Genomic DNA, 57,671 nt, shown 5'->3' with positions numbered 1-57,671 from the left:
TTTCATCAGTAGATAAAACCTCACTACCGGCAAGTGCAAGTCTTCTTCCCTTAATATACTCACTTAGGGAATATCCACATAACATTCCAAATCCTTTTTGAAAATAAAAAGGAGAAATATTTACCTTATCTGCAATTTCCTTTATTGATATATCCTTCGTAATATTATCTTCAATATAGGAAATAGCTTCTCTAATACTTTCAATCCATTCCATATTTTTTACTCCCCTTGCAATTCGTTAATCTAATCTTATCATCATAAAAGGTTCATATCCCGACTTTTTAAGTTCTATTTTGTCCTATAATTATTATATCAAAATGTTACTAGTCAATTTGTTTTATTTTCTTAATGCAAACAATGTTTTTATAAAAAAAAAGTATAAGCCAATGATAACTTTAATATCATTGGCTTAAATTTTATTTCTTTTACATTTTTATAAAAAACTAATAACTTGTTAGCTCCATCCAATTACTTGAGCTATTGTTATAAATACTATTCCAAGTGTAAATAGTATAGCTTGTAGTGGTAATATCCATTTTAACCATTTGGAATAAGGAATTCCTCCAAGTCCTATACAAGCAATTAATATTCCTGATGTTGGGAACATTGCATTTGAGAATCCATCTCCTAATTGGAATATTAATACTGTTAACTGACGAGATATACCTACTAAATCTCCAAGCGGTGCAAGTATTGGCATAGTTAATGCCGCTTGCCCCGACCCTGAGCTTATAAAGAAATTAATAATCATTTGTACTGGTAGCATTATGTATGATGCTAATATTCCAGGAATAGTACCTATAATGTTTGCTAATCGGAATAAGATAGTATCTATTATATTAGAATTCTCTGCTATGATTAGTATAGCTCTTGCAAATCCTAGCATTATTGCTGCACCTATCATATCTTTTGCACCTTGTATAAATGCATCTGCCATTTCATCAGTAGATAGTCTTCCTATTATTCCTGATAAAATTCCTATTGCTAAGAATACTGATCCTATTTCAGTTATCCAGAATCCTTTTGCTAATACTCCCCATATTATTATACCTATACATGCTAGAAGTAAGAACAATATTATCTTATGAGATAATGAAATTTTATCATCTATATTTTCAACACTAGATAAACTTTGACGCTTTTTCTCATCACTTTCATAAACAGGACTTAACTTAGGATTTTTCTTTATTTTATTAGCATAGAACATAATAAATATTATAGATGCTATTGTTGATACTATCCATACTATAGTTCTATATCCTATTCCTGAGTACATTGGTAATTCTGCTATTGATTGAGCTATTCCAACATTAAATGGATTAAGCATTGCTGATGCGAATCCAGTATTACAAGCTAAATATGTAATAGCTACTGCAACTATACTATCATATCCTAGTACTAATACTAATGGTACCATCATTGTAATAAATGGAATTGCTTCTTCAGTCATTCCAAATACCGCTCCACCTAGAGAGAATATAGTGAATAGTATTGGTATTATTAGTATTTCTTTTCCTTTAAATACATTAACTATACGAACTATTCCAAAATCTATTGCTTTTGTTCTTGTAATTATATTAAATGATCCACCTACTACAAATAAAAATGCTATTATTTCAGCACCAGCTATAATTCCTTGAATAGGTGCTTGTAATAAAGCAAATATTCCTTGTGGATTGCTATCTACATACTTAAATGATCCATCTACAACTACTGTCTTACCAGCTTCATTTACTATTTTTTCATATGAGCCTCCAGGCACTATATAAGTAGCTATTGCAACAATTACTAGTATTATACTTATAATAACTAGGGTATGTGGGACTTTAAACCCTTCCCCTGATTTCTTTTTAGCTAAGCCTTTCTTTAAACTTGCTAAATTCATTACTATCACTCCTCATTTCGTAATACATAAAAAAGTCTTGAGTGAAGCAAATCACTCAAGACTATATTTTCCACTGTATTATTTATAAATTGAGAAATGTTTATAAATCAATTTTTAAATAATAAAATATACCCATCATGATAGCTCACCATAAATAAATTTATGACAGTGTTATGTATATTCTACATAACCCCAACTATATAGTCTTAAAGCTTTCAACCATATGTTTCGGCAGTTTTTCCTTTTGGCTTGCTTCTCTGTTTGCTTAAACTCCACAAACTTACTTTTAAATACTGCATCCTCTATCTTTTTGTATTCTATTTTACAACGAAATTTATTATACAATAATATTTTATACTTGTAAATCTATTATTTCAATAATCGACAAATAATCTCTTTAATATACATATAAACAGGCATTTATATAACACAAAACTGTATTAAATTTAATTATTTCAACTATTTTGTTAATTTTATTTTAATTTATATCTAAAAATATTTAACATACACATTTCTAGATATAGTTTTATCTAACTAAAGTCTTTATCATAACCTAAACTTTAAATGGATAATTAAAAATCGAATCTATCTAACTTCTTTTTCAACTTTCTATTTAAGAGGAATATATTCTCTATTTCTTTTCCTTGCTCATCATAATATTTTACACCTATTCCTGCTACATATCCTAAAGTATCTCTATCAAGTACAGTTCCTTGAATCCTTAATAAATCCTCTTCATTCATAGGCAAATCCACTTCTTTTGTTTCATTATCTCTTTGACATACTAACTTTACTTTCATAGCTATAATTCTCCTTTTAGAAATAGTATTCTTCAAAAAGATAAAAATATATAACCTATAAAAATCAAATAATCACTTAATAGGATACACCATAAAATTCTGTTCTAATTATTGGAACTCTTTTTATTAGTTTTTTATACTTCTTATAAATCTAATATATAGCATTATAACTTATTGATTTTGATTATAATTATGATATACTGATTTAAAATACTTATTATACCAACATTTTCCTAATAGTTATCTATATAGATTTGTAATGAATATTTTGATTATCAATTACTTCTTTTGATATTAAAACTTTCATTAATTGTTGCTTGGCATAATAAATTTATTTACAAAAGGAGTGAATTAACATGGTTGGAGTAGAAATAGATATGGTTGTTTCAGACAGCTTAAAAGCTTTAGAATTATATAAAAAGATATTTGAAATAGAAGTTGTGGAGGCCACTAAGCTTCCTAAAGGTGAAAATGAAGTTGTATTTACCCTTTACGGAGTTCGTTTTCATATGTTAGATGAAAGTCCTCAATTTGGATTAATTGCACCAACTCAGGATGATCCTAAACCTATTTGGTTTAATATTAGTGTACCAGATATTAAGGAAACATATTCTAAAGCATTAAATGAAGGTTGTAAAGAAATACAGCCATTAACAGAGCTTCCTGACTACGGAGTAGCAAATGCCATATTCAGTGATGAATTCTCTTATATATGGATGCTACATCAAGTATATAAAGAAGTTAGCTTTGAAGAACGTGTACAACTTTAGGAAGATAAAAAAGAATCTAAATAACTTTGTTAAATTTAAACATATTAATGAGGCTGTCTCACAAACAGACCAAATTAAGAATTAAAACTTAAAATTGATAATTATTGATGTAATCCTTACAGAATTACTAAAATTATTTCCTTTTCAAAACTCCTTCGGGAGTTTTTTCATTAATTTTTTATTATTCATTCTTAATTTTCCATTGTGTGACAACATCTCTTTTGAATATTATTATTTTATCGTATAAAAGGTTCTTCAACCTTAGGATCTAATAAATCTTTATATGCCTTAACCTTCCTATATGCATTTCCCCAGGTTTCACTTTTTCTATAGTTTCTAATACTCTCTAAATCAAATTCAGCAATTACTATATCTTCCTTAATATCATTGGCTGAAATAATTTTATTATCAATGTAATTCCCATTATCATCAAAAACTATAGGACTATATGCACAAGAATTTTCCCAGTTGTCTCCTGGATAATTAGCCATTGCTATACCCGTCATATTTTCAAAGGCTCTAGTAGATAATTGATTTATTCTCGCTGGATTCATATCACAAGCATTAGGTACAAGTATTATTTCTGCCCCTCTTAACATTAAAATCCTAGCACTTTCAGGAAATTCCCTATCATAGCAAATCATTATTCCAAGTTTAACACCACAGAAGTCACATACTTTAAACTCATCACCACTTTCAAGTAATCCTTCTAAGGAGAAGTCACAAGTATGTACCTTTGAATATTTCATTAAAAATTCCCCAGTTTTATCAATAACTAAAGCTGTATTTTGAGGTCTATTTTTCCCTTTAGAAAGATATGTTATTACAATTCCTATTTCTAATTCTTTAGCAATCCTTTTAAATGATTTAATATACTCACTTTCTTCATCAACTGCTTCAGCAAGCCATTTTTTTCGTTCATTTTCATAGTTTTCATCTAGTGGATTATCAAATGCATCTTCATAAGGAGGATTATACCCATTTGACCACATCTCAGGAAAAAGAACTATATCTGCTCCTAATCTTTTAGCCTCAGTTACATATTTTAATCCTAATTCTAAATTATCATTTATATTATTTGCTATTGCTTTTTGTTGAATTAATCCAACCTTTAAATTTTTCATTATATTAAATCTCCTTATACTGCCTCAACATAATATTTAAAGTATATAGAAAATACTATTATAAATAAACTTTATGTAATATCAGTATCTCTCATCTCTATTTCAGTTCCTTCTGGAGCCTTTATTTTTAATAAACTCTGTCCAAGTACTTTATAAACTATTTCGCCGTTTTTTAATTTAAAATCCTTATGTCCTAAAGATTTAATTCTTTCATATTCCTCTTCTACATTATCAACCATAAAGGCTAAATGAACTGGTCCAGAATTTAAGGAACTCCATTTATTAAATGTATCACCATTTTTAGGTGTTTGAAGCTCTATCATAAAACTACCTAGCTTAATCCATGTATTTCATCCCATGCATCGTGATGAGTCACCATCATATCTACTCCATGAGTTCTTGCTTCCTCTACAGTTTCAAGAGTTAGATTAACACAGTATCCTATTTCGTTAACTTTCTTATCTGCATTGTATGTAATTCCAGATTCATTAGAATATATTTCTTTATTTCTTATATTAAATAGTTCATCAATTCTTTCAACAACATGTAAAGCATCCATATAATCCCCTCAAATTCATAATATTTTCTTTTCATTTCTCATTATTACCATGACTATAATCAATTAATTGTATTATACCACAATACAAAAAAGAAAACCCTCAAAGCAGTCATTACACTACTTTGAGGATTTTGTTATTAACCAACTTTATAGATTTTCTCCATTTGATTTAATAACTTCCTTATACCAATCAAAGGATTTCTTTTTTCTTCTTTCAAGGGTTCCTGTACCATCATTATTCTTATCAACGTAGATGAAGCCATAGCGTTTCTTCATTTCCCCAGTACTTGCACTAATTAAATCAATGCATCCCCAAGGTGTATAACCTATCATTTCTACTCCATCTATAGTTATAGCCTTTTTCATTTCAGCTATATGTTCCCTTAAATATTCTATTCTATAATCATCATTAATTGATCCGTCATCTTCTATTGTATCTGCAGCTCCAAGCCCATTTTCAACACAGAATAAAGGAATTTCATATCTATTATATAAATTGTTTAAAGATATTCTAAATCCTACAGGATCTACTTGCCATCCCCAATCTGAAGCCTTTAGATATGGATTTTTTATACCCTTTGTCATATTTCCCTCAGTAAGAGTCTTACCTTTAGTATTTCCACTTACAACTAATGTCATATAGTAGCTAAAGCCAATAAAGTCAACAGTTCCTAACTTTAATACTTCCTCGTCTCCATCTTGAAACTCTATATTTATATTATTTCTTTCAAAGTATTTTTTCATATAGTTTGGATAATGCCCCTTTACATGAACATCACTAAAGAAATAATGTTTATTCATATAGTTATTTGCAGCTAAAACATCATCAGGATTACAAGTTTCTGGATATGCTAGTGGGTAAACTACCATACATCCAATTTTAAAATTAGGATTAATTTCATGACCTAACTTAACAGCCTTTGCACTAGCTATAAATTGGTGATGGGCTGCTTGATATATTACTTGTTCCTTATTTTCTTCTTTACTTATTCTTAATCCAGCTGGAATAAACGGATGAAGTGTTATTACATTAATTTCATTAAATGTCATCCAATAAGTAACTTTTTCCTTATATCTATTAAATATAACATTACAATAATTAAGATAAAAATCTACTAATTTTCTATCTCTCCAAGCTCCATACTTTTCAACTAAACCATATGGCATTTCATAGTGAGAAATAGTTACAACTGGTTCAATTCCATATTTTAAACATTCATCAAAAAGATTATCATAATACTTTAATCCCTCTTCATTTGGTTCTGATTCATCACCATTTGGAAATATTCTAGTCCATGCTATTGAAGTTCTGAAACATTTAAATCCCATTTCTGCAAATAACTTTATATCATCTTTATATCTATGATAAAAATCTATAGCTTCGTGAGAAGGATAGTTCTTACCTTCAATAATACCTTCTGTATATTCTCTTGGTGTATTAACTGAACCTGCTGTTGCTACATCTGCAGTGCTTACACCTTTACCATTTACATTCCATGCTCCCTCACATTGATTTGCAGCTACTGCTCCTCCCCATAAGAAGTTATCTGGAAACTTATCTATATTATTACTCATATATTTTCCTCCTAATCATTAGTTATATAATTGTTATGATTTCATCTCCTTCATTAACAGAAGCTACATCATTTCCAATTACATCTAAGTAATCACTAGTATTTGTTACTATTATAGGAGTAATTGTATCAAATCCTTTTTCCTTGATTGCGGTCATATCAACTTCTACTAACTTATCTCCAACCTTTACTCTATCTCCACTATTTACAAAGGTAGTAAAATGTTCTCCGTCCAATTTAACCGTATCTAATCCAATATGAATTAATATTTCTGCTCCATCATCAGATTTTAGTCCAATTGCATGTTTTGTGTTAAATACCATTGATACAGTTCCGTCTATAGGTGAAACTACATTGTTATCTGTTGGAATTATTGCAATACCTTTTCCCATTATTTCTTCTGAGAATGTTGCATCATTTACTTCTGATAATGGTACTGCTTCTCCCTTCATTGGAGACTTTATAGAAATCTTATTTTTTAAAGTCTTTACTTCCTTAACTGCATTTTCTTCCTTTTCTTCAACTTCATCTTCAAAACCTAATATCCAAGTAAGTGCAAAAGTAGTTACAAAAGTAATTGCTACTGCAATTAATATATTTACTAAACTTTTAGTATCTGGTCCTATATAATTAGCAAGTCCTGTGAATGCTGATCCACCTGGTCCATAAGCTCTAACAGATGTAATACCTGCATAAAGTCCTCCAATAGCACCACCTATCATTACTGCATATAAAGGTTTTTTAAGCTTTGCATTAACACCATACATAGCTGGTTCAGTAATACCTAAAAGTGCTGTAAATCCAGTTGATGATGCTAATTGCTTTAAGTCTGAGTTCTTACTCTTAATACTAACTGCTAAAGCTGCTGCTCCATGACCTACATTTGATGTAAAAGATCCTGGAATAATTGTTTGATATCCAAGAGTTGTAAGTTGTGTAAATAGCGCTGGATAAAAGCTATAATGCATTCCTGTCATAACAAGCAGTGGATTAATTCCTCCAATTACAAAAGGAAGTGCCCAAGGTGCTTTAGTGTCTATATACATAATTATGTTAGCTAATATGTCCCCAATTATAGTTCCTAATGTTCCTATTGCAATTAAGCCTATAGGTGCAGTTATAGTAAGAACTAAAAGTGGTACGAATACTATTCTAAGTGGCTTTGGTACAATCTTAGTAATTAATTTTTCAACATAAGACATTAACCAAACTATAAGAATTATAGGTATAACTGATGAACTATAGTTAACTAATCCAATTGATAGACCTAAAAACTTAACTGGTTCACCTGCTGCTACTAACGCTGTAAAATTTGGATGTAACAATGCCCCACCTATTACCATTGCTATAAATGGTGATGTCTTAAATTTAATTGCAGCTGTATATGCTAATAAGATTGGCATAAAGAAGAATGCCGCATCTCCTATAAAATTAAGTACATAATATACTTGTGATTCATTAGAAATCCATCCTATAGCTACAAATAATCCAAGGAATGCCTTTAATAGACCTCCCCCTGCTATAGCTGGAATCATAGGTGTAAATATTCCTGCTATTGTATCAAGTACTGCTGACATTACGCCTTTCTTCTTGACCTTTTCTTCCTCTGAGCTATTAGAACCTTTAAAATTACCTAACTTTAATAGTTCCTTATAAACATCAGATACATCATTTCCAATAATAACTTGGAATTGACCTCCATTGTTTACTTGACCCATTACCCCTTTAATTTTCTTAATTTTATCAGGATTTGCCTTTGAGTCATCCTTAAGATTAAATCTCAATCTTGTTACACAATGTGTAACGTGAGCAACATTAGATTCTCCTCCAACGTTCTCCAATACTTCTTTTGCTATTCTTTCAAATTCCATTTTCATTCCTCCAATAAATTATAATTGAAGGTTTTGCCTGCATTACCAGTAACAATCCTGTAGTTTTCCTATTAGCCTCCTTGCCAATAGCATATCAACTCCCTTATTTAAATTTTATATATTAATAATAATCCTTACTTTCTATTTACTAATTTTTGAGTATGGATTATTAAATATAACATCTCTTCTTTAGTTAATTTGTATTTGTGCTTTTCTAATATGAACTTCTGAACTTTTAAAACACATTTATACGCTTCACTATATTTATTTTTAACCATATCAAATAGGTCATTATCCTTTTCATCATTTATAGTTTTGTTATTAAATAACCTTTGTGCAAAGAACTTTAAATGTGTAACAAATCTATGATAACTTAAGGATTCTTCATCGAACTCTATATTAAAATTATATTTAACTATATTCAAAATTTCTTGAATTAACCTCGTCATATCCATTAAAATCGGCATTTCTTCATCTAAGCTTGCATTTACTATATGTAAAGCTATAAAAGCAGCCTCATCAGGGGGTAAATTAATATCAAACTCTTCGTTAATAATTTTTAATGCCTTAAGACCTACATTATATTCTTCCTTATATAACCTCTTAGTCTCCCAAGTAAGTGCATTAGTAACAACTATTCCACTCTTCTGTCTTTGAATAGAATTATAGATATGGTCCGTTAAGGAAAGATAAATACTGTCGTTTAGCTTTTTCCCTATTTCCGCCCTAGCATATCTAATTATTTTTTCTGAAACTACTGTGTACTCAAGTGGAATACTACTAATAAGCTCTATAAACTTATTGTTTACATTAGGGTTTGATAGTGTAAATATCTTTTCAATATTGTTTTTTACGATAATATCTCCACACTTCTTTCTAAAAGCTATGCCTCTACCCATTACTATAATTTCTTCATTATTTTCATTTAGTGATGTTACAACATTATTATTTAGTATTTTTTCGATTCTCATAGGTTAGTCCTCCTTTCTAACAAAAATAAAGCAGGCAAAAATTATAGTCCTTTCCTTTAAACTATAAGTTTTGCCTGCCTTACCAGTAACAATCCTACCAATATATCGAATATGTTTACAAACACATATTATCATACTTCTATTATTATTTCAACATTATTTTTTTACTAAAATAATAAAAACTTATCTATAATTAATGAACTAATAAAATTAATTTTATTATTAGCATCATTAAATTAAAATAATTATACTATATCTAAGAAAAATAAAACAAAAGGCTTATATTTTTAAATCAAACCTTTTGTTCTAAATTAAAATTATATCTTATACTTCTCAATTACTGCAAAATAGTTTTCTTCACTATCTGCAAAATTAAAAGTTTTACCTGTAGGCATATTTATTATTTCTCCTACAGTTACATTATTATTAGTTAACTTTTTATATAATTTTTCTATATCTTCAGTGAAAAACAATAATGATGGAGTTCCTAAATTAATTCCTGAATTCATTTTTTCAATTAATTCTTTATTGTGCAGTACAATAGTTGTTTGTGACTCCTTTTTAGGTGCTATTTCAATCCACCTCATCCCTTCACCATTATCTTCTTCTGATATAACAGTAAAACCTACTTTCTCAGTCCAAAACTTTACTGCTTCATCTTGGTTATATACATAAACCATAACTTGACCTAATATGTTAATCATAAAAACACTTCCTATTTTTTTGTTAATTAATATCTTTAATCTTATACCCATTCTTGCCATTATGCTTCACTTCATAGAGTGTTTCATCGGCAATAGTATATAATTCATTAAAGTTTATATTAAATTTCGTCATAACGCAACCTAAACTAAGTGATATCCTTTGGTTAATACCATTATACTCTATTTCCTTATCCATTAGTTTGCATACTTTCTTTAGTGTTTCCTCAATATCCCCTATATTATTTTCCTCAATATCTTTTATAAAAACGATAAATTCATCTCCTCCTAAACGAGAAACAATATCCGTATTTGAAAAAGACTCTTTTAATATTTTGCTAAAATCTACTAATAAATCATCTCCTACCTTATGTCCTAAGCGATCATTTATCTGTTTAAAATAGTCTATATCTATGATGATAAATGCACAATATAATGATACATCTTTTTCATTTAAATATTCCATAACTAATTTCTCACAGGCTTCTCTATTGTAAACTCCTGTTAATGAATCTATCTGTGTTTTTTCAAATAATCTTTGCTTATCTTCCTTTATTTTATTAAACCTCATTTTAAATATTATATAAATTAATGTAAAAATTATAATTAAGACTATACTAATTATACTTAAACATAAAACTAAATTATTATAGAAAAAATCTTTTATACTAATAGAATGCTTAATATTTAAGGTATTCTTCTGAGCAATATTTTCTATATCTTTATCGGATAAACTATACACAGCTTTATTAAGAATATCTCTTGCATAACTATCCATTTTATTAGATATTCCTACTGCTATTTCGCTTTCCTCTCCAGTATAAATAACTTTTATATTATTATAGTATCCTACTGCACTATAATTAGAGATAGAATAACTGTTACCATAAGTTGATGTTACTACGCCTTCATCAACAGCCCTCAAACATTCTTCCATATTATTATAATATTTAATTTGGTATTCACCAGTTAAATTAAGATGATCATGCCCTATAGGCAAAGCAATTATCTCTTTAACTTCATTGTTGTTTTTTTCGTTATTTACTACTTTTAATACCTCAAAATCTAAATATACTTTTGTTAGCATAAAATCATATTTATCTGCGATTGAATAATCATTTACAGCCCCTATAATTATATTAATTTTACCATCTCTCATCATTTCATATGCTTCATTATAGGTTTTAGCTCTAACATAATCAAATTTAATACCAGATCTTTCAGATATTAAATTCATAGCATCAACAAAAATTCCCTTTGGTTGATTAGAATCTTCATCATAATATTGAATTGGCATTAAACCATCAACATATGCTGCCCTTATTGGCTTCATATGTTTTATATAATTTACCTCACCTTTAGTCATTACTAAATTATTATTGTAATTATTCACAAAGTATTTACTATAAAGTGTTTGGTCAAAATAGGGATTATCGTCTTTAATTTTATAAATAGCTCTATTTAATCCCTCTATAACTTCTGAATTTCCCTTGGTGGTAGCAAAGTAATGTGGTTTTCCTCCAAATTTAGCAATAACATTTTCGTTACTATCTACAGTTAAGTCTCCTCCTATAATAGCATCTACTTCTCCATCCTTCATTTTCTCTAACAGAAAAGGTCTTCCATTACCACCTGAATATGAGATGAGGTCAATATCTTTAATCTTATTTTCTTCACAGAATTCTTTAAAATCTTTTTGGCCATTCACATTTTTTTCAAGATAACCCACTTTCATTCCGTCTAATATAATGTATTTTGATTCATCAAAACTATTATTGTCTAAAACTGCTAAAGTAGTATATGTCATACCTGAATCATATTTAGGGAAATCATAAATCTGCATAGTCGCTTCATTTTTAATCATTCCTGCTAAAATATCAATCTCACCATTTCGTAAGTCTTCCAAAAGTTCTTCAATGTTCTTTTCTACAAATTCATATTCCCAACCTGTATATATGGATATCTCTCTTAAATATTCATAGGCATATCCTGTGTATTCTCCATATTTCTTTTCAGTGAAGCCACTTACAGTTGGAAATCCTACTCTAATTATTTTGTTTTCCTCAGCACTTACATTTTTCGGAAAAATAATAGTACACATAATTACTATTAACATTACAATAAAAGTTTTACTTTTTCTTAGTGTTATTAATGCTCTATGTCTCATCTCTTATTCTCCCTTCCTTCATATAATAAAACACTAAGAGACTGCTTATAAATCTCACTCTAAAATTGTATAAAATTATTTAGCTTAAACTTATATATACTTTTTTCACAGACTTATATTAATATACTGATTTTTTTATTTCAATAATTTTTTAATATATAATATTTACTTATAAGAATTATTTTTTATTCAGTTTTAAATATATTTTTATCAAAAATAGGGCAGATTTTACTAAATTTATTCCTAATATGCTTTCCAAAGAATAACGCAAAAATCTACCCCTAAATAAAAACTTAATTATTTTTCTATAAATAGTAAAAGTTCTTATATATAAAATAATTTTGAATCTCCATAGATACACTTTACCTTGTTATAAGTAAATTAAAAAAGGCTCTTATCTCCTTTCCTTGGTTAACAATTAAGTGTCCTTCATTATCTATAAAGTTTATTATTAACGATATTATATATTATACAAAATTTTGTAGAAATACTTTTACACTACAATTTCTTTCAATTATTTTAAATTAATATTATGGTACAAGTCTTTTCCTATCTCTAGTGATCAATGTTGCTTCTCTTACATTTTCTAATCCTAAAAATTTAGCAGTTATCCTCTCTAGTCCAATTGCTAATCCTCCATGCCTTGGCATCCCATACTTAAATATTTCTAAATAGCTTTCATAGTTATTTGGATTTAATCCCTTATACTTCATATTTTCTACTAACATTTTATAATCATGTATTCTTTGACCACCTGTAGTAATCTCTATTCCTTTAAATAATAAATCAAAACTATGCGTTCCTTCTTCTCCAAGTGGCATTGTATACATAGGTCTCTTTTTTCTTGGATAATTAGTTAAAAACACAAAATCACTATTTAAATTTTCCTTTATATATTTACATAAAAGCTTCTCTGCCTCTGGATCTAAATCTCCCTCTAAATCATGTTTATTATAATTTTCTTTTAATATATTAATTGCTTCCTGAAATTTAATCCTAGGGATTTTATTATTAATTACTGGTAGTTCAACTTGCAATAAATCTAAATACTCTTTACCACTAATTTTTAATGATTCTATTATATATTTTAATAGATTTTCTTCTAAATCCATAATATCGGATTCATCTTCAATAAAGCCCATTTCCAAATCCATACTTATATATTCATTAAGGTGTCTATTAGTATTATGCTCTTCTGCCCTATAAGCATGACCTACTTCAAATACTCTTTCAAAGCCTGAAGCAACCATCATTTGTTTATAAAACTGAGGACTTTGCGCTAAATAAGCTTTTTCCTCAAAGTACTTAACCTCAAAAACTTCTGTACCACCTTCTGCCCCTTCTTTAACAATTTTAGGAGTATTAATTTCAGTAAATCCTTCTTTATTTAGAAATTCTCTAAATGAATTTACTATTAAATTTTGCACTTTAAAAATAGCATTTATTTTCGGATGTCTTAAACTTAATATCCTATTATTAAGCATTATATCTAAATTCACTTCTAGATTTTCTTTATTTACTTCTATTGGAAGCTCATCTTTTACCTTGCTAATAACTTCTAAGTCTTCTACATCAACTTCAAATGGGTTTAATTTATTATTACTTTCTTTAACCTTTCCAATTATAGATACTACAGATTCTATACCAATTTCAGATATATTAAATTTATTATTATCTACTATACATTGAACTAAGCCAGATCTATCCCTAATAATTATAAATGTAATAAACTTTAATCGTCTAAATTTATAAACCCATCCTTGTACACATACTTTTTTATCTATAAAACCATTTAATTCACTTATTAATCTTCTCTTCATTTTTTACCTCCAAAAAAATAATCCCCTTGAGTAAAAAACTCAAGGGGCAAATTGTTTGCGGTACCACCCTTTTTTAATAATGTTTAATTAAATTAAGACAATACACTATATATAATGAGCTCTTTTATATATAAAAAAGCATCCACTCCCAATAGGAGTGAATGCATATTCACGGTACCATCCTAATTCAACAATGTATTAATACATTATCATCTCAAGTCCCTATAACGGAGGATACCCGTCTTATCCTACTTTGTATTTCAAATAAGCATCTCCAGAATGTCCTTCAATATTACCTTTCTCATAGGCTCTCACCACCCCTACTCGCTTTGGATACTAATAATATCTACTTTTTCCTTCAAAGAATTTACTTTTCTATATTCTATTCAAATTAATTATTATTGTCAATACCTTATTTGATAAATAATTTCTATGTTTCATGTATTCCCAATTGCTTATAATACAAATTTTATTCATAAAAATAGACTTAGAAATGCTATTTAAGTATCTGCTGTTTTTAATATCATTTATTTATGGTACGGTTCACCGCACCATATATAAAAAACTTTAGACTTTCCCATATACAATATAATTAGCAATATTTCAAATTCAAGTTTTTACTATAATTTTTCTACAAAAAATAGGATAAGTTTTTCACCTATCCTACTACTTATTTTCTCTTAATGTTTTAATCTCTTCTATATTTAATCCTGTTTTTATACTTATAGTTTCGTCATCTAAGACATCTAATAAGTTATTAGCAATTTCTAATTTCGCCTTTTTTTCTGCTCTAATCTCAGCAGAACTAATCATATTTGCCCGTTCATGTAATGATCTTTCTCTCTCATAATAAATTCTCATTGTTTCTTCATGACTACTTAGGTACTCGATTTTTTGTTTAGCTTTCTCTATTGCTGTATCCAAACTCATCAACTCCTTTAAATAACACTCCAAATAATAAGTAAAAATCCTATTTTCCATGTGATTGCCTATCTATCTGTTGAAGCAATAAAGTCATCTCATCAGGCGTTTCACTCATTCCACGAGTAATCCATTGGTCTATCCAAGCAAAAAGACCTCCGCAAAACCATGCACTAAAATAAGCAGAAATATTATCCTGTTCTACCCTTGGTCCACTAACAGCTTTTATAGTATCGAAAATAAGATAAGACATATTACATCTATATAGTAGTAAATAGAAATCTTTATATTGATAATAGTGCCCAAAGAGGCTTTTTACCCAATTTGGATCTCCTACTTCTTCAAATTCCTTCCCCCAATTCTTAATCAAAAGCATCAAATATTGTTTTAACACATCCGTTTTATCCTGGAAATTTCTATAAAACGATGCTCTTCCCACCATAGCTTCTTTTACTATATCTGTGATATTAATACTGTCAAACTCCTTCTTTTCCATCAATCTTAATAAAGCCATAGTTATTTGTTCCTTCACATAGGAAGTGTCTTTCTTCTTCATATATGATACATCCTCCTGTAATTTGTCTCATTTTTTCAAATCTATTGAATTTAGTATCATCAGATGATACACTTGTCTCATTATTTTGTCAAGGAGGAAAACAAATGAAACTAATAAAAAGAATATTAATAATTACACTAATTATAATTGTTATTATTACATGCATATTCTTTCTCTTAGTAAAACTATCTCAAAAAGCAGTTGCGGTAAATAATAATTACTATAATAAAGTAAAGGCTGTTGGTATGCTTGAAAAGAAGTATACACAAAAAGGTGATTATGATGTTACTTTTATTGAATACGATAGTATCAATAAAAACATTGGTAAATTTAAAATATGGTACCCATCTGAAATTGAGTCAAAAACAACTACTTATCCTGTAGTAATTATGGCAAATGGCACAGGAGTTCCAGCCTCTAAATATAAGGCGATTTTTGAACATCTTGCATCATGGGGATTTATTGTAGTTGGAAATGAAGATGGTGAATCATGGAACGGAAATTCCACATCTCAAAGTCTCGACCATATACTCTCCTTAAATGATGATATCAACAGTGTCTTTAATCAGAAAATAAATGTAGATGCTATTGGTGTAGCAGGACATTCTCAAGGGGGAGTCGGAGCAATAAATGCTTCAACTAATTTTGAAAACAGCAAAATATTTAAATCTATATACACTGCAAGTACAACTCATTATGAACTAGCTGTTGCACTAAAATGGCCTTATGATGTATCAAAAATAAACATTCCATACTTTATGGTAGCAGGAGATGGAAAAGTTGATTCAGAAACAATTACACCACTTTCTTCATTGGAAGAAAATTTCAATTCACTACCTGATAATATCATTAAGATTATGGCAAGAAGAAAAAATACAGATCATGGCCAAATGCTTGCAAATGCTGATGGATATATGACAGCATGGTTTCTATATACTTTAATGAATAATGAAGAAGCTTCATCAGTATTTCTAGGTAATATGCCCGAACTTTTTAATAACACCAACAACTGGCAAGATATTACAATCAATAATATATATTAACAGAATATAGATAAGCCAATGACACTTTTAATATCATTGGCTTAATTCAAATATTTTATAAATTTCTTTTAATTTTGGTTCTCCGTATCAGTAGTAAGTGAGGTTTCTTTAATTGGTCTTATGTTAATATTTTAGACACAAAAAGTCAAACTTTTTTATGCTGCACCTCTAGCTAACAATTCACATTGATGTGGTGTGATGTAATTTAGTGAGGAGTGTAGCCTTTTTCTGTTATACCCCCCTTCAATATATTTAAAAATAGCCATATTAGCTTCTTCGAAGGTACGGTATGTATTTCTATATATCTCTTCCTTTTTTTTACACATTTAGTTTTGTCAAAAGATTTATAATATTTACTTCTGGCTACGCCTAAAACGTTACACATAGTCTTAATATTATACTTACTTTTATTGTTATATATAAATGCTATTACTTTATCTAATTTCTTGTTGCAAATATAGCCATAGCTTTTTTAATATTTCATTTTTCTCTTTAATCCTTGAAACTTCTTTTTTTAATTCTTTAACTTCTTTTAGTGTCATGACTTCATTTTCATCTACTTTAATTTCTTTTACATTTTTAATCCAACCATTAATTGTTGACTTTGCAATGCCATATTCGCTACTTAGCTCTGCTAAGCTCATTCCTGTCTTAAATAAGTCTACTATCATATCTTTATATTCTTAATCATATCGTCTGCCCTTACCCATAATGGACACATCCTTTCTTAACTAAATATTATTTTACTTAGTTCGACTTAATGTGTCCACTACTTTATACTACATCATATCCGTGAGAGTGCAAGAGAGATTGTCAATCGGGAGTTGATTTACGGATAATAATAGAAACTCAGTATTTCTGCACGTATCATAGTATGAGAAAAAAGTCAATAGAGAAATGTAGTTTTTCATCGAAGCCACTTGAAAAAATTCCCCAAAAGAGGTATAATTTTTAATAATTATATACACCTCTGAGGACATTTTATATCTCTGAGGACATTTTATACCTCGGAGGAACGAATATAAATGCACACTTCCTTCGAGTGACTTGAAGGAGGATTTTTTATGAGGAAACTAAAAGCAGGAAAACCGAACGTTCTATCTTTCATTTTAGTATTCACGTTGTTTGTCAACATGATATCGACAACTGCGTTTGCAATAGGTAGTATGCAAATATTTGTGAAAACACTAACAGGAAAGCACATCACGTTAATAGTAGAGCCAACCGACCGAATTGAAGATGTAAAGATTAAGATTCAAGACAAAGAGGGGATTCCATCAGAACAACAAATTCTGATTTTTGGTGGAAGAGAACTTGAGGACGGAAATACGTTGCAGGACTACGCTATTGGTAAAGATAGTACCCTGAATCTTGTTTTGAAATCCGATACTGTTGAAATAACTTACCTTGATTATAAAGATGGTAAATTTACAGAAAAAACTCATTCTGCTCAAAAAATAACAAATAATACAACTAAAATTGGCGAACCAAACACAGAAACATGGTATGTAGTAAACGAACATATAGAATTAGACGGTTTAGAATTTTGTGGCAATGTACATCTAATATTAGCAGATGGTGCAACGCTTAAAACTAAATCCTGCATTTCGGTGGAAAATAATGATTCGGCTCACGGATCTCATTTGATTATTTATGGTCAGCAAGCCGGAACCGGTACTTTGAATGCAACTGGCGCAACTTATGAGTCAGGAATACAGCTTAACGCGCGAAATAATGGTGCTATTACTGCAAATTTAACAATTAATGGAGGCACAATAATTGCTAACGGTTGGGATGCTGGTATTGGCACAAGTGGGGGTTCATCAACTATAATTATAAATGCCGGCAACATTAAATCTATTGGTGGTAATGCCGGAATAGGAAAAGGAAATAATGTTAAGCTTGTTTCGGATGGAACTGCCATTATCAAAACAAATAGCGTAACTGCTGATGTTACTGATTTTTCAGGTATTATAGTTATTGACGAAAATGCAACGGTTTATGGAAACGCCGTTCTCAATCAGGAATTTGAAATTGTTAATGATAAAATTTTAAATATTCCAGAGGGGAAAACTCTTGTTATAAATGATGGGATCACACTTATTAATAATGGTACAATTATCAACAACGGTACTTTTATCAACAACGGTATATTGAGTGGCGCAGGGAATTTTATTTGCAATAACCATACTGGAGGCACTGTAGATTGTGTGCATAGACCGATTTGCATTTCTTGCGGAAATGAATACGGTGAGGCATTAGGTCACAGCTTCACAAACTATGTTTCAGATGATAACGCAACCTGTACCGCAGACGGAACGGAAACTGCAAAATGTGATCGTTGCGATGAAACCGACACAAGAACAGATGCTGGCTCTGCAAAGGGACACTCTTTAAGTGACTGGGAAATAACTAATTCACCAAACTGTGAGGATAAAGGTTCTGAAAGCCGCAAATGCACAGCTTGCGACTTTACCGAAACAAGAGATGTAGACCCACTTGGACATAATTGGGAGGCAAATTTTATTGTTGACAAAGCCCCGACCTGCACTGAAGACGGAAGTAAGTCAATCCATTGTAAAAACTGTGAAGTAACAAAAGACAGTGAAATTATTTCGAAACTTGGACATAGCTTTACAAATTATATTTCAGACGGTAACGCAACATGTACCGCAGACGGAACGGAAACTGCAAAATGTGATCGTTGCGATGAAACCGACACAAGAACAGATGCTAGCTCTGCAAAGGGACACTCTTTAAGTGACTGGGAAATAACTAATTCACCAAACTGTGAGGATAAAGGTTCTGAAAGCCGCAAATGCACAGCTTGCGACTTTACCGAAACAAGAGATGTAGACCCACTTGGACATAATTGGGAGGCAGATTTTATTGTTGACAAAGCCCCGACCTGCACTGAAGACGGAAGTAAGTCAATCCATTGTAAAAACTGTGAAGTAACAAAAGACAGTGAAATTATTTCGAAACTTGGACATAGCTTTACAAATTATATTTCAGACGGTAACGCAACGTGTACCGCAGACGGAACGGAAACTGCAAAATGTGATCGTTGCGATGAAACCGACACAAGAACAGATGCTGGCTCTGCAAAGGGACACTCTTTAAGTGACTGGGAAATAACTAATTCACCAAACTGTGAGGATAAAGGTTCTGAAAGCCGCAAATGCATAGCTTGCGACTTTACCGAAACAAGAGATATATACCCACTTGGACACGATCACAGTGTGCTTCAAAAGGACTCTGACGAACATTGGTATAAATGCTCTCGCTGTGAAGATATCATAGCAAAAACAGCACATAAATATGGTGATGATAACATCTGTGATACCTGTAACTATGACAAGACTGTTCCGCATACTCACAGCTACGGCGATTGGAAATCTAACGTAAGCAACCACTGGAAAGAATGTGACTGCGGCAACAAGTCTGATGTGGTAGCGCACAGCTTCAAATGGGTAATCGATAAAGAGGCAACCGCTTCTGCTGATGGTTCCAAACACGAAGAATGTACTGTTTGCGGATACAAGAAACAGGCTGTTAAAATTCCTGCAACCGGAACCAATACTCCTCCGCAGACGGGCGATACCAACGATATGATGTTATGGGTAGCGTTGCTCTTTGTTTCGGGAGGTGCTTTGACAGCATTTGCAGTAATAAAAAAACGCAGAAAACATACTGCTAAATAAATCTAAATAATCGAGTAAGAGGAAAATAATTATTTTATTTTCCGTCCTCTCACACCACCGTGCATACCGACCTTGTACACGGCGGTTCCTTAAGTTTAATGAATTTTCATATATTGGTGCGTTAGGCTCTTCAAGCCTAAGTCGTTAAAGAATTGATTTGTGAGTGTAGTATTTAATATTGCACTATTAGCTATTCGTCAGTATCCTTTACGGGTATTGGCGAATTTTATTGCTTGATAGTGATTTAATCCTAATTTCTTAAGGTTTTGATATCTTGTTTTAACCTTTTTCCATTGTTTCCATATACACATTCTTAGTCTTTGTCTTATCCATTTACCTAATTGAACAAGAATCCCTTTGCACTTTGCTATTTCGTAATAATTAATCCAACCTATATTTACTTGATTAAGTTTAGTTATTCTTTGTTCCAAAGTCATCGGTTTTGATCTCGATAATATTTCTCTTAATTTATCTTTATGTTTCTTTAATGGGCAAATTATTGTGAAAATGCTGGCACTGAATCCGAGATTTCCAATGACGTTGGCAGTTACCTCATTAAATACTTTTATTTTGAACAGGATTTTGTTCGAGCTATAAAACAGCAAGGAAAGCTATACCTAATTGAAGAGTTATTTAGAAGAGTTCTTATTCCAAAGGATGTTGCTGGCGGTGAAAAATATTTTTCCTATTTTATAGCATATTCCGTTTACAGCTTTATTCGAGCAATGATTGACAATGATTTTAGCGAAACTCCTAATGAACTTAAAGTAATGTTTAATGCATATGAAAAATTAAAAAATCAAACATAAAACTATCTTGAAATTTTTTTCAATCTAAATAAGCCGTAAAGGAGAATAAATAAATCTAACGATATAATACATTTCCCTACAAATTCTAATTTATCGAATAGTTTAAAAATCAAACTAACTCGTCTTATAATACATTTATTCATTACTTCACATTTTTATTATACCATATTATTCTATTTTAAATAAATATATGAAGTTGCCATTTTACAATAGCTTAATTGCTTTATAAAAAACTCTTACCTGTAATTTAATACAAGTAAGAGTTTTAATATCATATACTTTTTACATTTACAACTTCAGTAAAAACCTCATTTACTTATGATACGGTTCATTATTCTTAATTCTAAAATAAATAACCCTCGACAACACATTTCTGTATTGTCGAGGGTTTCATGGTGGAGGCGACTTATAACAAGCCCTCCCAACTATACTTTTATTATTAAATCTTTAATCTTTCAATTTGGGTTCTCAACAGATACGGTTCACCGTATCATAAGCAAAAGACAACACTTGCCCAACATGTATTATCACTAGATTATTTTCAATTTCAAATTTTTATCATAATTTTTTGACCTAAAAAATAGATAGACTAAATCAGCCTATCTTATTAATTCTCATATCTTAATTTATACACATGCTATCTTTTCTATTTATGTATTCTGAACATACCATATACTCTTTAGATTTAACATGTTTTTTATCTATTGGGAATATAATCTCCTGCTCATGTCTCAACCTAAATAAAATATCACTTGATGGATACATTAATTCACAAAATTTCATTACATCAAAACCGTAATTTTCATCAATATCTCCTTCGATAAATAAATACTCTCCCGAATTGCATACATGATTAAAACTATCAAATCTATATGATTTAGACCAAGATGCTACTTTATTATGGTATCTTAATCCTGATCTTCTTAGATAAGGTTCATCCAAATCCTTTCGAAAAATCTGCTGTTTACATTGAATTCTATATATTTTTCATCTGTAAGACCACTTGTCAACAAATCTTTTATATGGTTCAGGTAACTTTTCATACTCCAAATCTGACCACCTTAACATTTCTCCCCAAAGTGCATCATATGCAATTAATTGTTTCTCACTCATAGTTCCATAACTGCATAATGAACAGTTTGTCCATTTATATATTTATTCATACAGTACACTTAAGATTTCATTCATGGATTTATTTTTTTATGTACTCCACTTAGGAATAGTGCAAATATCTTCTTGTATCATCTTACCTTCTCCTTTTTTCAGATTGTACATGTAATAGTGACCTTTTCTCAAGTCAAACTCGAAACATATCATCAATACATTTTATAGATTTATATTTTAATTATTAGATTCCCACTTATATTTTTCTGCCTTACTGAAGTATTTACAGTTTAAATCTTCATCTTTAATTCCAGTAATCTCATAACCACAGTTAATCATAATTTCTCTTATCATCTTGCCAACAGTACTTCTCACAAATCTATCATTAAAATCAAAGCTACCTTTTGCACTACCAAACTTATTTTCTAAATTATTTATTACACCAAATAAAGCTGATCTTCCATTATCACTTGCTATTTTCATCTTATTAATATTTTGTGGTTTACATAACTATCTATATACCTCTTCAGCTATATAACTTGTCTCAAACTTCCTTGTGTTAGGATTATCTAAAATAATTTTTTAAAATCAGGAATACCCATCTTATCACTCTTTTCTATGTAAATACAACAAAAGATACTTCAAGACAACCTGCCTTAAAATATCTTTTGTTTAATCGTAATTCATAAAGGTTATTTAATATTCAACTTCTCTTTTAATGCTCTTCTATATGCAACCTTTACCTTTTCTTTAACTGTCTCCTCGTCATAAGTTCCATCAATAATAGAATGTACTATATTTAGAAATAATTTTTTATCACAGCAGCAAAATTGTAATTTAAGCTGATATATTCGTTCTATCATACCATCATCATATACATCCTTAAACTTTTCAATAGGACGAATAATTCCAGGTGCTACCATTACCGCAACATCGTAAGTATCTAATATCTCTTTCTTACTATATACACCACCTCTATACAAATCCCAATACTGAATTCCATCAACTCCACTCAAGTCTAAATATAATACTCTTAGTAACATTTCTATGGCAGCCTTACGTTTACCTTCTTGGCAAAGGACTTCATACATATTATAGTAATCATTTCTCATAAGCCCCAAGGTCCTTTCCTGAGTTATTCTTTTATTAAGAATTCCCCAAATCGTATCATAAAAGCTGTATTCTGGTTGTTTACAAGAATCATATTCTTTCCAAGATATCCCCCAATTTTGGTTTTTGTGAATCTTTATATAATCATCATGCTGTTTCAAAAATATCTTACCCTTCTCAGAAATTGAATAAGTTTGGTTATCACAATATTCCTTTAAGATATCAGCACTATCAACATCAAGTACCCTTTTTACTAGAATGGCTTTTTTACCTGAAACAGGTAAATTTAACTTTTTTAAAATTATTTTTAATGTATCAACTTTAAGAGCTTGTACAATTGCCTCTATTTTTGAAGCTTCTAAATAGCCTTCATCTATCATTTGTTTATGATACTTTGCAGGCTCTCTAATTCCACACTCATACAAAAAATATTTCACATAATCTGAATTCCTTTTTATTGGACTTGGCTTAGACATTGCATATAAAAAGATTGCTTTTGCATAATCCCCTTGATACTCTGGGATTTCTGACTCATCTACTGAAACTTTTTCTTTGACTTTAAAACTTAAGCTCTTAGAATTTGTATTATTTACTTTATTCGCAAATCTATCAGCCGTAACAGCTTCTTTCTTTTTAAATAATTTACTTAAAATACCCATTTGTTCTTCATCCTCTCCAATAATATCTATTCGTTTTTCATCACTTCATCCTTGTATCTCCAACAGAATCCTCCTGCATGCTTCTGTACTCCTTTGGCAGCATCTCTTATGCTCTTAGAATTAATTCCAGTTTTTCTAACTGCTGATGCTATTGTTTCATATTCTTTAATAATTGTTCCATCATCATTTAGTTGAATAATGCCTCTACCAGATCTTTCTCTATTTGAACATGTACCTCCATTATAATTTATATTTTCAGACACTTTTTTCTGTTTCGCTAATGCTTTAATCTTTTTATTTTCTTCTTTCTCTCTTTGCTCTTCTTCAATTATTCTTTTCTTTTCCTGTTTAATTGCTATATTATTTTTTCTTCTCTGTTCTGCTAAAGAAAGTAATCCTTCTATTTCGCCATCCTCAATTTTGGTCAACATTGCTATACATTCTTCTGCAGATTTTCTTGCACGTTCTCCATTATCCAAATAGTAATTCATAGCTTTATAACATTCTTTAAAGGAACTTACTATATATGAAGATAATTTATTTAACTCAAAAGGACTTTCAAAAAATACTCTTACAAAATCACTTCCACCTTCACTTTTAGTGCACGGTTCTTGTGAAAACTCTACTCCATTTGTAGCCTTTTTTTCGATGATTATGTATTTTCCCTTTTTAGCTATTTTAAATTTTAAAAATGAATATAGACACGAAACATCAATATAGTTTCCACTGGTCTTCCTATATCTTATCAAACTTACATCATCGCCATTATCTCTTATAATTTTTTGAATATATCCGCATATTTCTAGTTCCTCTTCACTAAGATTAGTCCCTTCCTTATTTCTTCTTTGTTCATTAATTTCCTCATCTAATTCTAACAATATATTACAAAGGATCTCGCCGCATATTTTAGCATCCGATATAGCCCTATGTGCATTATCATTTGCTAAACCAAGATATTTTTCAATTGTACCTTGTTTATAATTTGTAAGTCCTTTAATATATTTTCTAGATAAACTAAGAGTATCAACATAAGCAAAACTTGCATCTATCCCCATTCTCTTCAATGTACTTACAAGAAATCTAAAATCAAAACTTGCATTGTGTGCACACATAATTATTTTTTTCTGAGACGCCTCCCCTAGAAAATCTAATAATTTGGGATAAACTTTATTCTCTTTTGGAGCTGTACTAAGCATTTGATTTGTAATATGGTTTACTTTAGTTGCAGCACTCGGTACATTAATCTGTGGATTTACTAATGTGCTAAATTCCTCTGTAGGCTTACCATCTATAAATCGAACAGCACCTAATTCAATAATCCTATCATATTCAGAATTAAGGCCTGTTGTTTCAACATCAAATGCAATAAATGATCTATGTAACATTTCTACTGTTTTCGAATTTATATTTATGACATCAGCACTTACATTGCCTTGATGAACTACATGCTCTTCCACATTCTCTATTGATAAATCTTGTAGATTAACATCTGATTTATTTCTTTTTTTCTTAAATATATCGAAAAACCCCATTTCCTTTTCCCCCTTATTTTTAACTTAACTACCAATAAGCTTAATAACTATATATTACTCCTTTATTTTCCTTAATTCCACATACAATCTAATCAATTCATAAACCACTCTCTTTTAATTTTGGTTCTCCACATATACGCTTCACCACACCGTAAGTAAAAAAGTTTAGACTTCCCCATATACAATATAACTCGTATTATTTAAAATTCAACTTTCTATTGTTTTTCTTATTTCACTTCTCTACACTTGTATATTATTAAATCAGTATTTAGCAACTGCTAATTACTTCTTAACTACTAACAAATGTTAATGTTTTTCTTAGCAATAACATATAAAATAAATTGGGAGTTGATACTAATTGAAAAAAGAAGATAAATACAATTTAATTAAAAGTACTTTTAGTAATAGTAATTACTGCGTTAGCCATGAAATAGTTGAAAAAATACTAGAAATAAGTTCTGAAGTTTATTTTACCAAAAATGATATGATATTAAACATGTGGGATGAAGCAAATGTAGTATACTTAATCTTTTCTGGGATAGCTAGAAGCTATTATTTAGATAAAGAAGGAAATGACATCACCAAATTTTTTATGAAAGAAAATGATTTTTGTATAGGAGAAAGTCTTTTTTCTAATCAGAAAAGTATTCAAGGATTTGAGGCATTAGAAAATGTAACGGCATTAAAATTCAAAGCTAAAGAATTAAAAGAATTAATTTTACAAAATGAAAGTCTAAGTTGTTTATATATGGAATTTTTAGAAAATAATCTACTTTATAAAATGCAAAGGGAATATGCTTTTCAAATAATGAGTGCAACAGAAAGATATATATCTTTTCAAAAAGAATATAAGGAAATTAATGAAAGAATTTCTCAACATTATATTGCTTCTTATTTAGGAATAACACCAGAGTCCTTAAGCAGAATAAGAAGAACTATTAGAGAAGAAAATTAATAAAGAGGGGGATTTAGTATGAATTATAATGAACAAAAATCATGGAAAGAAATCGAAAAGTTTTTACCACCAAAATTGCATTTCAATTCTAATTATCAACCTGAGGAAGAATGGTGGAATTGGAAAGGAAATAAGGTACATTTAGATACATTTAGAAATAAAAATGCCAAAGCAAAAGTTATTTTATTTCACGGAGTGGGAACTAATGGTAGGCAGATGTCCACAATTATTGGAGGACCTCTTTCTAAAGATGATTTTGAGGTTATAGCTATAGATATGCCACTTTATGGCATGACTGAAATTAATAAAAATATGACTATTACATATGATGACTGGATTAATTTAGGGAATGATTATATAAATCATGAATTAAGAAAAGATTCAAGACCCATATTCCTTTATGGTTTATCAGCTGGTGGTATGGAAACATATCATGTTGCCTGCAAAAATAAGAAAGTAAAAGGTATAATCGGAATGACATTTTTGGATCAAAGAGAGCAAATGGTTAGAGATGAAACCACTAGAAATATATTTTGGGCAAAATTTGGTGTTCCATTGTCAAAGTTATCTTCTAACATAGGTCTTTCAAACTTTAAAATGAAAATGACTATTTGCTCAAAAATGAACGCTTTATGCAATGATAAGAATGCTCTTAAAGTAATGATAAAAGATAAAACATCAGCTGGAAGTAGTGTACCATTAAAATTCATTTATACTTATATGACTTATCAACCTGATATTGAACCTGAAAATTTTAATATTTGTCCAATTTTATTAACCCAACCTAAAGAAGATAGATGGACCCCACTACATCTTAGCACACAATTTTTAAATAAAATTAAGAAAGTTCCAATAAAAATTGTAGAATTAAAAAACGGAAGTCATTATCCAATAGAGGAATCTGCGCTAGACCAATTACATTTAAACATTTTACAATTTATAAATGAATATCTAATTTAACAATATAAAATCCAGCAATTTACATATTGCTGGACTTAGTTTCGTAACTTTAAAATTATAATCAAACACATAATTAACAGCTTACTATTTTTCTATCTACACCTATTTCAATACTTACCTATCAATTGTAACCTACCCCAATGATACTTTAATATCTTAAATATTTCTATTTATTTTGGCTCTCCACAGATACGCCTCATCACATCGTAAGTAAAAAGGATAGTTTTACTCATATATTATGTACTTAGGAATATTTTAAATTCAGGTTTTAATTATATGTTTTTATAATTAAATACCATACTACAAATATTTTCATTATTTCAACTGTGTAGAAACCAAAGTTAATATTTCCCCTGTTAATCTTTTTAAATCACTACAATTAACAAGATTAGGATAAATATCCTTTAATTCCTCCTCTTCAGCTAAGGAGACTCCAATAATCTTGGTACCCCTTTTTGTAATTTTTTCAACAGAATTTCTGGTATCAACAATGGATGCAGGAGGATAATAATTATCTACCATATGACTTGGTACACCATCAGAAATCACAATAATTAGTTTATTTTCATAAGAAATGCTTCTACTCATATACCTTTCAGACCAAAATAAAGCTAATGCATCTCTATTATCTCCATATGAGCTAATCTTCATTAAATTAAACTTATCTTCTTTTTTAGAATTAAATCCAACTAAAATATTTATATCGATTTCAGGATTTTCAAAACGCGCCCTATGTTCAATAATCGCATGAGGTATATTCTGAGTTTTTAAAACTTCATGTAAAATTACAGAAGATATTATAGCCCTCTCCCTTCTTTCACCCATCATAGAACCTGAACCATCTATAAGAAGTAACACTCCAAAATCAGGTATCTCCTCACTTTCACTATTTTTATACCAATATCTTTTTCTATGGTCAGCTAAATACCTTGAAGAAACTCCAGTTCCAAAAATCTGCCTCTCCTCTCTGCAACTAATCTTTCCCTTTAAAAGTTGATAAAACTTACTATTATATGAATTAATATTAATCTTATACCTTTTATAAATATTTTCATAAGCTTTTTTAAAATTTAAATCTACATTTGGTTTTTCTTCATTAATTCTAATCTTATTATGAAGGGCTGAACAATCAAATTGCTTACCATAAAAAATTTGTTTGAATCCTACAGAATAAAGTGTACTCAAACTTGATTTTCTCTGCTTATTAAAACTTTCTATAATTGAATGTATTTCCTTTGAATAATCTTTATATTCTTGAAATAATAGTCTGGTAATCTTAGCTTCTTTTCCTTCACTCTTAATTCTACTAATGCTAACACTTTCTAATGAATGTGTTTTCATTCCATATAAAATACTCTCTAATGATTCATCTTTTAACTTTTCATAATCCTCAGGTATTATAGGCTTTATTATATTAAATATTTTTTTAGCATAACAATACCTTTCTTTAGGACTTTCCGCTAAAGTTGCCATCTTAAACAATTCCATGGTTTTCTTTATATACTTAATGGTTTTTCTAGAAGGCTTTTGTAATACAATCATTGGATAAAGAATGCTTATTGCTATATAATCTAAATATTCTACTAAGGTTTCAACTTTCTTTGAATTGCCTATTATGATACTTTTTGCAGTCCCCTCACTTTGATTCTTAGCTAAAACCATTGTATACCTTAAAAATATTAGATAAATCTCTAAATTATCATAAAGACATGCTCCTACTCCTTCTATGTATGCATCCTCTATAATATTTTCTATTAGACCCATGGCATATTTTTTACTTTTAGTATCAATATCTTTATCTTGAAAAGCCAAAGATGGAAATGATGTATATATTATATGTAGTGCCTCATGTATATTTTGTCCCCTGGTAATCATTCTTAATGCATTATCTGGATTGGTTGAAAAACTAGGTGGTAGATTCATTATCTCTTCGATTTTCTCTAAAGCTTCCCTATCACAAAAGCCTTCATTTATAGCTGGATCTACTATAATGTTTTTACCATCTGTAAAAGCTTTATTTTCATTAATAAAAAATAATCTTAATGTTTCATTTTCTGATAATGTTCTTGCAAAGCTTTCTTCAAGTTCTCTGTTATAATCACATTGATATTGCCTTAATATTTCACTATTTTTCTTGTCCATTATTTCCACCTATAAAGCATAATAATTCCACGTATTGTTTCTTCTAAAATTCTATCACCTTTCGCAATTGGTATAATAGTCTTTTCTGCAGCTAAAATATATCCTTCATATTTTGCAAGCTTTACCCAATTTTCTAGATTTCTTGGGGATATCACTACATCTAGTTCTTCTGCTTCTATTTTATTTTTTATCTTACTATATACTCCAATTACCTTATCTAAAACATTTTCACATTCTGGAACTCTAAGTGCAAGCATTCTGCATATTGCTTCCTTAGGCAGATCTGGAGTTTCTATTATGACATTAAACCTGTTGTAAAGTGATTGATTAAGTTCTTTTGTTCCAAAATACCCAATATTCATTGTTGCAAAAAATCTAAAATTCTCGTGTCTTTTAATAACATCACCATTGTCTAACCGTACAAATCCATTATCATCTAATAGTGAGTTTAAAAAAGCTAAATATTGTGGTTTTGCAAAGTTTATCTCTTCAAAAACTACAGCTCCACCATTTCTAATAGCATAAGTTACAAAACTCTCCTTAAAATTTATTTGGTTACCCTCTGGCATATATTTCCCCAAAACAAACTCATCTAGATTTTCTGTGCAATTTATTGTTTCCATTATTGGAAGTCCAATTTCTTTACATATAAGTTTGCAAGCCATAGTCTTACCAGTTCCAGATGGTCCATGGAATAATACTGCTAGACAATCCCCCTTCGAAATTGCATTACATACACTATGTAAATTTTTAGGTATTATGAATTCTTCAGATAATTTTGGTATATACTTTTGATCCTCTTTTTTAAATGTATTACTAGAAAATGGTATAATTTCTATTATATTCTCTTGTTTCATTTCATTTTTATTATCTATGACTATTTTATATTTTGATGCAAATGAAAACATCGAGGACGTATCGACATAAGGTAATTCGCTATAATTGAGATTGTAATCTTGATTTTTATGATTTTGATAAAAATCCTCATGTATGTTAACGAATATATCTGCCACTGGTTCTTTTATGAACTCTTCCATAAGCATTTTGAAATCTTCATTTACCTCAAATTCTCTAGCAAGTAGCACCATGAAGCTTGGTAAAAGCTTATATAAAATATGTAAATGTTCCATATTGCCATAAATCAATTTCCCATAATAATCATAGGCTGCTAGTGTTATATTGTTTCCTTGTAAAAGTACTTTGTATTTGCGAATATTTTGTTCTATAACTGTATTTTCAATATAATCTTCTGGAAAATTTATTTCTAAATATACTGTATTTGCATTATCTGATATATAATAATCACCATAAAGGTCACCATGTATTATACTTGAAATCATTGAAGTAAATAGTATTATAGCTTCCCCAATCGGTTGACAAAGTGTTGTTCTCCCATTAAATGATTCATTATTTATATGAACATAATACTGCGTTGCATCCGATAGATGTTTAAAGCCAAACCCTTTGTATATTTCTCTTGTGTTTTCTCGTGCTACTTTGTATGCAATTTTGAATAATTTCATCTATATCCCCCTGTATTGCTTTTAGTTTCTTCATATCATCATACACAAAACCTATACTTTTAATTGTATATTGTTCTATATAAAAAAGAAATATATGGAATCAATAAATTACTTTTTATTCTTAAGATAATAACTTTTGATATCTAATCTAGATAATTTTCACTAAAAAAAGTCTATTCTATTTTATTTGGGTTCTCCAGAAATACACTTCTCAGAAGCTACTCTAAATAAGGTTTTTTCACTTTACTTTTATGCATATAATAAAGTAGAAATGAGAGTTCAATAGTAGGATCGCTGTTTTATCCCATTTATACTATTGGTGACATTTAATCATATATTGAAATTTTTTGTAGAAAATAAGTCATACTAGTTAAATATCACTAGTACGACCTACAATAAAATAATATTTTTAAAAATTTTTAACCTAGAATGGCAACTCTATACTATTTTCATAAACATAACTAATTATATCAATAATATATTCATCATATCTTTCATCTAACTTATTAGTTCCCCATTTTCCTCTGAACACTTCCTCTACGAGTATTTCCATGCCACCTTCAGCATATTTCTCTAGTTTTTTGATACATTCCTTTTGATATTCACTTTTTTCAAAAGAATCAATCTGCTTTCCTAAATCTTCATCATTTAAAATAATAGAGTATAAGCTTGCTTTATTATCTCTTTTTAGATAACTACCTCTAAACTCTCTTCCTCTTGATTCTCTTTCTAAAGCTCTATTGTTTTTAAAGCCTACTACAGCACATAAAGTAAATAACTGATCATAGCTTATATCATATCTCTCTTTAAATAAGATGTATATTTCTTCATATTTTTTACTTGTATATATTAGACCCTGATCTCTTAAAAAATCCATTCTCAATTACCCCCTTATAGCCATTTTACTATCTAAACTTACTTCTTCAATTTTTGAAAATCCATCGGAAATCTGATTTAATTTATACCATTTACCTAGCTTTCCAACTTCTTTAATTTTTAACTCTTCACTTATAGTTAACTCAGTATCAGTTAACAATAATATCCATTGGTTAGCTAATAAAGGGATATTTTCTATTAAGTTATCTCTATTATTACCACTTACTCTACCAAAAGGTGTATCCATAAATAATGGGAAGTCTATTGAGGAATCCTCCCCACCTGCAACTTTTGCTAATGCAGTTATAAATGCTAAAGCTACTATTTGTCTTTGCCCTTGTGATATATCTTGTGTAATTATAGTTTCTAATCTATTTATAACTTGTATTTCATACTTGTGATTAATATTTATTTTACTAATAAGTGCCTTATCCTTTTTGTCTATCAGCTTCTTAAATATCTCTGTAGTTTCTTCCATAAGATTTTTTCTCATAGTTTCACTATACCCATCTAAAATATTTTGTAGATCTTCATTTAACTTTTTCATATATTCTAATTTTTTAGAATCAAATTTAACTGCTTCATTTTCACTTATTAGCTTATCATATTTTCTTTTTTCCTTATTAAGAGCATCTATTGACGAATCTTTTCTTCCTTCTAAATTACCAATATCCCTTTTCAGATTTTCTTTATTTTCTTCACATCTTTTTTTAGTTTTTTCTAGTTCTTCAAGATTAGCTGTTCCTTTACTTTTTCCTTTTGATTCTTCATTTAACTCGTTTATTTCTTCTTGAATCTCTTCTATTTCATCTTTAATTTCTCTAATCTTAGATAGTCTTAATTTTATACTATCTAACTCTTTTTCTTTATCTTGTAAAAATTCATTAATAGTATTTGTTATTTCTGAAATCAAAGGAGTTAATTCAGATCTTTTAAAGTTCTTTTTAAGCTTAACTATTTCATTATAAGCTTCAACATTTTTTGATAAATCAACCTTACAGCAGCTACAAATCTCATCATTTAAAGATTTTTCTATTATTTCTAAAGGAATTAAATCTTTTTGCTTAATCACAACTTGTCCTAAGTAATACTTAGCCATCTCATATATAGGATCCATTAAAAGCATATGACATTTATAAAAACTTTTTTCTTTTATAGCTTGCTTTTCAGAAGTTAAAAGATCCTCTTTTGTTGCTTTATTAATCTTCTTTTCTTTGATCTTATCTTGAATAAGTCTAATTGACTCATTTTCTCTTAATTTCTTGTCTATTGATTCTATTTCTTCTTGACATGCTAATTCTTCGCTTTTCTTTGCATCTATTATTTCTTCAATGTTCTTTATTTCTTCTTCTATACTTTTTATATTTTCTTCACATTTAGTAACTTCGCTATTATTAACTCTACTACTAATATTACGTCTTTCTTCTTTTACTAAATCCCCTGTTATATTTATAGCCTTTTGTAACTTATCTATATTTAACAGATTTTTTATTCCGTTTTCTACTTCTAACTTAGATTCTTTATTTGTCTTTGCTAATGTTTCGATTCTTTCAGCGTCAAAAAGAAAGAAATCTTTAATTTTTGAATCAAAAACCATTCCTACTAGCTTATTTTTTTCATCATCATTAAGATCATTTTTGTTATCATAATTTCCATTTTCATCTTTTATGTTTAATTCTATTCCGTTTATTTTTTCAGTTATCTTATTATCTACTTTATACCCAACCACTTTTCTCTTTATAATGTATTCCTTTTGTTTATGAGTAAAATTTACTATCACATATGCCTCAACAGGATAACCGTTATTTTCCTCCAATGCATTAAAATTTACAAGATGTATCTCATCATTCTTATTATCTTGGTTTATATACTTTTCCCCAAATAATCCAAATATTAAAGCTCTAAATAAACCTGTTTTGCCTTTTCCATTCTCTCCAAATATAATTGTTACATTTTTATCCCCTTGAGCAAATTCAATTTTTTGTTCTCCATAATACTGCCTAAAATTATTCACTATAATACTATTTAATTGCATTTATCTTATCTCCTCTTTTACAATTTCAGTTATCTCATCTCTAATGAACTCTTTTATTTGATTCTCTGTCTTTCCTTTTTCAATATCAGCTAATACCTCATTAGCTAAAAATGCAATATCAGGATCTAATGAATTAATCTTTTCCTTTAAGTCCATATTTATATCTAGATTTGTTTTTTCTCTACTCATTTTCAAGCTCCTCCTTTAACTCTCTATATACTTCCCATGGCAACTTATCCATTAAATACTCTAAATCTACTATTTCTAAATATTTTCTCATTATCATTCTACTCTTATGTTGATTAATAGCATATTTTGAAAACTCAGCAAATCTTGGCATTTCTTTTTTTGCAATTGTTATATATGTTTTTTCTTCTGCTTTACTAGGAATAACTATGAAGTCATAAATGACTGCTAGATTTTTCCCCTTTGATTTTCTAAGTATTCTACCTCTTCTTTGAACAAATTCACGTGGATTAGATGTTGATGCTAAAAAGAAAGCCTTTCTTGTTGCTGGTATATCAACCCCCTCATCTAAACATTTGATAGCAACTAATATTTGTATATCCCCTTCCTCAAACCTTTGTAGTATCTTACCTCTTTCACTATTACTAACTCTCGAATCAAACCTATATACTCTTATGCCTAAATCTGCTACTATCTTAGTAATCTTATCAATATCACCTGGTGCACAATAAATCAATGTATGCTTTAATTCTTTTAGATCTTCCTTTTTTAATAAATTAATTAATCTATCTATTTTATTTTTTGCTTTAGATAAAATTAAACTTCTTTTTCTGTTTAACTCTTCAATTGCCTTTTTATCTTCATATGTCTTATTTTCTTTTAGTGTGAGCTTTTGTATCCTTCTGGTTATCTTTTCATATTCTAATATTTCCGCTTCATCCAAGTCACATATAACCGGATTATATTCATACTCTGTTAATATACCATTTTTTATTGCTTCACTCATTCCATATTCATATACAGTTTTCCCAAAATAACTTCTTAAGTTATCTGTGCCTATTTCATCCCACCATCTATCTGGGGTTGCAGATAAACCTAGTCTTGCATCTATATTTCCAAATTTATTGTTTGTTAATGATCTAACTCCAAAATAATGACACTCATCACCTATAATAAACCCATTATTTTTTATCCTACTTAGAATATCATTAAACTCTATTGATGAAGCTGATTTATATGTGGTAATTGCAACTTCTAAATCACTTATACCAATGTTAAAATCCCTTACTTTACTTTCGAGTTTAGTCATCCATGAAGTCTTACTTCCATAACATTTAATTATTCGCTTATATCCAAGTAGTTTACAGTTATCTATCCATTGATCTACAAGATGAGTAAATGGAACTAATATTATTAAAAACATTCTTTTTTTCTCTTTTTTATATTCTCTTGTAATTAATAAACTAGTAATAGTTTTACCCGTACCTGTAGCCATTTCAAATATTCCATTCCATTGATTATCTTTAAAAGCTTTCATAGCTTCAAGCTGATAAAGCCTTGGTTTTACTTCTTTTTTATTACTATTTTTCTTATTTAAGCTTATCATATTTAATAAAACTGCATTTGGTATATTCATAACAGTTAACTTTTCTGTTTTATTAATCCAAAGATTTTCAAAATCATCTATCATATCATTTATCCTGTATAATTCATTTTCTCCAAAGTAAACATCTACCTTTTCAAAGTTATTAACTAATCCATTTAATGTTTCGTTTGCTGATCCTGAAAAAGCAACCTTATTGCCAAAATTATCATAAAAAACACCGAACTTTTCATGATATAATATATTATCTTCTGAAAAAGCTATTTTTATCTCTAATTTTCCTTCACTAATAAGATAAGCTAAAGTACTAAGTGAATCATTTTTTATTGTATCCTTACAAATATTTATTTGCCTTAATAATGCCTTTTCTATAATATCCTCTTTAGCCTTTTCTCCTCTTAATATAGCTTTATAATCTCCTTCTTCTAATAAAGGATTAGCAACTATTCTTATTTTTCCATCATTTTTTATAAATCTTTCTAGACCTTCTCCAAGTGCCGATAAGCTTGAACTTGTAAAATATCCAACTGCTCTATCATATCTCGAACTTACGTTTAAACACTTTTCATAAAAATCTACACTAAGCTTGTCTTTATTCGATCTATATTTAAATTGCAGATCTAAATCACTTAAACAACTCATTAACTACTCCCTAATCTTAAATCTTCCCATTTCATCAATTTCAAATAATTCTGATGTTAATATTTCATAAGGTAACGATCTATTTTTTTCATTATTATATATTACGCCTTGATCTACTAAGAACTTATATATATAATCAATATGTTTTACTCCATTGTATTCATTCATAATAATATATTTAACTAACTCATCAAATCTTTCAATTGAAGAATTATCTTTTACTAAAATTACTCTATCTGTCCCTCCAACATAATCATAGTAAACTCTTTTTACTCTTTTATACTTCTTTCCATTCACTAAGCTAGATATTAATTCTGGCTCCCAAGTAAAATCAATTCTAGGTAATCTTCTTCTTAATCTACATATATTATTAACCACAATATATTTCTTTTCACCTATTTCTGAATCCAATAAGCTATATACATTATTAATTACATTTCCCTCTATTTCTTTTAGTTTATCTTTATAAACAATCTCTACATTTGATATTAAATAGTACTCTTTTTCTTCTATTAATTTAGTAAATATATTTCCAATACTAGCTCCTTTGTATCCAATTTCCTTTAACAGGCTCTTTATTTCTTCTTTCTTATGGACTTCTCTAAATCTACTTATAACAATATCCTCTGGTGACCTTACCTGACTATCCTCATAGTACAGTAAATTGGTATGACCTTTCAAATACGGATCTAAAACTTTAATAATAGCCGCAATCCCATCTCCAGATTTAATGTGAAAGTATTTAAAGAAAGTATATAGTTCTATATCAATCATAGACTTAGAATAAATAAATTGTGTAGATACAACTCCATATTTACTTAATGATTCCCTTACCATACCTTTAAGCTTTGATTTTATATTTTCACTTAATAGTTCATTTGATATTAATGTAATATAATTCCCAATCTTAATAATTTCATTACTTTTTGAAATAGTATCTTCCAACTTAAATAGTTCCCATCTAAGCTCGTTCAAAGCTTCATTTCTCAATACTACCCCACCATTTTCGCTAATGTACTCTTTAACAATATCTTCCCTACTTTTACTCATAATATCCTTATTAGTGTTATAAGTTATAGACATAGTATTTCCCTTACCTGTAGCATATTTATCACTAAAGAAATGTTTTATTACGGAGTAAAAATAATACTTATTGTTGATACCTACATTGGATAATTCACTTTCATGATATTTTATAACATCTTGAGCCGTAGTAATTTCAACGAATTTCAATGTGTCTTCCAAGACCTTATCTGCTACCTGCTTTGTTTTCTCGTAAACATTCCATTTTGTTATATGAATATATTCACGATTATCTATACAAATCATATTAGGATTTTCTATTATCCTAGCTTCAACAGTTCTTATACTCTTATCTGAAATATCCTCTTCAAAAATCTCATTATATTTCTTCTTCAATAGATCTAATCCCTCATCATCTATTCTTATTGAATTTTCAATATATCTATTAGCAATCCACTCATATCCTTTTTGTAGGGAGAGTATATTTTTAGAATATAATTTACCATACTTTTTATATCCTAATTTAATTAAGTGTTTTTCTATTTTGTATTTTTCTAAATCCTTAAAGCCTACTATTTCATATATCTCATTTAATCCATCTATAACATCGTCTATAATAAACTCTTCATCTAAATACTCTATGATCTCATTGTTTAATTCTTCAATATATCCATTGTTATTTAAAGTAAGTATTTCCATATCTTTAAAAATTAAATCTTCCCTTAATTCTAAGAAAATCTTAATTCCTAATCTATTTTCTTCATTAACAAAATTAAGTATTTCGCTAATTCCAATAAACTTAGAATTAACAAACTCTAATTTAAGACTACTTATAATATCATAGTTGTTATACATTCCCTTTAATTTTTCATTTGCCTTAATGATTTTTTGTCTTATTCTTTCCCTTGTTAAATTATATTCCTTCCCTATTTCCTCAAGAGTCTTTCCCGATAAATACCTCTTCTTCAATATTTTTTTATCATCGTCCTTAAGAATATTCACAGAATATTCTATTATACTGTTTAGATCCATTAAGTTATTAATTTTCCATATAACTTCTACAACTTGTTTTTTAGATTCTTTATCTAAGCTATAATCGTCTAACTTTGTATCTTGAATCTCTTCAAAAGTTTTCTCTTCAATACCATTTAAATTTAAATCTATCTCTAGCAATAACGCTATATCTTTAATCTTTTTATACTTTATTTTTTCAAACCAATGTTCATTAATTTTAATGATAAAATCTTTTAAAAGTTTATTTTTTGATTTAGCAGCTTCTATTAGTTCATCTAATTCACTAAATAACCTTTTACATTTTGTAACTCCCATCTTAGGTATTCTTATAAAACCAGTCTCTATCTCTTCTAATATATCCTTTAGATTCTCCTTATTATTCTGATAACAATAAATCAAGAATGTTCTTTGATTAAATATATCTACAATCTTTTCATTTAATAGGTTCAACTCTTTAATTTCCTCTAAATATTTTTCAGGTTTTTTTTGAATTTCATCATCATATTTTCCACCTATTTTAGATTCATTTCCCAGTATTATCTCTTCAATATTTTCTAATTTTTCTTTAACTAAATCAAATTTCTTTTTACCTATACCTTTAAACTTTGAAAAATTGTGAAGAGATTTCCCATCTAAATCATTTATTAGTAGGATATCATTCTTCATGCAATAATCTATAAACATTCTCTCATTTGATTCAAAAAAAATTTCCTTTACTTCCTTATACTTAATATCTTCTGAAATTGAAGTAACTATATTATTTAATTCCTCTATGATTTGATATTCATTATCCGTTTCTCTATCCTGCTCCCCTTCATTTATCGTATTCCACTTTTTACTTGCTTTGTCAATATATTTTCTTTCAAAAGTTTCTTGTTCAAATATTTTAAATCCAACTTTAATAAATTCTTCCTTCAATTTATCAATATTTACATTTCTATCAATAATTTTGAAGGCCTCGATAAACATGAAGTTAAAGAACTTATCATTATCTACTTTATACTTGTTAAGAAAATCTCCAAAATTATATTCCTCGAAATTAATTTCTAATGATCTAAATTCATTTTCGCTTTTAAAAATGAATTCATTTGATTCAATAGTAATATTTTTTAATATATTTTGTTCTTTCTCTAAATGAAAGTTTCCACCTCTTAAAAGTATTTCATTTATTAGCTTAAAAAAAACATTTCTATCACTCTTGTAAATACCTCTAATGTGATCTATATCTACTTTACCATCTTTATTAATTTTAATTAGTTCTAAATAATCCTTACTTGCATTTTCTGTTAAATTATACCCATACCCCAGTTCAATATATTCTTTCATTAATCTACTCCATTTTTTATTAACTATTCCTTTTATTTCTTATATTGTAACGCTTTTCACTACGTTTTACAACTTTTTTCGATCTCATACTTCATTAAAAGTAAGCGTACCAGTCATGATTCCTAAGCTATTATCATCATCTCACGTGCCAGCACGTTAGGTAAAAGTAATAGAATTATCTCAAGAATATTTTAGTGCTTAAGAATAGTTTAAAGGATTTCTGTTAGCTTAGTTTTAAACAATCTCAAACTAAGCTTATTAGTTATGTCATATTTTATTGTTTTGAGTCCATTTCCATCAAATACCTACTACTTATATTTAACAATAAGTTTTAAGATATTTTTTTCATAAACTTTTTACACTGACAAAAATATAAACTCTGCCTATTGGGCAGAGTTTATAACTTATATAAGAATATTTTAAAAATCTCATTTATTATACAGCTCACCATTAATAATTCTAAATACTAATTCATCTTTATTATTAAGCAAACTATCTCTCCAATTTCTCAATATAATCCATTACCTCACTACCATTCCCCTTAAAGACTATATTTCTATTAGATTTTAATAAAGAATGCTTATACATAGGATCGTAGTATTGAGTTAAAAATAACTCTATCCAATTTCTATGTTTATCTATCTTATTAGTTGTTAACTGTTCATTGTATGCTAGTTTAAGTTCCTTAACTATTGTATGTATTCTGTCACCAAGCTTCCCCTTAACTCTTTCCATACTTGCTATCATATCATTTAACCAAGCTTCTAAGGCAAGTTCTTCATTTTTAAATACTTCTCTATGCTCTTCTTGTCCATTTATCACATATTCTTCTAATATATTATCTATTCTTTCATTAAGTGAAGCTTCTAAAAATATCACATCTCCACTTTTCATATATTCAAAAAATACCTTTGGAATAAAACTCTTTCCTATATTTTTTCCCTCATCTTCTAGAACCATATAATTATAGTTATTATTTTTATGTTTAATTAAGCTATAAGCTAAATTATTTTCAAAGTTAATTTGTGTTGGCTGAGGTGTAATATGATGACCAAATGTAGATCCTCTATGATGAGCTAAGCCTTCTAAATCTATTGAATTATTTATTTTATGTAATAATATTGTTTTTCCTGAGCCTGTATATCCAGATAATATTAGCGGTTTTGATTTTATATTTTGGGGCTCTAATGAATTTATAAGGTAATTACGAAAAGCCTTATATCCTCCATCTAATTTTACTATATCTTTTCCCGTTTCTTCATATATCCATTGTTGTGCTATAGTTGAACGTGATCCTCCCCTAAAGCAATAAATCATAGAATTTGGATTTTCATTTATAAATTCTGTCCATACCTTTACTCTAGATTCTTTAACTTTTCCAGATACTATTTCATAACCAAGCTTTGTAGCTTCTTCATTGCCTTTTTCCTTATAACATATACCAATAATATGTCTTTCCTCATTATTTAAAATTGGCATATTTACTGAGTTTATCATTGATCCTTTTTCAAATTCAATTGGAGCTCTAACATCTATTAGCATTGTGTCATTTAATACTATACTTTCAAAATCATTTGTTACTGATAATTTCTTCATTACTCTACTTCCATTTCATCTTTTCTTTACTTCTAATAATATAAATTATATATTTCTTACTTGTAAAAATAAACTAAAATTATGTAATCTTATCTAAAAATTTATATTTTTACTATTGTTATTCCTTCTTTAGATTTATAATAATTATTGAAAAGTATTTTAAAATTAAATACTATACAAATAAGCTTTTGATATTTTACTTTAAAATTAATGTCTAATCATGATTTTATGACTTTAGATATAAATTGTTAGTTGAAACATTGATAGGAGGACTTACTAATGAAAGAAAATATAAAATTAACTTCTCTTACTAAAACTTCTGGATGCGCTGCAAAGATTGGCCCTGGTGTTTTAGATTCTGTACTTCAAAACTTACCTAAATTTGAGGACTCTAACTTAATTGTTGGTTTTGATAAAAAGGATGATGCCCTTGTATACAAAGTATCTGATGATAAAGTAGTAATACAAACAGTTGACTTCTTCCCACCTATGGTAGATGATCCCTATACTTTTGGACAAGTAGCTGCAACTAATGCTTTAAGTGATATATATGCTATGGGAGGAAACCCATCTATTGCAATGAATCTGCTTTGCTTCCCTTCTTGCTTAGATCCAGAAATAATGCATGATATTTTAGCTGGTGGATATAGTAAGGTTAAAGAAGCTGGAGCAATTATCGCAGGTGGACATACTATCGCAGACCCAACTCCTAAATACGGTCTTTGCGTTACAGGCTTTGCTCATCCAAAAGAAATCTTAACAAATAGTAATGCTAAAACTGGAGATGTTCTAGTATTAACTAAACCTATTGGTGTTGGTATTTTAAATACAGCTAATAAGGCAGAGCTTTTATCTGAAAATGAAGTAAAAGAAGTAACTAAGGTAATGACAGAATTAAATAAATATGCTAAAGAAGCCTTTAATGGATTGAAGGTTAACTCTTGTACTGATATAACAGGTTTTAGTTTAATTGGACATAGCTTTGAAATGGCAAGTGGAAGTAATAAGACTATAGAAATATTCAGTGAAAGTGTCCCAATACTACCAAAGGCATTAGAATATGCAAAAATGGGTATTCTTCCTGAAGGAATGTACAATAATCGTGATTACTTAAAAAATTCTTTCAAATCCTTACCTAATGTTCAAACTGAAATGGTAGATGCATTACTTGATCCTCAAACCTCTGGTGGACTACTTCTATCCATGCCTGAAAAAGATGCAAAAGAATATTTATCTAGGATGGAATCTTATACACCTTGGGCTCGAATCATTGGACAAGTTAAAGATAGGGAAAATATTGATATAATCATTAATAAATAGCAATTATGATTTAAGCCTATTATAACTTTATTAACCCAATATTTTAAAAATCGAATAGTAAACTATTTACAAAATATGCTATAATCAATTTATAATTATGGCATATTTTTCTAATACATGAATTTATTAAGGAGACGTCTTTTATGTGGATTAGAACTCAATCAAAAAAAGAATTGGTTAATGTATTTAAAGTAGAGATTTCTTCTATTATTGGTGATAAAAGAAATAAAGTCGTTATATGGGGTAGATTCGCACCAAATAGTATATTTTCATCTAATAGATCTGTATTAGGTATGTATCCTACAATGGAAGATGCTATTGCTGAAATAGATGAAATTGAAAAGTGTATTTTAAATAATCCTAATGGTGTTTATAATATGAAAATCAATGAATAGTAAATTAATGCAGTGAATTTAGTACCTATTATCAGTATAAGGAATTTAATAATGAGCAAGGAAAATCTTATATTGAATCATTAATATCTAAATATAAAATAAACTGAGATGCAGGATAAATAAATTTGCTTTGGATGCTTTTATTATATTAAAATCTTCCAAAGCAATATATTTCATTAATAAATACAACCTTGAAAGATTCCAAACCATAAATAGATGAAACTTTTTGATTTAGAGCATTCTTTAAGCTTCTTTTTGTAGCCATTTGTCTTATGGATCATATTATACTTATCTTTGGCTTTATATTCCCATCTAAAACTTAAATATATAAATCCATTATAATTTCATCATAGTACTTTCCATTAATATTAAAGTAATTTTTATGAATACCTGCCTTTTTAAACCCAAATTTCTCATATAATTTAATTGCTTTTTCATTAGTAGCATTAACACCAAGAATAATATTTTTAGTAACTCCACTATCCTTAGCAAATTTAATTAGTTGTCCCATAACAGCACTTCCAACGCCAATACTCCAATATTTTTTCTTTACTGAAATTGCTATCTCACTATTATGAGCAATTCTTTTTCTACTTGGACTACTTATTTGTGCTACAGCTACTATTTCATTATTAATTAATCCAATTATCATAAGTGAATTTTTATCTTTATTTATACTTTCAATAAATGAAATTTCTTCTTCAACTGAAAATGTAACTTCTCCAGCTCCAAATAATAGATTGTCACTTTCGCCACCAACTATATTGAGATATTCAATAATATTCTTTGCATCTTCTTTTATTGGCTTACGTAAGATTAGTTCTTCTCCATTTTTAATTTTGACTTTAGATATATAGTCTATACTCATAAATACCACTCCCATTTAAACTATTTCTATAATTTAATCATTTTCACAAATTATATATAATACTAATCTAATTATCAAGTACTTATAATATAAGTTATAAATAACCTTATAATTAGAGTATTTAACTTCTAAGCATTAAATAATACTCTTATTATATCTACTATAATTTATACTTCCTTAATTTCATAGCTACATTTTACCATAAAATGTTATAATTTAAATGTATTAATTATTAAATAAATTATTAACAGTTAGGGAGGTTTCTAAATATGTCAAAAGCACAGTTCTATTATAAGAATAAAAATGCACCTAAGCCTAATAAACCAAATAGTATAGGCATAGCCGCAATAATCAAATTTAATGATAAAGTTTTACTAGAAAAAAGAGTTGATAGTGATAGATGGTCTTTAATTGGTGGTGGATTAGAGGTAATAGAAAGTTTGGAAGAAGGAATAGTTAGAGAAATAAAAGAAGAAACTGGCTTAAATATTAATGATGATCATTTAAAATTCTGGAAAATTTATTCTGATCCATCAAGAATAGCATCATTCCCTGATGGAAATATCTTAAGACTAATAACAGCAGTATATATTGTTAAGTTAAATAAGGCTCATAAACTATTATGCAGTGAAGAATCAGAGGAATTGAGATACTTTAATTTAAATGAACTAAAGTATCTCAATATAGCAGAAACTCATAAACATATAATTGAAGATTATATTAACGAAGGAAATTAAAATGTACCGAAATAGATAAGTTATACTTTCTATTATAGTTTATCTAATACTGGGTAATTTATATCTATTTGAATATCCTGTAATTAACCCTATTGAAATAATATTTTTAAATAAAATAAGTGAAGTCACCTAAAATATCGTATTATGATGACTTCACTTATATCAAACTACTTATAAAGTTATAACCTTTGAGGCTACCTTCATTTGTTCAACTATTTCATACATATTACTTACCTTTCCAACTAAAAGCTTGTCCTCTAATCCATAGAAATTAAGACATGCTCCACAAATAAGCAATTCTACTCCTTGCTTTTCTAATTCCTTTAAATGCTCAACAGCTTGTTCATTCAATGTAGGAACTTTTACACCATCATTCATAAAAAGAATTGACTTTGGATAATCCTCTGATTCTGAAATTGTATATAAGAACATCTTCATTAGTGTTTCTCCCAGCTCTTCATTTCCAACACCAATTGTGCTTTTATTTACAAATATGCTCCAATCACCAAGAGGCTTCCTATTTTCCACCTTAGCTAATATTTCTTCACATTCTTCACATCCATTCGAAAACTTAACATTAAAATCGCCATTAGCTTCAGTTACTTTAACTTCAAAGCCTTGACTACTAGCTAATTTGCTTAAATTCTCAACCGCTATTTTATTATCAACTTGTACTGTAAAGAACTTTATTCCTCCATCAATTTCTTTCTTTGCCATAATAACTGGCATAGGACAGTTTTTTCCTCTTGCATCTATAATTCTACTCATTTCTATCACCTTTCTAGAGAAATTATTAATAAAATTATTATACACTATTATTTAATAAATTTGTATTATATTCATCTTTTGTATAATAATGATAAATTTTTAGAGCCTATCCCAAACCTATTTGTGGTACTTCATAAATATAAATTCTGAAAAACCTCTCTGCTTTGCATATTTTAATTTTTCTCGTTTATATTCTTTAAATCCAAATTTTTCATAACAATTAAAAGCTGCTATATTTACGTTTGTAACTGAAATAATAAACTCATCCAAATGACTACTATTAATACAGAACTCAATAAGTCTACTAGCAATTCCTTGTCTAAAACATTTTTTCTTTACGCCAATAATATCAATATAAATAGTTTTATCATCAAGGTTCTGCGACTCTTCTAAATCCTTTTTAATAATCATAGCACCCATATATCCTTTGAAATAGCCAAATTCCTTTTGAAAATCTTTTAAATTAGCATAAAAAGCTCTATGTTCTCCAGTGACATAAGCTAGAAATCCAACAATCTCATCATTTATTGTTGCTACAATATAATTTTCTAAGGAAATTCCGCTACTTAAAGCCCTAGATATTTTGCTTACATCACTTGATAATCTTTTCCAATCTTCAAAGAAAGCTTCTGCAAACACCATTGAAATGCCCATTCTATCTTCTTCTGTTACATTTCTAATTGTAATTTTCTCCATAAACTATTCCCCTTGAATTATTATTACATATTTTTTAATAGATTTTATTGACTATTTATTAGCTTAGCATTTTATATAATATGACAGTTAAACATGCAGTCACTGTTAAAATAATGTTGTCCACCTATCTCATGATAATTTTTATAGTTGTCTACCCTAATATGAAAATTACTATACTCTAATACATTATCAATATCATATTTCTTTGCTGCCTCATAACAATATATTCTTATTTCATTTAAATAATTTTTATCTGAAACTGCTTTTTCAAAATTATCAGCATTAATAAATATGTAGAATGTGTTCCAATAATTTATTGATTTTACTTCTGGAAACTTAGATTTTATATCATTGTTAATATCACGCCATGCACAATTACTGCTATGACATATCATTGTTTTGAATATATCCTTCACAAAAAATTGGATATATGTTGTTTCAGTAATTCCAGACAATTTATTATTCTTTAGAATTTCATAGAATACTTTTTTATAGTTATTATTTTTATCCTCTATTCTGTAATTAATATCTGGATCAGCCCCCCATAAATAAATATAAAAATTTATGAATTTACTATCATTATCAGGTCTTTCAAACTTACAATTAAAAATATCAACTCCATATATATCTTTAAAATATTCAATATATTTAGATACAAAATTATATCTAAAATCATCTTTCGAATACTTGGAAACAGCGAAGTCATAGTCACTACTTTCTATTACTGAAGATTGCGGCTCATCATCTTTACTATTATAAATTTCCAATTCTTGTACACATTTCTCACTTATATTTTCTTTCCCCATTAAAATCATATTCTACCTCTCAAAATAATATAAACTATTATTACTCATATTTTAAAATTAATTTATCAATCAAATTAACTGACATTTCAAATTACTTTTAGTACTCTTCATTTTTATTTCATATTAAATACTCTTTTAATCAAATATCTTTCTAACTTCATTTCTACACTTGACTATATTTTCTTGGATTAAGTATATCACATAATTACATTTTATTTACAAATATTATAAACATAAGCCAATGATAATTATAAATCATCGGCTTATTTTCTTTAATATTTTTATATTACACCTGATTCTAATATAGAAAATTTATTATTCTCGCAATCAATTTCAGCTAAAGCTCCATATGGAATTGTCATTATTGGAGCTGTATGCCCAAAATTCATATTGAACAATATTGGTAGATCCTTTAACTTTAATTCATCTCTAATAACTTTATAAATTGCATTCTTATATTCTTCATAATACTTATTATCATATGGTTTTCCAAAGATCACTCCATTTACATTCTCTAATATTCCTTGGCTTCCATAATTTCTAAGCCAATATTCAAAATATGCAGGTTCTGGCTTATCCTCAGATGTCTCTAAAAATAGTATTGAATCCTTCCATTGATTTTCTTCTGGCCATATTTTTGTACCTTTAACCATTTCTAAAACCTCAATGCATCCGCCAATTAATCTACCTCTTACTTTTCCATTACCCTGTAAGACCTTTACCCCTTCATGGGATTTAGTCTTTCTTCTTATATCCTTATTGCATTCTTCCCATGGTAAATACTCACTTGTCCATATATTTGATGATTGTATTTCACCTATTACCTCAGTATTAAATAACACTTTATTAACCCAATATATTGTATACTCAAACATACTTATATTTTCAGCAAAGTCAGATAAAATTGATGGCCCATAAAAGCTAGATAATCCTGCTTTTAAGCATATCATGTGGGATACTGTTGTATCTGAATATCCAATAAATACTTTTGGATTGCGTTTAATAACATCAAAATCTATAAATGGAAGCATTCTTATACTTTCATATCCACCTATACATGAAAAAATGCCTTTAATTGATTCATCCTTGAAAGCATTCATAAAATCTTCTGCTCTTTTTTCAGGATGATTATATAAATATTCGCTACCCTTTAATGTATTTTCCATTTCTACTACTTCAAGACCCAGCTCTTCTTGAAGCCTTTTCTTACCTTGATAATATCTCCATAATATTTCTTTATCTCCGGCGCCTCCCCAAGATAAACTGACTGTTGCTATTTTATCTCCTCTTTTAAGATGATATGGCTTAATCAAATCCAACATGTTTTCTCCCCTTTTATTTAGCATTATACCATATATTAACATAATCTATTTTAGAATATGATACGCCTTACTATATTATTTAATGTTTATTGTTTATCATAATATTAAACATTTCCCACTCTTCATTATTAAAGAAAACTTTTGGAATCAAGTTCATTTTCTCTGAAAAAGTAATTATTGATTTAAAAACTTTAATTATAAAATAGAACTCTTCTAATTCATCTTTATTAATTTTATCTTCACATATAAATTGAATTACTAAATTATTATTATAAATATCAACTAATATATCCTTAATATAAAGTAATTCCTTCATTCCTTTAAGACTATATCCAGCTTTAGCGACTCTAGTATATTTAATATCTAATTTATCACTTATAATCAAAGTTAAAGCAATAATATTATCACTATAGAATCCATCACTATGAATTTTTATTGCTTCTAAAACTAAATCCTTATTTTTCAATTCAATATTATTTTCTTCAATATACTTTTTTGCAAATTCATAACTTCTTAACGCATGTTTTTTCTTTCCTTCTATAGCTCCTATATCATGTAAAATAGCTGCTATTTTAGCCTCTTCTATAAAGTTTTCATCATAATTTAATTTCCTTAGCAAATCTTCAACTAAATTAGATACATTTCTAACATGATCTAAATTATGATGTGCACAACCCTTATCTAAATCTTCGAATTCAGATATTTTATTATAAATATCAATTATTGTTTTATCATTTTCTATTCTTTCAAATCTGTTCATTTTATCCACTTCTCTAACTAATATTATTATTAAACATAAAAAAGGCTGTAGTAAAACTACAGCCTTATAACAATCTAAAATTATCTTCTATTTTGTTCTTTTCTAGCTCTTCTACAAGATACGCATCTTGTTGGCTCATTTTCAAATCCTTTTTCCTTGTAGAATTCTTGTTCTCCTACTGTAAAAACGAATTCACTTCCACAATCTCTACACTTTAATGTCTTATCTGTCATAATTATTCCTCCTAAAATTAAAGATTCTAAATCGATATAATAATCTCTAATTTTAGAGAAACTATTTACCTAAATGAAACTTTTTTGTTAGCATTTTGCTACCATTTAATAATAACATATATTTCATATTATTACAATGATATATTCAAAATATTTATATAAATTAAGTATCTTATAAATAGTACTTTATAATCTATAATATTAATAATCCTCTTTTGAAATTTCTCTAGGCCATGAAAGTAAGCTCTTTCTTGATATTATTAACTGTTTTTCCTTTGGAAAGTGTAGAGTACAAAAATAATTATGATAATTCGCTGTCCATACATACTTGTCCCATACTCTTATATTAGTTTTATGTAAATCTAGCATTTCTTCGATTTTAACTTTATGTTTATGAAGCAACTCTACTTGTATTTTTTCGAATTCATAGTTATTATTGCATTTAGTATAATATTTAAATATAGTATTTAAATAATTTAAAAACCATTGTCCATCATTATCAATAAGTATTTTATTATGCTGTGGAGCAACATTATAATTATTTATATACTTTTTTAATCTATTCACTGTCTTATCATCCAATATAATTCTTGGATAGCAAGCTAAATTACTTTCAGTATTATGAGCATCCAAAAGAGCTGGTCCAAAAACAATATCTTCATTTACATAAAAATCGCCTACACTTACACCTCCTCTAACAAAAAGGCCTTCTAGTGATAAATTAAATTGATATTCAGATACGTTATCCAATATTTCGTTTAATTCTGCTTCTCCATCATCTTTAATAGGATACCCTACAATCATATTATCAGTGTATATCTTTATTTTTCCTTGACTGTACTTATTCGGAATTATACACTGTTTGTTCTTATTTATAAGATAGCTAATCTCTTTAAGTAGATCATTCCCATATCCTTCATTACAAGAATCTAATATCATTTGTGAAAATCCTAATATATCTATAGTACATACCATAGAATTAATAAGCTTCGGATTATTCTCGTCGTATTTTTGCATGGTATTTTAACACATCCTTACTTAAATTACTTCTATTACTACATATTTTAACATGTAAAGTTATCTGTTGTGAATATTGAATGTATTACATTTAATTAATACTATGAGATTTCAATAACATATACTTTTACATCTTTATAAATCAATAAAAAAGAGTCTAATTAGTATTTATAACAATTAGACTCTTCTTTAAATATATACAATTTATTCATTATGTTACTTTTATTTCTCTAATATGTTTTCTTCCAAATAGATTTGCTAAACATAATAAGCATTGGATAAATTTCTAATCTACCGGCAAGCATACAGAATGATAACACAATCTTACTTAATGGTGAGAAAGCAGAGAAATTTCCTGTAGGTCCAACCATTTCAAAGCCTGGTCCTACATTGCTTATAGAAGTTAATACAGCTGTTGATGTTGTAATTAAATCGAAACCATCAAAGGAAACTATTATAATTCCAATAAGTGTTATTACAAGATATGCTCCTAAAAATAAAAACACACCTGATATTATTTCTTCATCAACTACTTTACCATCCATTTTCACACTTTGTATTCTCTTTGGATGAAGTATCTTATCTATTCCACGTCTTATAGCCTTTAACATTATTACTATTCTAGTAGTCTTTATTCCACCGCCTGTAGATCCAGCCATAGCTCCTGATATCATAAGAATTAATATTATAACCTTACTCAATGTTGGCCATAGATTAAAGTCTACTGTAGCATAACCTGTAGTTGTTATTATGGATACTACTTGGAAAGATGATTGCCTAATTGACTCTCCTATTCTTCCACCATTTAATTCTAATATATTAAAAGTAATAAAAACTATGGATACTCCAATCATCAATAAATAATACCTTAGTTCCTCGCTCTTAAAGAAGCTTTTTATGCTTCCCCTTAATATTTGGAAGTATAAAGCGAAATTTATTCCAAAAAGCATCATAAATATTGTTATAATCCACTCACTTGCTGGATTATTAAAGGCCGCAACACTTGAATTCATATTAGAGAATCCACCTGTTCCAGCTGTTCCAAGTGCATGTATTATAGAATCATAAAATGAAAGTCCTGAAAACATTAATAATACGGTTTCAATTATAGTTAATATAAAGTATATTATGTACAATATCTTTGCAGTTTCATTTAGCTTTGGAACAATCTTACCTGGATTAGGGCCAGGACTTTCTGCTCTCAATAAATATATTGTATTAGAACCTAATGAAGGTACTAAGGCTAAAATAAAAATTAAGAATCCCATTCCACCTATCCAGTGGGTAAAACTTCTCCAAAATAATATCCCTCTAGGTAGAGACTCAATTTCAGAAATTATAGTTGCCCCTGTGGTTGTAAATCCTGATACTGTTTCAAAAAATGAATCTATAAAAGATGGTATTGCACCACTTATTACGAATGGCAGTGCTCCAAAAACAGCTATTACAATCCATGCTAATCCTACAGTAATGAATCCTTCCTTTGCATACATTTCCTTATCCTTAACTTTAAGATTACGTAGTACCAAGGCTAGAGGTAACATTAAAATTATAGTAAAAAGAAAGGCATTAGCATCTCCATCACCATAATATAAAGCTACAACAAAAGGAATTGTCATAAGCAATAATTCATATAATAATACATTTCCAATAAATTTTAACACCATTTTATAATTCATCTTATACTACCACCCACTGAATATGTCATCAATTTGTAATAGCTTCATATCTTTAGATACAATAATCACTCTATCATTTACCTTTAGGCAATCATCACCTGTTGGAATGATAATCTTATTATTTCTTACAATTGTAGCTACTAATGCATTTTCATTAAACTCTATATTCTTAAACTTTTCACTTATATTAGTAGTATCACTACCTACTATAAACTCTACTGCTTCAGCTTTATCATTACAAATCCTATAAACATTTTCTATAAAACTCTTTTTCTTATTCTTCAAAGTTCTAACATATTTCAATATTTTATATGCTGTAACTAACTTTGGATTTACCATAGTATTTATTCCTACAGCTTTTCCTATATCTCTATAATTATCTCTTGTGATCTTAGTAATTACATTACTTACAGATTTATTGTAAGCTAAAATAGATGCTATTATATTATCCTCATCTCTTCCTGTTAACGTAATGAAACTATCAACCTCTAATAGACTTTCAGATAATAAAAGTTCTTCATCCATACCATCTCCATTTATTACTATTGAATTTGGTAAAAGTTCATTAAGCTCCTCACATACAGATAAATCCTTCTCTATTATTTTACAGTTAACTCCTACTTCATTTATTATTTTAGCAAGGTAATATCCAATTTTCCCTCCACCTACTATCATTGCTCTTCTTACTTTTTTCTTATATTTTCCAAGTTTATTAAATAGGTTTTGAATATCCTTATGCTCACCTATTACATATACCCTATCATCTCTATTAAAGACATAGTCTCCTTTAGGCATGATAAATTCATCTTTTCTTTCTACACCACAAAAAAGTACATTTCCTCTAATAAAACCAATATCACTTATCTTCTTTCCTTCAAGCGCTGTATCTTCAGCCTTAAATCCAACTAAATTTACCTTTCCATCTGAAAAATTATCTATGCTACATACTGATGGATACTTAATAAGTTTAGCTATTTCTATTGCTGCAGCCTTTTCTGGATTTATAACTAAATCTATACCAACAGCTTCAGTTAAAAGAGTTATCTCTTCATCATAACTTGGATTTCTTACCCTAGCTACTGTATATTTAGCACCTAATTTTTTCGATGCAAGTGAGCAAAGCATATTTAATTCATCACTATCTGTAACAGATATTAATAAATCTGCATCTCTTACTCCAGCTTCCTCAAGGACTTTTAAACTCGTTGCATTACCCTTAATGCACATTACATCAAGATTATTATTTACATGCTCTAAAGCTAAATCCTTCTTATCTATAATAGTTATATTATCTCCATCTATAGATAAATATTGAGCTAGTGTATATCCAACCTTACCTGCACCAACTATAATAATGTTCATTTTATATCTCCTTATTCTTTCAATACTAATCTGTTGTATAATAAATCAATTATACAACACAATAATAATTTATTCTATCTACAAATTGTTTAATCTATAGCTATAAATTAAAAGAAAGCACATAATTCTAAATAATTAGTGTGCTTTCATAAAAAATCTATTACTTTTAAAACAATTAATTACTATGTCTATCAAGAATATTCAAAAACCTCTCGTTATCCTTTAAAAATTCCAATTCATTATCTTTATCATTTTTAAGTGCATTTAAAAAGGTTGAGAAAAATATCTCACTACTTTCATCTTTATATTCTTTAGGTTTTATATGCTTATATAGCTTAGATTTTGAAATATCCCACTTCTTTCTAATAGATGTTAACATCTTATCTAAAATAGGAATTAAATTATCAGCATCTTTTTGAACTGAATACAAGTGGAAATATGCAGCGTATGAATTATAATCCCAAAAATCGAATAATTCTATTGTCTTTTCTATAACTTCTGCAAAGTACTTTGCATCCTCATTACGATTTTCCCTTAATGCAATTTCCATCATAGAGCTTAAAGTAGTGAATATTTCTGTTCCATTAGTTATTAATTTATTTTCAAAAAGCTCTGAAGCCTTATCAAATTCTGAGGCTTTAATATAAAGATTCCCTTGTAATTGCTTCTTATCATAAGTAATATTAGGAAGTTTATCTATACAAGCTTGTGCTTTTTCATACTCTTCCCTTCCTAAATATTTATTAATTAACATAGAAGTTGCTTGATTAGCTACCTCTATATCTTTGCTATTTGAAGCTTTTACATATAATTTTTCAATATCGCTCTCATAGTATTCTATATTTTCAACTGCGAACATAAACAAACTACCTTCAAGGACAGTTGCAATATTTAAAATTAACTTATCACAATTTGGATACTCATGAATCTTATCCATTGCCTTCTCAAAACCAATATTAAATCCTTTAGATCTTATTATTTCAACTAAGTCATTAATAAAGTGCCCTATTTCTATATCAGTTAAATCATCCTTGAAAGAAAGTAATGTGTTTAAATCAACCCTTAAAAGTCTTGCTAATGCTGGTAATATAGTTATATCAGGATAACTGATACCCTTTTCCCATTTGTTAACTGCTGGTGTTGACACTCCAAGATAATCAGCCACCTGCTCTTGGGTTAAACCTTGATCCTTTCTTTTCTCTTTTATAATTTCATCTATCCTCATAGTAACCTCTTCTCCTTAATAAATAGTAAAATCAAAAGCTCTTGTTAACACTATTTTATCAAGTAAGGTAACTTACTACAATTGAGTACTTGTTAATTTATAAGTAAATAAATTAACTGCTGGTTAATTCATTTCTCTTTTTAAATAAACCATGTCAACTAATTGATTTCCACCTTCGAATATCGGATGATCATAATTATCAACAAAAAAGTTTTTGATTCTATGAGATTCCACGAATCCACATTTATTGTAGAAAGGTATTGTCAACGGACTATCACCAGTTCCAACATACATTATGTCACAGTCATCTTTAAAGTACTCAAGAATATATTCAACTAATTTCTTTCCATAACCTTGTCCATGATATTCTTCATATGTAGCAATATTTTTAATTTCATAAACTCTTTCACCCTCTTTAGTCACAACACATATTCCCTTTAAATTATCATCATATAATGCAAACATAATACCTCTATCAAGATATTTGTCAATCATATTTTCTTGCTCATCAGCTAATAGCAGTAAATCTAAAAAATCTTTTTTACATTTATTTATTAATTTTATCTTCATCTTGAACCTCCACAATTTAATATTAAATATAAATTATGCAAAGCTCATTGCCGGTCTACTCTCCATGTCAATCCAGCCAACTATACTTTGCATGGAGTTAATATTTTGTGGATTTATCTAATAACATTAGTTCACCACATCCTTTCAATAATACTACCTTTCTCCCTTATATATATCTACATCTATATATACTATCCTCTATTTAAAATAATCCTCTAAAATATTTCTATTCCCATTATAAACCGGATTAATATATTGTTCTATACATTACCTACACATTCATAAAAATGGACTATGAATTCTTCCTTACTTTTACTAAAATAAGTACTCAAATTATCTTTGAATACTTTTATCTTATTAAATCTTTATATTATTATCTTTGGTACTTTTATAGTTCTACTTCTTATTTGTATTTTCTTTATTTGATAACTCAAGTAACTTTTTAGAATTATCAATTCCTAATCTCCTAACTAAACTTTTTGCTAATATTTTATGAAACTCCCCTAAAGACTCCTTATTTGGAGCATTAACATTAACAGCTTTTATTGGCTTAATAGTCTTCACATCCTAAAATTCTTTGATTCATAATATTCATTTCATTTAAGTTTTGTTAGTTGTTACATGTCTGTATAAAATATTTTTTAATACATTACTAACTAAAAGCTAATTTCTCAATACTCTCTGAATTAAAAATGATTAAATGTTTGAAAACTAAAGGATGGCAAAATTTCTTCTTATAATAAGTATCCTATTCCCTTTTATGAAACTTTCTTTAATTAATATATGCAAATTCTTAAAATTAGAGCTCGTACATATAATTTAGAAAGACATATATCAATGAAAGTAGGTTTTATTATGAATATAGCTATTTATTCAAGAAAATCAGTTTATACTTCTAGTGGAGATAGTATAGAAAATCAAATTGATTTATGTAAAGACTATTATTCACGCATGATAAATGATTCTTCGATTAATTTTGTTATATATGAAGATGAAGGATTTTCAGGTAAAAATATTAAAAGACCTCAGTTTCAAAAATTACTTAAAGATATAAAATCTAAGAAAATACAAGTCTTGCTTTGTTATAGACTTGATAGAATATCTCGTAATGTGGCAGATTTCTCTTCTACCTTAGAACTTCTCCAGAAATACAATGTTGACTTTATTTCAATTAAAGAGCAATTTGATACTTCAACCCCTATGGGAAGAGCTATGATACATATTGCCTCTGTCTTTGCTCAGTTAGAAAGGGAAACTATTGCTGAAAGAATTAGAGATAATATGATAGAACTATCTAAAACAGGGAGATGGCTTGGTGGTATTCCACCACTTGGCTATGATGCTATAAGGGAAAATTACTTAGATGAAGATCTAAAGGAAAAATCCTTAAGTAAGCTTGTTATTAATGAAAAAGAATTAAAATATGTAAAATTAATTTATGATAAATATCTAGAATTAAAGTCATTAAACAAGGTGTCAATTTTCTGTATGGAAAACAATATAAGCGGCAAGCTAGGTGGATCTATAGAACGTTCTGGTCTCGGAGTTATTCTTCAAAATCCTGTCTATGTAAAATCTACTGCAGAGATATTAGCTTATCTTAAAACTAATGGGTTTTCAATTTTTGGCAAGGCCAATGGAAATGGTATATTTAGATATTCGCAAGATACCTCTGAAAAAATTGCCACTGTATCAAATCACCCAGGAATAATAGAGGCTAATAAATGGCTTAAAGTTCAAGATTTATTAAATAGTAATTTAAATCCTAAGTTAAACTCATCTGTTTCAAATACAGCATTACTAACCAGGCTTATAAAATGCGGTAAGTGCGGAGCTAATATGATAGTTAAATACGGTAATAAATATAAAAGTGATAAAAGAGCCTTCTACTATGTCTGCAGCAATAAAATTAAAAGTAGCGGTTTAAAATGTAATAGCAAAAATATAAAAGGTGATTTGACTGAAGAGCTGATTATAAATTCCATAACTGACTATAATAAAAATCAATTATTACAAGAATTAAAAATTATTCTAAATAATTATAAAGAAAACTTATCTGAAGATAATAAATTAAATCATAAAAATATAGACACTTTAGAGGGAAAAATTAAAAGATTAGTTGAAAAATTATCCCTAACAGATGATATAGAAATATCAAAAATACTACTATCTCAAATAAAGGAACATAAAGAAGAAGTTAAAAAGATTCAATTTGAATTGAATCAAAAACTTAAGGAGGATGATGAAAATGATGTAATTTCTTACTCAAAAAAGGAAAGCAACTTATATAATCTTGATAATTTTAACAATCTAATCAAAGAAGCAACTATTGATGAAAAGAGACAACTACTATTTTCAATAATAGAAAAGATAATTTGGGATGAAGAGAATCAAAACTTAAATATTATATATAAGAAAGAAAAGGGCAATGAATAGGCTTTTATGAGAATATCTAAAAATTTGTGTAAATAATAAATTTAGTTTACTAATATAACTGGAAATTTTATTTCCAGTTATATTTTTGTTTACTTATTGAAATAATAATACTGGGCTTTTATACATTTTTAGTTT

The 57,671-nt window shown here is 28.3% G+C and carries 48 protein-coding genes, 3 pseudogenes and 1 other annotated feature (1 of these 52 running past the window's edge); of the genes and pseudogenes, 9 read left to right on the top strand and 42 right to left on the bottom strand.

The window, feature by feature from the left end; genetic code table 11:
- From GPX08_RS00320 to GPX08_RS00310, 3 genes are all read right to left on the bottom strand, one after another.
- Positions 1-214, bottom strand: the start of a protein-coding gene (locus GPX08_RS00320) for an AraC family transcriptional regulator (RefSeq protein ID WP_156624271.1). 644 nt of this gene lie to the left of the window's left edge; 214 of the gene's 858 nt are visible here — the first part of the coding sequence; the start codon lies at positions 212-214; its stop codon lies off the left edge, out of view.
- A gap of 240 nt (positions 215-454) precedes the next feature.
- Positions 455-1,885, bottom strand: a complete 1,431-nt coding sequence (yfcC, locus tag GPX08_RS00315; protein ID WP_156624269.1) for a putative basic amino acid antiporter YfcC — start codon at positions 1,883-1,885, stop codon at positions 455-457.
- A 572-nt stretch (positions 1,886-2,457) separates the two neighbouring features.
- The gene (locus tag GPX08_RS00310; RefSeq protein ID WP_156624267.1) at positions 2,458-2,685 is read right to left on the bottom strand and encodes a hypothetical protein; all 228 of its coding nucleotides are present in this window, start codon (positions 2,683-2,685) and stop codon (positions 2,458-2,460) included.
- 356 nt (positions 2,686-3,041) lie between these two features.
- Between GPX08_RS00310 and GPX08_RS00305 the strand changes: the two genes are divergently transcribed.
- A complete protein-coding gene (locus tag GPX08_RS00305) occupies positions 3,042-3,455 on the top strand; it encodes a VOC family protein (RefSeq protein WP_156624265.1) in 414 nt (137 codons plus the stop codon).
- 236 nt (positions 3,456-3,691) lie between these two features.
- Here the strand turns inward: GPX08_RS00305 and GPX08_RS00300 are convergent, their stop codons facing one another.
- The 11 genes and pseudogenes from GPX08_RS00300 to GPX08_RS00250 form a co-directional block, all read right to left on the bottom strand.
- Positions 3,692-4,579, bottom strand: a complete 888-nt coding sequence (locus GPX08_RS00300) for a carbon-nitrogen hydrolase family protein (protein WP_156624263.1) — start codon at positions 4,577-4,579, stop codon at positions 3,692-3,694.
- A gap of 71 nt (positions 4,580-4,650) precedes the next feature.
- Positions 4,651-4,929, bottom strand: a pseudogene (locus GPX08_RS00295) (VOC family protein); the annotation flags it as partial.
- Positions 4,917-5,138, bottom strand: a pseudogene (locus GPX08_RS00290) (Nif3-like dinuclear metal center hexameric protein); the annotation flags it as partial. The pseudogenes GPX08_RS00290 and GPX08_RS00295, both read right to left, overlap by 13 nt.
- 147 nt (positions 5,139-5,285) lie before the next feature.
- On the bottom strand, positions 5,286-6,713 hold the full coding sequence (locus tag GPX08_RS00285) for a 6-phospho-beta-glucosidase (RefSeq protein WP_156624261.1): 1,428 nt from the start codon (positions 6,711-6,713) through the stop codon (positions 5,286-5,288).
- Positions 6,714-6,735: 22 nt separating this feature from the next.
- Positions 6,736-8,583 (bottom strand): PTS beta-glucoside transporter subunit EIIBCA, encoded by a 1,848-nt coding sequence (locus GPX08_RS00280; protein ID WP_156624259.1) that lies wholly within the window; start codon positions 8,581-8,583, stop codon positions 6,736-6,738.
- 134 nt (positions 8,584-8,717) lie between these two features.
- Entirely contained in the window at positions 8,718-9,554 is an 837-nt protein-coding gene (locus GPX08_RS00275) for a PRD domain-containing protein (RefSeq protein WP_156624257.1), read from the bottom strand.
- A 317-nt stretch (positions 9,555-9,871) separates the two neighbouring features.
- The gene (locus GPX08_RS00270; protein WP_156624255.1) at positions 9,872-10,258 is read right to left on the bottom strand and encodes a VOC family protein; all 387 of its coding nucleotides are present in this window, start codon (positions 10,256-10,258) and stop codon (positions 9,872-9,874) included.
- Positions 10,259-10,280: 22 nt separating this feature from the next.
- Positions 10,281-12,422, bottom strand: a complete 2,142-nt coding sequence (locus GPX08_RS00265; RefSeq protein WP_156624253.1) for a diguanylate cyclase — start codon at positions 12,420-12,422, stop codon at positions 10,281-10,283.
- Between the two features lie 530 nt (positions 12,423-12,952).
- Complete coding sequence (gene aspS / locus GPX08_RS00260; RefSeq protein WP_156624252.1) at positions 12,953-14,242, bottom strand: aspartate--tRNA(Asn) ligase; 1,290 nt, start codon at positions 14,240-14,242, stop codon at positions 12,953-12,955.
- Between the two features lie 150 nt (positions 14,243-14,392).
- Positions 14,393-14,613, bottom strand: a binding site (T-box leader).
- A gap of 295 nt (positions 14,614-14,908) precedes the next feature.
- On the bottom strand, positions 14,909-15,166 hold the full coding sequence (locus tag GPX08_RS00255) for a hypothetical protein (protein ID WP_156624251.1): 258 nt from the start codon (positions 15,164-15,166) through the stop codon (positions 14,909-14,911).
- Positions 15,167-15,212: 46 nt separating this feature from the next.
- Positions 15,213-15,719, bottom strand: a complete 507-nt coding sequence (locus GPX08_RS00250; protein WP_156624250.1) for a TetR family transcriptional regulator — start codon at positions 15,717-15,719, stop codon at positions 15,213-15,215.
- Between the two features lie 104 nt (positions 15,720-15,823).
- Between GPX08_RS00250 and GPX08_RS00245 the strand changes: the two genes are divergently transcribed.
- Entirely contained in the window at positions 15,824-16,762 is a 939-nt protein-coding gene (locus tag GPX08_RS00245) for an alpha/beta hydrolase (RefSeq protein ID WP_156624249.1), read from the top strand.
- Between the two features lie 155 nt (positions 16,763-16,917).
- On the opposite strand, the gene GPX08_RS00240 is transcribed toward GPX08_RS00245, so the two are convergent.
- Together GPX08_RS00240 and GPX08_RS00235 are read right to left on the bottom strand one after the other, a co-directional pair.
- Entirely contained in the window at positions 16,918-17,088 is a 171-nt protein-coding gene (locus GPX08_RS00240) for an IS3 family transposase (protein WP_156624248.1), read from the bottom strand.
- Between the two features lie 108 nt (positions 17,089-17,196).
- Positions 17,197-17,433: a hypothetical protein gene (locus tag GPX08_RS00235; RefSeq protein ID WP_156624247.1), complete on the bottom strand. Its 237-nt coding sequence runs from the start codon at positions 17,431-17,433 to the stop codon at positions 17,197-17,199.
- Positions 17,434-17,928: 495 nt separating this feature from the next.
- Between GPX08_RS00235 and GPX08_RS00230 the strand changes: the two are divergent.
- Positions 17,929-18,138: pseudogene (locus tag GPX08_RS00230) on the top strand (hypothetical protein); the annotation flags it as partial.
- Positions 18,139-20,663: 2,525 nt separating this feature from the next.
- Here GPX08_RS00230 and GPX08_RS00225 read toward each other — a convergent pair.
- The 5 genes from GPX08_RS00225 to GPX08_RS00205 all read right to left on the bottom strand — a co-directional run bounded on the left by GPX08_RS00225 (position 20,664) and on the right by GPX08_RS00205 (position 25,680).
- On the bottom strand, positions 20,664-21,071 hold the full coding sequence (locus tag GPX08_RS00225; protein ID WP_156624246.1) for a hypothetical protein: 408 nt from the start codon (positions 21,069-21,071) through the stop codon (positions 20,664-20,666).
- An 825-nt stretch (positions 21,072-21,896) separates the two neighbouring features.
- Positions 21,897-22,217 (bottom strand): hypothetical protein, encoded by a 321-nt coding sequence (locus tag GPX08_RS00220; RefSeq protein WP_156624245.1) that lies wholly within the window; start codon positions 22,215-22,217, stop codon positions 21,897-21,899.
- 399 nt (positions 22,218-22,616) lie between these two features.
- Positions 22,617-22,862 carry a hypothetical protein gene (locus GPX08_RS00215; protein ID WP_156624244.1) on the bottom strand — a complete coding sequence of 82 codons (246 nt, stop codon included), beginning with the start codon at positions 22,860-22,862 and terminating at the stop codon, positions 22,617-22,619.
- Between the two features lie 209 nt (positions 22,863-23,071).
- Complete coding sequence (locus GPX08_RS00210; protein WP_156624243.1) at positions 23,072-24,148, bottom strand: hypothetical protein; 1,077 nt, start codon at positions 24,146-24,148, stop codon at positions 23,072-23,074.
- A gap of 26 nt (positions 24,149-24,174) precedes the next feature.
- Positions 24,175-25,680, bottom strand: a complete 1,506-nt coding sequence (locus tag GPX08_RS00205) for a hypothetical protein (protein WP_156624242.1) — start codon at positions 25,678-25,680, stop codon at positions 24,175-24,177.
- Positions 25,681-26,038: 358 nt separating this feature from the next.
- On the opposite strand from GPX08_RS00205, the gene GPX08_RS00200 reads away from it, so the two are divergent.
- Together GPX08_RS00200 and GPX08_RS00195 are read left to right on the top strand one after the other, a co-directional pair.
- On the top strand, positions 26,039-26,635 hold the full coding sequence (locus tag GPX08_RS00200) for a cyclic nucleotide-binding domain-containing protein (protein WP_156624241.1): 597 nt from the start codon (positions 26,039-26,041) through the stop codon (positions 26,633-26,635).
- Between the two features lie 18 nt (positions 26,636-26,653).
- Complete coding sequence (locus GPX08_RS00195; RefSeq protein WP_156624240.1) at positions 26,654-27,595, top strand: alpha/beta hydrolase; 942 nt, start codon at positions 26,654-26,656, stop codon at positions 27,593-27,595.
- Between the two features lie 315 nt (positions 27,596-27,910).
- Here GPX08_RS00195 and GPX08_RS00190 read toward each other — a convergent pair whose 3' ends face one another.
- The 8 genes from GPX08_RS00190 to mnmH all read right to left on the bottom strand — a co-directional run bounded on the left by GPX08_RS00190 (position 27,911) and on the right by mnmH (position 41,342).
- A complete protein-coding gene (locus tag GPX08_RS00190; protein WP_156624239.1) occupies positions 27,911-29,737 on the bottom strand; it encodes a hypothetical protein in 1,827 nt (608 codons plus the stop codon).
- Positions 29,737-31,260 carry an AAA domain-containing protein gene (locus tag GPX08_RS00185; protein ID WP_156624238.1) on the bottom strand — a complete coding sequence of 508 codons (1,524 nt, stop codon included), beginning with the start codon at positions 31,258-31,260 and terminating at the stop codon, positions 29,737-29,739. Before GPX08_RS00185 ends, GPX08_RS00190 begins: the two co-directional genes overlap by 1 nt.
- 424 nt (positions 31,261-31,684) lie before the next feature.
- On the bottom strand, positions 31,685-32,137 hold the full coding sequence (locus tag GPX08_RS00180; protein WP_156624237.1) for a hypothetical protein: 453 nt from the start codon (positions 32,135-32,137) through the stop codon (positions 31,685-31,687).
- A gap of 6 nt (positions 32,138-32,143) precedes the next feature.
- The gene (locus GPX08_RS00175; RefSeq protein WP_156624236.1) at positions 32,144-34,171 is read right to left on the bottom strand and encodes an AAA family ATPase; all 2,028 of its coding nucleotides are present in this window, start codon (positions 34,169-34,171) and stop codon (positions 32,144-32,146) included.
- On the bottom strand, positions 34,172-34,360 hold the full coding sequence (locus GPX08_RS00170) for a hypothetical protein (RefSeq protein ID WP_156624235.1): 189 nt from the start codon (positions 34,358-34,360) through the stop codon (positions 34,172-34,174). It lies immediately after the preceding gene.
- Positions 34,353-36,383, bottom strand: a complete 2,031-nt coding sequence (locus tag GPX08_RS00165; RefSeq protein WP_156624234.1) for a DEAD/DEAH box helicase — start codon at positions 36,381-36,383, stop codon at positions 34,353-34,355. The genes GPX08_RS00170 and GPX08_RS00165 overlap by 8 nt, the downstream gene beginning before the upstream one ends.
- 3 nt (positions 36,384-36,386) lie before the next feature.
- Positions 36,387-39,746: a hypothetical protein gene (locus GPX08_RS00160; protein WP_156624233.1), complete on the bottom strand. Its 3,360-nt coding sequence runs from the start codon at positions 39,744-39,746 to the stop codon at positions 36,387-36,389.
- 492 nt (positions 39,747-40,238) lie between these two features.
- Entirely contained in the window at positions 40,239-41,342 is a 1,104-nt protein-coding gene (gene mnmH / locus GPX08_RS00155; RefSeq protein ID WP_156624232.1) for a tRNA 2-selenouridine(34) synthase MnmH, read from the bottom strand.
- A 279-nt stretch (positions 41,343-41,621) separates the two neighbouring features.
- Here mnmH and selD point away from each other — a divergent pair, with 279 nt between their 5' ends.
- Positions 41,622-42,662 (top strand): selenide, water dikinase SelD, encoded by a 1,041-nt coding sequence (selD, locus tag GPX08_RS00150; protein ID WP_156624231.1) that lies wholly within the window; start codon positions 41,622-41,624, stop codon positions 42,660-42,662.
- A 143-nt stretch (positions 42,663-42,805) separates the two neighbouring features.
- Positions 42,806-43,057: a hypothetical protein gene (locus tag GPX08_RS00145; RefSeq protein ID WP_156624230.1), complete on the top strand. Its 252-nt coding sequence runs from the start codon at positions 42,806-42,808 to the stop codon at positions 43,055-43,057.
- A gap of 319 nt (positions 43,058-43,376) precedes the next feature.
- Here GPX08_RS00145 and GPX08_RS00140 read toward each other — a convergent pair whose 3' ends face one another.
- Positions 43,377-43,925, bottom strand: coding sequence for a GNAT family N-acetyltransferase (locus GPX08_RS00140; RefSeq protein ID WP_156624229.1), 549 nt, complete (start codon positions 43,923-43,925; stop codon positions 43,377-43,379).
- Positions 43,926-44,194: 269 nt separating this feature from the next.
- On the opposite strand from GPX08_RS00140, the gene GPX08_RS00135 reads away from it, so the two are divergent.
- On the top strand, positions 44,195-44,662 hold the full coding sequence (locus GPX08_RS00135; RefSeq protein WP_156624228.1) for an NUDIX domain-containing protein: 468 nt from the start codon (positions 44,195-44,197) through the stop codon (positions 44,660-44,662).
- A gap of 171 nt (positions 44,663-44,833) precedes the next feature.
- Here the strand turns inward: GPX08_RS00135 and yedF are convergent, their stop codons facing one another.
- From yedF to GPX08_RS00075, 12 genes are all read right to left on the bottom strand, one after another.
- Positions 44,834-45,430, bottom strand: a complete 597-nt coding sequence (gene yedF, locus GPX08_RS00130) for a sulfurtransferase-like selenium metabolism protein YedF (RefSeq protein WP_156624227.1) — start codon at positions 45,428-45,430, stop codon at positions 44,834-44,836.
- Between the two features lie 117 nt (positions 45,431-45,547).
- Positions 45,548-46,117 (bottom strand): GNAT family N-acetyltransferase, encoded by a 570-nt coding sequence (locus GPX08_RS00125; protein ID WP_156624989.1) that lies wholly within the window; start codon positions 46,115-46,117, stop codon positions 45,548-45,550.
- 80 nt (positions 46,118-46,197) lie between these two features.
- Positions 46,198-46,941: a hypothetical protein gene (locus tag GPX08_RS00120; RefSeq protein WP_156624226.1), complete on the bottom strand. Its 744-nt coding sequence runs from the start codon at positions 46,939-46,941 to the stop codon at positions 46,198-46,200.
- 272 nt (positions 46,942-47,213) lie between these two features.
- Complete coding sequence (locus GPX08_RS00115; RefSeq protein ID WP_156624225.1) at positions 47,214-48,254, bottom strand: LD-carboxypeptidase; 1,041 nt, start codon at positions 48,252-48,254, stop codon at positions 47,214-47,216.
- A gap of 79 nt (positions 48,255-48,333) precedes the next feature.
- Complete coding sequence (locus GPX08_RS00110) at positions 48,334-49,014, bottom strand: HD domain-containing protein (RefSeq protein ID WP_156624224.1); 681 nt, start codon at positions 49,012-49,014, stop codon at positions 48,334-48,336.
- 80 nt (positions 49,015-49,094) lie between these two features.
- Positions 49,095-49,247 carry a cytochrome C551 gene (locus tag GPX08_RS00105; RefSeq protein ID WP_156624223.1) on the bottom strand — a complete coding sequence of 51 codons (153 nt, stop codon included), beginning with the start codon at positions 49,245-49,247 and terminating at the stop codon, positions 49,095-49,097.
- 201 nt (positions 49,248-49,448) lie between these two features.
- Positions 49,449-50,264 (bottom strand): hypothetical protein, encoded by an 816-nt coding sequence (locus GPX08_RS00100; protein ID WP_156624222.1) that lies wholly within the window; start codon positions 50,262-50,264, stop codon positions 49,449-49,451.
- A gap of 230 nt (positions 50,265-50,494) precedes the next feature.
- A complete protein-coding gene (locus tag GPX08_RS00095) occupies positions 50,495-51,943 on the bottom strand; it encodes a TrkH family potassium uptake protein (RefSeq protein WP_156624221.1) in 1,449 nt (482 codons plus the stop codon).
- A 6-nt stretch (positions 51,944-51,949) separates the two neighbouring features.
- Positions 51,950-53,305, bottom strand: coding sequence for a Trk system potassium transporter TrkA (gene trkA / locus GPX08_RS00090; protein WP_156624220.1), 1,356 nt, complete (start codon positions 53,303-53,305; stop codon positions 51,950-51,952).
- Between the two features lie 175 nt (positions 53,306-53,480).
- The gene (locus tag GPX08_RS00085; RefSeq protein WP_156624219.1) at positions 53,481-54,530 is read right to left on the bottom strand and encodes a helix-turn-helix domain-containing protein; all 1,050 of its coding nucleotides are present in this window, start codon (positions 54,528-54,530) and stop codon (positions 53,481-53,483) included.
- A 123-nt stretch (positions 54,531-54,653) separates the two neighbouring features.
- Positions 54,654-55,100: a GNAT family N-acetyltransferase gene (locus GPX08_RS00080; RefSeq protein WP_156624218.1), complete on the bottom strand. Its 447-nt coding sequence runs from the start codon at positions 55,098-55,100 to the stop codon at positions 54,654-54,656.
- 396 nt (positions 55,101-55,496) lie between these two features.
- The gene (locus tag GPX08_RS00075; RefSeq protein ID WP_156624217.1) at positions 55,497-55,664 is read right to left on the bottom strand and encodes a hypothetical protein; all 168 of its coding nucleotides are present in this window, start codon (positions 55,662-55,664) and stop codon (positions 55,497-55,499) included.
- 291 nt (positions 55,665-55,955) lie between these two features.
- Between GPX08_RS00075 and GPX08_RS00070 the strand changes: the two genes are divergently transcribed.
- Positions 55,956-57,536, top strand: a complete 1,581-nt coding sequence (locus GPX08_RS00070; RefSeq protein WP_156624216.1) for a recombinase family protein — start codon at positions 55,956-55,958, stop codon at positions 57,534-57,536.
- Positions 57,537-57,671: the final 135 nt, after the last annotated feature.

Source organism: Clostridium tertium (assembly GCF_902652255.1).
Lineage (GTDB): Bacteria > Bacillota > Clostridia > Clostridiales > Clostridiaceae > Clostridium > Clostridium tertium_A.
This window is presented reverse-complemented; position numbering and strand designations above follow the sequence as displayed.

Bases quoted from the DNA above. Each gene is read 5' to 3' on its own strand.
- yfcC (WP_156624269.1), bottom strand. From the start codon at position 1,885: ATGAATTTAGCAAGTTTAAAGAAAGGCTTAGCTAAAAAGAAATCAGGG.
- GPX08_RS00310 (WP_156624267.1), bottom strand. From the start codon at position 2,685: ATGAAAGTAAAGTTAGTATGTCAAAGAGATAATGAAACAAAAGAAGTG.
- GPX08_RS00305 (WP_156624265.1), top strand. From the start codon at position 3,042: ATGGTTGGAGTAGAAATAGATATGGTTGTTTCAGACAGCTTAAAAGCT.
- GPX08_RS00300 (WP_156624263.1), bottom strand. From the start codon at position 4,579: ATGAAAAATTTAAAGGTTGGATTAATTCAACAAAAAGCAATAGCAAAT.
- GPX08_RS00285 (WP_156624261.1), bottom strand. From the start codon at position 6,713: ATGAGTAATAATATAGATAAGTTTCCAGATAACTTCTTATGGGGAGGA.
- GPX08_RS00280 (WP_156624259.1), bottom strand. From the start codon at position 8,583: ATGGAATTTGAAAGAATAGCAAAAGAAGTATTGGAGAACGTTGGAGGA.
- GPX08_RS00275 (WP_156624257.1), bottom strand. From the start codon at position 9,554: ATGAGAATCGAAAAAATACTAAATAATAATGTTGTAACATCACTAAAT.
- GPX08_RS00270 (WP_156624255.1), bottom strand. From the start codon at position 10,258: ATGATTAACATATTAGGTCAAGTTATGGTTTATGTATATAACCAAGAT.
- GPX08_RS00265 (WP_156624253.1), bottom strand. From the start codon at position 12,422: ATGAGACATAGAGCATTAATAACACTAAGAAAAAGTAAAACTTTTATT.
- aspS (WP_156624252.1), bottom strand. From the start codon at position 14,242: ATGAAGAGAAGATTAATAAGTGAATTAAATGGTTTTATAGATAAAAAA.
- GPX08_RS00250 (WP_156624250.1), bottom strand. From the start codon at position 15,719: ATGAAGAAGAAAGACACTTCCTATGTGAAGGAACAAATAACTATGGCT.
- GPX08_RS00245 (WP_156624249.1), top strand. From the start codon at position 15,824: ATGAAACTAATAAAAAGAATATTAATAATTACACTAATTATAATTGTT.
- GPX08_RS00240 (WP_156624248.1), bottom strand. From the start codon at position 17,088: ATGTGTAAAAAAAAGGAAGAGATATATAGAAATACATACCGTACCTTC.
- GPX08_RS00235 (WP_156624247.1), bottom strand. From the start codon at position 17,433: ATGATAGTAGACTTATTTAAGACAGGAATGAGCTTAGCAGAGCTAAGT.
- GPX08_RS00215 (WP_156624244.1), bottom strand. From the start codon at position 22,862: ATGAAAATAGCAAGTGATAATGGAAGATCAGCTTTATTTGGTGTAATA.
- GPX08_RS00210 (WP_156624243.1), bottom strand. From the start codon at position 24,148: ATGGGTATTTTAAGTAAATTATTTAAAAAGAAAGAAGCTGTTACGGCT.
- GPX08_RS00205 (WP_156624242.1), bottom strand. From the start codon at position 25,680: ATGGGGTTTTTCGATATATTTAAGAAAAAAAGAAATAAATCAGATGTT.
- GPX08_RS00195 (WP_156624240.1), top strand. From the start codon at position 26,654: ATGAATTATAATGAACAAAAATCATGGAAAGAAATCGAAAAGTTTTTA.
- GPX08_RS00190 (WP_156624239.1), bottom strand. From the start codon at position 29,737: ATGGACAAGAAAAATAGTGAAATATTAAGGCAATATCAATGTGATTAT.
- GPX08_RS00185 (WP_156624238.1), bottom strand. From the start codon at position 31,260: ATGAAATTATTCAAAATTGCATACAAAGTAGCACGAGAAAACACAAGA.
- GPX08_RS00180 (WP_156624237.1), bottom strand. From the start codon at position 32,137: ATGGATTTTTTAAGAGATCAGGGTCTAATATATACAAGTAAAAAATAT.
- GPX08_RS00175 (WP_156624236.1), bottom strand. From the start codon at position 34,171: ATGCAATTAAATAGTATTATAGTGAATAATTTTAGGCAGTATTATGGA.
- GPX08_RS00170 (WP_156624235.1), bottom strand. From the start codon at position 34,360: ATGAGTAGAGAAAAAACAAATCTAGATATAAATATGGACTTAAAGGAA.
- GPX08_RS00165 (WP_156624234.1), bottom strand. From the start codon at position 36,383: ATGAGTTGTTTAAGTGATTTAGATCTGCAATTTAAATATAGATCGAAT.
- GPX08_RS00160 (WP_156624233.1), bottom strand. From the start codon at position 39,746: ATGAAAGAATATATTGAACTGGGGTATGGGTATAATTTAACAGAAAAT.
- mnmH (WP_156624232.1), bottom strand. From the start codon at position 41,342: ATGAAGAAATTATCAGTAACAAATGATTTTGAAAGTATAGTATTAAAT.
- selD (WP_156624231.1), top strand. From the start codon at position 41,622: ATGAAAGAAAATATAAAATTAACTTCTCTTACTAAAACTTCTGGATGC.
- GPX08_RS00145 (WP_156624230.1), top strand. From the start codon at position 42,806: ATGTGGATTAGAACTCAATCAAAAAAAGAATTGGTTAATGTATTTAAA.
- GPX08_RS00140 (WP_156624229.1), bottom strand. From the start codon at position 43,925: ATGAGTATAGACTATATATCTAAAGTCAAAATTAAAAATGGAGAAGAA.
- GPX08_RS00135 (WP_156624228.1), top strand. From the start codon at position 44,195: ATGTCAAAAGCACAGTTCTATTATAAGAATAAAAATGCACCTAAGCCT.
- yedF (WP_156624227.1), bottom strand. From the start codon at position 45,430: ATGAGTAGAATTATAGATGCAAGAGGAAAAAACTGTCCTATGCCAGTT.
- GPX08_RS00120 (WP_156624226.1), bottom strand. From the start codon at position 46,941: ATGATTTTAATGGGGAAAGAAAATATAAGTGAGAAATGTGTACAAGAA.
- GPX08_RS00115 (WP_156624225.1), bottom strand. From the start codon at position 48,254: ATGTTGGATTTGATTAAGCCATATCATCTTAAAAGAGGAGATAAAATA.
- GPX08_RS00110 (WP_156624224.1), bottom strand. From the start codon at position 49,014: ATGAACAGATTTGAAAGAATAGAAAATGATAAAACAATAATTGATATT.
- GPX08_RS00105 (WP_156624223.1), bottom strand. From the start codon at position 49,247: ATGACAGATAAGACATTAAAGTGTAGAGATTGTGGAAGTGAATTCGTT.
- GPX08_RS00100 (WP_156624222.1), bottom strand. From the start codon at position 50,264: ATGCAAAAATACGACGAGAATAATCCGAAGCTTATTAATTCTATGGTA.
- GPX08_RS00095 (WP_156624221.1), bottom strand. From the start codon at position 51,943: ATGAATTATAAAATGGTGTTAAAATTTATTGGAAATGTATTATTATAT.
- trkA (WP_156624220.1), bottom strand. From the start codon at position 53,305: ATGAACATTATTATAGTTGGTGCAGGTAAGGTTGGATATACACTAGCT.
- GPX08_RS00085 (WP_156624219.1), bottom strand. From the start codon at position 54,530: ATGAGGATAGATGAAATTATAAAAGAGAAAAGAAAGGATCAAGGTTTA.
- GPX08_RS00080 (WP_156624218.1), bottom strand. From the start codon at position 55,100: ATGAAGATAAAATTAATAAATAAATGTAAAAAAGATTTTTTAGATTTA.
- GPX08_RS00070 (WP_156624216.1), top strand. From the start codon at position 55,956: ATGAATATAGCTATTTATTCAAGAAAATCAGTTTATACTTCTAGTGGA.